This is a genomic window from Brevundimonas sp. UBA5866 (genome assembly GCF_002432125.1).
In the GTDB taxonomy this organism is placed as follows: domain Bacteria; phylum Pseudomonadota; class Alphaproteobacteria; order Caulobacterales; family Caulobacteraceae; genus Brevundimonas.
In genome coordinates this window covers 1-54,977 of the sequence record NZ_DJFS01000006.1, presented here as the reverse complement: position 1 = coordinate 54,977, position 54,977 = coordinate 1, and the positions used below count along the sequence as shown (strand labels likewise).

Sequence of the window (54,977 nt, the reverse complement as noted above, 5' to 3'; positions counted from 1 at the left end):
TCCGCTGCGGCCGGAACCGTCAGGGTCGGTGTTTGCGGCGCTTGCAGATCGGCGGTGTAGTCACGGCTTGCGGTGAAGTCCTTAACGCCATCCGCAGTCGTCGCCTTGACCAGCACCGACACCGTGCCGCCGGTTAGAAGCGATCCGGGCACCGACACGGCAAAACGTCCATCCGCGCCGACAGTACCGCTGATGACGGCTGCACCGATGGTGATCTGGACCACATCACCGGCCGCGAACTGTCCTGCGACCTGACCCGTGATGGTGACGTTGGATTGGGATTCGACGATGTTCACCACATCATCGGTGGCAATGGCATCTACAGACACGGCTGTCGTCACACCGGGCGGAAGGATCGAGTAGCTGACCGGTGCAGAGGGGTTGGTGTCGTTGCCGCGGCCATCGCTGATGATCGCCGTGACAGAATAGCTGCCGCTGGAACCGGCCGGAATGGTGATCTCGACCGTACCTGCGGCGATATCGGCAGCTGTCAGGGTATAGCGGGTTACCGCACCACCGGCGATGGTAAGGATCACCGTATCACCGGCCTGAGTGCCCGATGTTAGTGTCACCCGGACCTGGATACCGTCGGCCGCTTCCTGATCGGTTACGCCACCCTCGGCCTCGGGGATGGCCAGGACGGGCACTTCGCCATTGTCGCCTGGATGGGTGGTGTCATTCGGATCGGGCGCACGCACACTGGCCGGGGCCGAGGTGTTGTTGGCCGCGTCCGTCTGGGTGGCACTGAGAACACGCCCGTCGGTCTGTGCGGGTGACAGTGGCACGCTAAAGGTGCCGTCCGCAGCGACTGTGCCCTGTCCCACCGCATTGCCATCGGCATCACGGACCGTAACGGTGGCACCCGCTTCGCCGCGGCCTGTCAGAACGGTACCGTCAGCATTGACGGCCAGATCGGTCGGCGCGTCGGGCGCAGTAATATCCGGAGCGGTCGCCGGTGTCGGTGGAGAGCTATTGTTCGCCGCGTCGCTCAGCACGACCGAAATCGTCTGGCCGTTCGTCTGTGCGGGATTGAGGGTGACGGAGAAATTACCGTCTTCTCCGACAACGCCCTCACCGATGGTATTGCCGTCAGCATCCTTGATCGTGACCCTGGCATCGGGCTCACCCTTGCCTGTTACGGTCGTACCGTCCGCGCTGACGGACACATCGGTGGCCGCTGCTGGCGGGGTAATGTCTGGCGCAAAGGCCACGGAAGGGGACGAGGTATTGTTGGCCGCATCCGTCGCGGTAACACTCACACGTTCGCCGTTCTGAAGCGGCGGGCTGAGCGTGACGCTAAACGTGCCATCGGCACCTGTGACAGCGGTACCGATCACGACACCCTGCGTATTGCGCACATTTATGGTCGAACCGGCTGCGGCCCGACCCGTCAGGATGGAACCATCAGCCGAAAATTGCAGCCCTATAGGCGGGGCCAGCAGCGTCGTGTCGATGGGGATGTTCGGCGGAGGCGGTTCATCGGGGAAGCTAGGCGAACCGCCTGACGAGGAGAAGGCCGCAGCCAGGCCCCCGACCATTGCAGCGCCAAACAGCATGGCTGCGCCACTGCCCGCGACGAAGGCATCTGCACCCTCGCCGTCCGTCAGGGTATCAAAGGGAATCGGTTCATTTGACGGGGTCGAGTACAGCGCCATCGGCCCGTCGCTGGTCGCGGTCGTTTCCATGACGACCATGCCACCATTGCCATCCAGCAGCAGAAGTTTCTTGGGTGCGGCACCCTCATAGAAATTCTGGATGGTCAGGACTTCTCCGTTAGGTCCAAAAACCAACAGATCGGCACCCTGCCGAAGCATCCCCGACACATTGCCCGCGTATTCACGCAGAAAAATTCTTTCTGCTCCCGCGGCATCGATCAGGCCATTGGCATTGATGGCTGGGCTCGCCGATGCCGACAGGCCAGGCGGGACAAGCTTCGCGAGAAGGGCGTAGTGGGTTGTGGTAGCGTTGGGCATGGGGGTGCTCCGGATTGCGACGCAAACAAGCGAACGGTTGCCCCCAAAAACGTTACATAACGTCGATATGTTTCTGCGTAGGATTACTTAGTAGATACCCGCAATACCCTGATTAAACTTAGATTTATGGTATATATCGCGTTAACACATTCCCGCCACAGCTGTAAAAGTCAGCTGCCTTTATAGGCTGGAAGCAGGTGCCCAAGGCGTGCTCCCATTGCGGCACCAAGCGCCTGTAGACCGTTGAACGGACGCACCATCACCTCGAAGTCGGTGATCAGGCCGTTCTCGTCGAACTGGATCATGTCGATGCCTTTGAGCGACCTGTCACCGACCTTGGCCGAGAACTCCAGAACGACGCTCAAGCCATCGGCCCCCGCGAAGCTGCGGTGATAGGTAAAGTCCTCGAACACTTCGATGACATTGCTGAGCACCAGAACAACTGCCGCCGCACTCTCATAGCCCTTGAAGGCCATCGGCGAGCGGAAAACGGCGTCCGGATGCACAATCTCGGCCAACGTCCCCATGTCCTTGTTGGCCACGACGCGGTGCCAGCGCTCCAGCGTCTCAATCACCCTGGGATCCAGTTTTGTCTCGGTGCTCAGCATGGTCTTCTCCCCTTAGATTGCTGCGGCCAGAACCGTGCCCTGCTTGATGGCGCGCTTGGCATCCAGTTCGGCGGCAACGTCGGCCCCGCCGATCAGATGGACCGATGCGCCCTTGTCCTTCAGGGCCGCGTGCAGCGAACGCTCGGATTCCTGCCCCGCACAGATGATGACCGTGTCGGCTTCGATCAGTTGCGGCTGTCCGTCGATGCTGATGTGCACACCCTGATCGTCGATGCGCTCATAGGTGCAGCCCGGAATCATCTGCACGCCCTTGGCCACCAGGCCCGCGCGGTGGATCCAGCCGGTGGTCTTGCCAAGGTTCGCGCCGACCTTGGTGGTCTTGCGTTGAAGCAGGGTCACCTGACGCGCGGCGGGGTGCGGTTGCGGTGCCTTCAGACCGCCCGCGTTCGTATAGGTACGGTCCACGCCCCATTCGCGGGTGAACAGTTCGATATCCTGCGACGGGCTGGTGCCTTCGTGGACCAGATATTCGGCCACGTCGAAACCGATGCCGCCCGCACCGATAATGGCGACCTTTTCGCCCACCGGCTTCTTGTCGCGCAGTACATCCAGATAGCCGAGCACGTTCGGACCGTTGACGCCTTCGATGTCGGGGCGGCGCGGCGCGATGCCCGTGGCCAGTACCACTTCGTCAAAGCCTGTCAGATCATCGGCGCTGACGCGGGTGTTCAGTTTCACGCTCACGCCCGTCTGCTCCAGACGGCGGTCGAAATAGCGCAGGGTCTCGTAGAACTCTTCCTTGCCCGGCACCTGTTTGGCGATGTTGAACTGGCCGCCGATCTTGTCGTCAGCGTCGAACAGGGTGACGGCGTGACCGCGCTCGGCCGCCGTGGTGGCGAAGGCGAGGCCCGCAGGTCCGGCACCGACCACCGCGATGGTCTTTTTGGCCTCGGTCGGCTCGATGATGATTTCCGTCTCGTGGCAGGCGCGCGGGTTCACCAGACATGAGGTGATCTGCATGCTGAAGGTGTGATCCAGACACGCCTGATTGCAGCCGATGCAGGTATTGATGTCGTCGGCACGCCCTTCGGCGGCCTTCTTGACGAACTCGGCGTCGGCCAGGAACGGGCGGGCCATCGACACCATGTCCGCATTGCCTTCGGCCAGAACCTGTTCGGCGATTTCCGGCGTATTGATGCGGTTGGTGGCGATCAGCGGAATGCCGACCTTGCCCATCACATTCTTGGTCACCCACGCAAAGGCCGCGCGCGGCACCTTGGTGGCGATGGTGGGGATGCGGGCCTCGTGCCAGCCGATGCCGGTATTGATGATGGTGGCGCCGGCCTTTTCGATGGCCTGGGCCAGCTGGATCACCTCGTCCAGCGTCGAGCCGCCCTCGACCAGATCCAGCATCGACAGGCGATAGATGATGATGAAGTTGGGCCCCACCGTCTCGCGGACGCGGCGCACGATCTCGACGGGGAAGCGGATGCGGTTCTTGTAGGAGCCGCCCCATTCGTCGTCGCGCTGGTTGGTGCGCTCGGCGATGAACTCGTTGATGAGGTAACCTTCGGAGCCCATGATTTCGACGCCGTCATAGCCCGCACGCTGGGCCAGACGCGCGGCATTGGCGAAATCGGCGATGGTTTCCTCGATCTCTTCGCCCGACAGCGGGTGCGGCACGAAGGGGTTGATCGGGGCCTTGATCGGCGAAGGGCCGACCAGTTCCGACGAATAGGCATAGCGGCCAAAGTGCAGGATCTGCATGGCGATCTTGCCGCCCGCATCGTGCACGGCCTGGGTCACCACCTTATGGTGGTCGGACTCTTCCTCAGTCGTCATCTTGGAGGCCCCCGGCCACGGCGCGGCGCGGGCATTGGGCGCGATGCCGCCCGTGACAATCAGGGCGACGCCCCCGCGCGCCCGCTCGGCATAGAAGGCCGCCATGCGGTTGAAGCCGTTGGGCGCTTCCTCCAGCCCGACGTGCATGGACCCCATCAGCACGCGGTTTTTCAGCGTGGTGAAGCCCAGATCGAGCGGGCTGTTCAGATGCGGATAATGGGTCATTTCCATGCCTCCAGTACGGACTTTCAACCCTATCTAGAACACCGACCAAATGTTTTTGCAACGGGTTGCAAAACATTTGTGATTTATCCTGAAACACGGTTTAGTCATCCCATGTCCCTGCCACACGCCCTGCTGACCGCCCTGATCGAATCCCCCGGCTCCGGGCTGGAATTGGCCAAGCGGTTCGACAAATCCATCGGCCATTTCTGGCAGGCCACCCACCAGCAGATCTACCGTGAACTGGCCAAGCTTGAGGCCGAGGGACTGATCGCCTCGGAGGCCGAAGCCGAGGCGCGGGGCCGCAAGCGCAACTATCACGTCCTGCCCAAGGGCCGCGCCCTGTTGGAAAGCTGGCTGGGCGAGGAAGAGCCGGTGCCGCCCCTGCGCGATACGCTGATGGTGAAGCTGAGAGCCGAGGCGGTCCTGAACAGCGGCGACGGGGCCCGCGCCCTTCGCGCCCGCATGCAGACCCGCCTGGACCAGCACCGCGCCAAGCTGGAGCAATTTCGACAGTTCGAGAAACGCGATGTGGCCAAAGGCTTGGACAGCCGCGCCAGCCAACTACGCCACATGATCCTCAAGGCGGGCATGCGCCACGAACAGGGCTGGGTCGAAACCTTGGAAGAAGCTTTGGCCCTGCTGGATCAGCCCGAACACTGACGCAAGGGAGGCAGGTCCATCGCAGCGCCTGATACAGGCATGACGATCTCGATCCCGTCGCCTGCGAGCATCGAAAGAGCCGCTATCGCCTTGTCGATCCGGTCCACTGCATAGGGCAGAGGCACCAGTGACCGATCCAGGGAACGGGTGAAATCATCCCAATGGGTAGGAAGAACCCATTTTGCACCGGACGCGACCACCACACTGTCCCAGTAACGCCGGATGTAATCCGTATCCTGCAGACCCAACTGCCCGATCGCCAGAAACACCACGTCGGACCGCAGTCCACTCAGGTCCTGCTCGGGCAGGCCAGCGCTGGGAACAACCATGATACGGCAGTCACCGGAATGGATGTGAAATCCCAGCCCCCTGCCAAAGCGGTAGTCGCCCACCCTCGCCGGTACGGTAAAGGCGCGCGCGACATCACCCATCGCCCGCCCGCCCGGCGAGTGCCGTAAGGAGAAGGGCGTGACCACAGCGCCGCCCGCAATCTCCGGCACGCTCGGCATCAGGACACGGCTGTGCTGGAATCCCTCTGCTGCCGCGATGCGCGCGGTCGCATAGGTTCCCCACACCTCGCCTCCATAGGTCCGCGCCACAGAGGCGGCATCAAGTGCGTGGTCATAGTGGCTGTGCCCCACCAGAACGGCGGAAACCTTTTGGATGCCCGCCCCGTCCAATGCGCCCTCTATCCGGCCTGTGTCGGGGCGCAGCGGTTGCGCAAGCTTGACCAGTGACGGACGGCTGAAGAAGCCGTCTATGACGAGAGCCTCACCATCGCGCACCAGGGCCAGCGTCGATGTGCCGAAGTAATGGATCGACAGAGGCTGCGCGCCTTTGCCTGTTGAAGCCCGATCATATGAATGGATTGAGGGACGCAGTGTGATGGCCGCCGATAGAGCCAGCGCCAATATCACTGTGCCCCCGAGGGCCGCCGCCCAACCAATGATGCCTTTGCGCGCGAAGCAGATCGCCATAAATATATTAACATCCACATCAATAGATATTGCAAGGCGTGAGTGTTGATACCGGCGGTCACATAAATACGGTCTAGAGCGCCATCGCCCCTTGCGTGAACCCTCGGCAATAGCCATCAGCAGGGGATGACACACGCCTCCACCCATGCGCCCAAGGGCCCCGGCTTTGCCGAGTTCGTCTGTTTGATCGCCATCATGATGGCGCTGAACGCGCTCGCCATCGACGCCATGCTGCCGGCCCTGCCCGCCATCGGCGCCGATCTGGGCGTGGCCAACGAAAACAGCCGCCAGTGGATCATCACGGCCTATCTTCTGGGTTTTGGCGTAACCCAGCTGGCCTACGGCCCGCTCTCGGATCGTTTCGGGCGCAAGCCTGTGCTGTTGACGGGTGTCAGCATCTATGTGGCCTTTTCGGTTCTTGCCGCCTTTTCGCACAGTTTCGAGCTGCTGATCCTGTCACGGATCGGCATGGGCATGGGGATTGCCGTGACCCGCGTTCTGGCGGTGTCCATTGTGCGTGACCGCTATGAAGGGCGCACTATGGCGCGCGTCATGTCGCTCAGCTTTCTCGTCTTCCTCGGCGTGCCGATCATTGCGCCGACCGTGGGACAACTGGTGCTTCTTGTCGGTCCCTGGCAGTGGATTTTCTGGGTGTTCGCCCTGTCGGGCAGCGCCTTCCTGATCTGGGCGGGTCTGCGACTGCCCGAAACGCTACATCCCGAATACCGTCGCCCGATCCAGCTTTCACCGATCCTGCAAGCCTTCGGCGAGGCGCTGACCAACCGTCAGAGCATGGGATATACGCTGGCAATCACGGCCATTGCGGGTGCACTGTTCGCCTTTATCAACTCCTCGCAACAGGTCTTTTTCGACGTCTTCGGCGAGCCGCAGATGTTTGCCCTGATCTTTGCAGGGATCGCCGCAGGGATCGCCGTCGCATCGCTGCTGAACTCGGCCCTGGTCGAGAAACTGGGCTCACGGCTGATTTCCCACTCGGCCCTTATCGGCTTCATAGGCTTCAGCACCCTTCATGCTGTGATTGCCGTCACCGGCCATGACTCGCTCTGGATGTTCTCGATCCTCCAGGGACTGAAAATGTTCTGCTTCGGCCTGACGATGGGTAATTTCGGCTCTATGGCGATGGAGCCTATGGGCAGGATCGCGGGCACGGCCTCCTCGCTTCAGGGCTTTATCTCGACCATCGGCGGGGCGGTTCTGGGCTTTATCATCGGCCAGAGCTTTGACGGGACCACGGTGCCGCTGACGGTCGGCTTCTCGGTGCTGTCGATCATCGCGCTGTTGCTGGTGCTGTGGGCCGAACAGGGCAAACTGTTCAAATCCCGTCATTCATCACACAAGCCTGTAACTTGATCTTTCCGCCAGAACGGGGCCACTTCGGCAGCATCTGAATTCAGGAGCTGCCGATGAACCTCCGTCTGGCTGGCAAGGTATCCGCCCTTGCCCTCGCAACCGCCTTGGCCACCAGCCTCGGAGCCTGTGCCANNCCGCGCCCGAGGCCCGCGCCAGTGTCCCGCAGGCCCAAACCTCGGCCGCAACATCCGCTGCGGCTGCCGCTCTCGAAGCCGCACAGGCCGCAGGCGACGCCAAGACGGTCCGTGGCTATTACATCAATGACGTGCATTCCTATGCGCGTCCCAATGATGCCGCCGTCACCCACGTCGCGCTGGACCTGACTGCCGACTTTGCCGCCAAGACCCTGAGCGGCACGGCACAGCTGGTTGTCGGCCTGAAAGCGGGCGTCGGCGAGGTGGTGCTGGATGCCAAGGGCCTCGACATCAAATCGGTGACCGACGCCCGCGGTGCCGCCCTTCCCTTTGCGCTGGGCGCATCGGACCCGATCAAGGGCCAGCCGCTGACCATCTCCGTTCCGGCCTCGGCGCAACAGCAGGTCGTGGAAATCACCATCCACTATTCCACCCGCCCCGATGCCTCGGCCCTGCAATGGCTGAGCCCGCAACAGACGGCGGGCGGCAAACAGCCCTATCTGTTCAGCCAGGGGCAAGCCATCCTGACCCGCACCTGGATCCCGACCCAGGACAGCCCCGGCATCCGCCAGACATATACGGCCCGCATCACCGTGCCCGAGAATCTGCGCGCCGTGATGTCCGCGCAGAGCCTGTCGGAAAACGGCGAAGCCGTCGCCAACGGCCAGAAGGCCTATAGCTTCAACCTCGACAAGCCGATCCCGCCCTATCTGATCGCACTGGGCGTCGGCGACATCGACTTCAAGGCCTTTGACCACCGCTCGGGCGTGTGGACCGAACCGGGCGAGCTGGAGCGCACGCACCACGAACTGGTGCCGACCGCGCCGATGATCGACGCCGCCGAGGCCCTCTATGGTCCGTATCAATGGGGCCGTTATGACCTGCTGGTCCTGCCGCCCAGCTTCCCGTTCGGCGGGATGGAAAATCCGATGATGACCTTCGCCACGCCGACCATCATCGCGGGCGACCGCTCGCTGGTGTCGCTGGTGGCGCACGAGCTGGCCCACAGCTGGTCGGGCAACCTCGTCACCAACGCCACGTGGGACGACTTCTGGCTCAACGAAGGCTTCACCTCCTATTTCGAGAACCGCATCATGGAGGCCATCTACGGCCACGATGCCGCGGTGCAGGAACAGGTGCTGGCATGGACCGGCCTGCAGGAAGAGCTGGCGACGCTCGATCCGGCGGACACCCGCCTGAAGCTGGACCTGCAGGGTCGCGATCCCGACGAGGGCATGAACACCATCGCCTATGACAAGGGCGCGGCCTTCCTGCGCACCATCGAACGCATCGCTGGCCGCGAGAAGTTCGATGCATGGATGCGCGGCTATTTCGAGCGCAACGCATGGCGCCCGATGACCACCGACCGCTTCCTCGAGGACATCCGCACCCACCTGATCAAGGGCGATGCCCAGCTGGAACGCGCCCTGATGATGGAACAGTGGATCCATCAGCCGGGCCTGCCGTCGAACGCCGTGGCTCCGGTCTCGAACGCCTTCACCGTGGTCGATCAGGCCGCCGAGGCCTTCTATGTCGCCAAGGGTCCGGCCTCGGCCATTCCGTGGGCCAACTGGAACACCCAGCAGCGCCAGCACTTCCTTGCATGGCGTCCTAGCGACGGGGCCAAGACCTGGCTGACGCAGGCGCAGCTTGCCGATCTCAACAGCACTCTGGCCCTGAATGACGTCGGCAACTCCGAAGTGCTGTTCGCATGGCTGCAGGTGGCGCTGGCGCATCGCTATGAGCCGTCAGTGGCCACGGCCGATCACTTCCTGACCAGTGTCGGACGCCGCAAATTCGTGCTGCCGCTGTTCCAGACCCTGTGGGGTCAAGGGGAATGGGGTCAGCCCATTGCCCGCCGCATCTATGCGAAGTCGCGGCCCCTGTATCACCCCGTCACGGCCAACTCCGTCGATGCGGTGGTGGGTCGCCCCTAAGGCTTGAAAATCAAAAGGGCCGCTCTTCAATCCAAAGAGCGGCCCTTTCCATATGTTTCAAAACTGAAGGATCTCAGTCCATCGCCCCGCCACGGGCGGCCGCAACGACGCATTCCTGAAGACCCTGCAGGTATTGCTGGGGGTCTTTGTCCGCGGCGTCGTACAGGCTTTGTTTGATATCGGTGAAGGTCTCGTCCGAGATGGCGTCCTTGGCCTCCGGATCGGGCAACCGCTCCTGCCAATATTCCTGAACCATCAGGAAGGATGCATCGGGCGCTTCGTCACGCGCCGACAGCTTCTCCATGAGCAATTCCATATGCGCGGCGCATACCGCGGCCTGCTGCAACGGCGCAGAAATTTCCTGCACGAGATTGGCCGGAACAATCGGGCGTCGGACACGCACGGCCGTTGCGGTGACAGGACGTTCCGCAGACGGGCGAACAACCGGTTGGGAAGCAGGATTTGCCCCTGCCATAACCAGCAGGGCCAGCGCCACGATCATCTCTAAAACCTTTCATCCCATGTGGGGGGGCAGGGTGACAACCAAGTACAGAGACGATGAACAGAACCTGAGCGACCCGATTCATGCCACATTTGGTGTCGATCGATTAGTCGTCTGACAGCGGTTTCGTTCCCGCTGGCTACACAATCAGGGCTAACGTGGCCGTTATGACACGCAACAGTTGCGAACCCCCTTACAAATACCCTTTACAGGCCTGCCCAGCCCCGCCCTTGCCGCCGTTTCTTGCGAGTGCCGCCGTCATCGGTTAAGCCCCCGACGTAGATTTCATCGCATGGGCCAAGGGGCGCATGCGGTATGGTGTTTGGAGCACGCACAGAATGGCTGAACTTGCCCCCGGTCTGGTGACCATCTTCGGAGGCTCGGGCTTTGTTGGCGCTCAGGTCGCTCGTGCCCTGGCCCGTCGCGGCTGGCGCATCCGTATTGCCGTGCGCAAGCCTGCACTGGCCCACGAACTTCGTATGGCCGGCGATGTCGGCCAGGTGCAACTGACCCTTTGCGACATCACCAATAAGGAAGATGTCGCCGCCGCCCTTCAGGGTGCGGACGCGGCCATCAATCTGGTCGGCATCCTGTGCGAAACCGGCGCGCGCAAATTCGATACCGTGCACGTCGAAGGCTCGCGCAATGTCGCCGAAGCCGCCGCTGCGGCCGGTGTAAAGCAACTGGTACAGATGTCGGCTCTGGGTGCCGATGCCAACAGCGACGCCGCCTATGCCCGCACCAAGGGCGAGGCCGAACAGGCTGTGCGCGCCGCCTATCCGTCGGCTGTCATCGTGCGCCCGTCGGTGATCTTCGGTACGGAAGACCAGTTCCTCAACCGCTTCGGCAATATGGCGGCGCGCATGCCGGTCATGCCGGTAGTCGAAGGCCAGAGCCGCCTGCAACCCGTCCACGTTCTGGATGTGGCCGAGGCCATCGCCCGGCTGACCATCGACACCCGCCACGCGGGTGAGACTTTCGAACTCGGTGGTCCGGCCGTGTGGACGATGAAGGAAATCATCGACTACGTTCTGGCTGAAACCGGCCGCGACCGTTTCACCGTCGCCCTGCCGACCTTCGCCTCCAAGGCCATTGCATCGCTGGTACAGATTCCGGCCGCTATCGGCCTTACCCCGGCCCTGACCGTCGATCAGGTCAAGATGCTGGCATCCGACAATGTCGTCAGCGACGGTGCCAAGGGCTTTGCCGATCTGGGTATCGAGCCGACCGGCATGAAGGCTATCGCCGAGGGCTATCTGTGGCGCTACCGCAATGGCGGCCAATACGCTGCCGTCACCGCCTGAATAACCCGCAGGCCTTGAATACAAAAAAGGGGCTCCGATCCGGAGCCCCTTTTCTTGTGCGCCTTACAGACCGCCTGTAACGGCCAGACCGATCAGACCCGCCAGGCCTACGGCGATACGCCACCAGGCAAACGGGGCGAAACCGCGTTTGGATACGAAATCCAGCAGGAACTTCACGACAGCCAGACCCGCGATAAAGGCCGACACAAAGCCGATAGCGATCAGGCCGATATCGTCGAAGTTCAGATTGTCACGGCTCTGGAACAGGTCCCAGAACACAGCCGAACCCATCGTCGGCAACGCCAGAAAGAAGCTGAACTCAGCCGCCGAACGCTTGTCCGTGCCCAGCAGCAGACCGCCCGCAATCGTCGCACCCGAACGCGACACCCCCGGCACCATAGCCATGCACTGGAACAGGCCGATCAGAAAATAGACCCGCAGCGGATATTTGTCGGCGTCCAGATAGACGGGCACCTTCTTCATCCGGTCCAGCAACAGCAGCAGGACACCGCCGACGATCAGGGCGATACAGATCACCAAGGGCGTCTCGAACAGCACCTGTTTGATAAAGTCATAGGCCGTAAAGCCGATCACCACCGCCGGAATAAAGGCCACCAGCAGACCGATCAGAAAGCGGCGCGCCTCAGGGTCGAACGGCCAGCGAGTCGCCAGGGTGATCAACCGGCGGAAATAGATGCTGATAATCGCCAGCAATGCGCCCAGCTGGATGACGATCTCAAACGTCTTGCCCGTGCTCTCGAAGCCCAGGAAATGTCCCAGAAGCAGCAGGTGTCCGGTTGACGACACCGGTATGAATTCCGTCAAGCCCTCGACGATCCCCATCAGGATCGCAATCAGCCAATCCGCCATTGTTCCTCACTCTGTCAGGTCCGGCACAAGGGCAGACGAACCAGATTAATGCAATACTCTTAGCCCCCTGCGGCCTTCGCCGCCATTGGCGAAACACACCTTTTGCGCGACAAGGTGGATATGACCCAAGCCGCTTCAGATCCCGCAGCAGTCAATCGCCGCATCACCACCCTCAGCGTCAGCGTCGCCGTCATATTGGTGACCGCCAAGGCCTTTGCCTACGGTGCCTCGGGCTCGGTCTCGATACTGGCCAGCCTGACAGACTCGGCACTGGATCTGGTCGCCTCGCTGGCGACCTTCTTTGCGGTTCGCTGGGCCGCAGCGGCCCCCGATGCCGAGCACCGCTATGGCCACGGCAAGGCCGAAAGCCTGGCGGCGCTGGTGCAATCGGGTCTGGTCGCCGCGTCGGCCGTCTTTATCGGCCTGGAAGCCGTGCGCCGTATCTTCAATCCGGTCGCCGTGTCGGGTGGCCAATGGGCTGTCGGAGTGATGGTCTTTTCAATGGCATTGACCGGATGGCTGATCTGGCAACAGGGACGCGCCCTGAAAGCATCGGGCTCTGTCGCCATCGAGGGGGACCGCGCCCACTATGCCGCCGATCTGGCCGCCAATGCCGTGGTTCTGATCGGCGTTGTATCGGGCAGCTTTCTGCGGGCTCCGGGTCTTGATGCCGCGGCGGGTCTGGTCGTGGCGGTCTGGCTCGGCTGGGGTGCGGTCGGGATTGCCAGGACTGCCGCCAGTCATCTGCTGGATGCCGCCGCGCCGGATGAAGACCGCAACGCCGTTGTGGCCGCCGTTCTGGAAGATCCGCGCATCAGCAATGTCCACCAGCTGCGCACACGCATCGCAGGCTCAACCCTGATGGTACAGATGCATGTCGATCTGGATGCCAAACTCAGTCTTGTTGATGCACACGACATTGTCGTCGCTGCCGAGAAACGGGTGCTGGCCCGTTTCCCCAACGCCGACATCATCATCCATGCCGATCCACATCCGGTTCCGCACGGTCACATGCGCGACGATCATCTGGACATCCCCTCCCCCCGCGAAGGCGGACCGTGGGGATGAAGAAATTCATCGCCGGGGATTTGCGGTAAACGCACTCTTAACGTGCGGCATGCTTTGGGTAGGGCGACATGTCATCCCCTGCCGTCCTGTACCATTTCGCCTTTCATCCCGCCTCACGCGCGGCGCGTCTGGCGCTGGGCGAAGCCAAGGTTGAGTGGAGCGAGGAACCGGTCCGTCCGTGGGACGAGAACTGCCCCCTTTTCGCACTGAACCCTTCGGGCATGCCGCCTGTACTGCAGATTTCGGATCGCGGTCGCGCGATCGACCTTTGCGAACTGGATGCCATCCTCGGCTGGATCGAGGACCGGAGCAAAGGCGATGTCCTGCTGTCGAACGATGTCGCAGAGCGCGCCGAGGCTCGCCGCCTCGTGACGTGGTTCAGCCGCCGCTTCTCCGACGACGTGGACTCCATCCTGCTGCACGAGCGGGTTGAAAAGCCGCTGCTGCGTCTGGGCTCGCCCGACGCCCGCCAACTGCGCGAAGGCCGCGAGGCGTTGAAACACCACCTCGTCATGCTGGAAGAGCTGGCTGCCAGTCGCGAATGGCTGGCCGGTCGCCTCCTCAGTCAGGCCGATCTGGTCGCCGCCGGCCATATCTCGGTGCTGGACTATTTCGGCGAGATGCCGTGGGGCGTCGTGCCGTCTCTCAAGGTCTGGTATTCCAAGATCAAGTCGCGCCCGTGTTTCCGCACGCTTTTGTCGGACCGTCTGCCGGGCGTGTCTCCGGCCAGCTGGTATACCGATCTCGACTTCTAAGGCCCAGACGGCGTAGAGGGCGGGTATGGCCGCCGATCCACGAGACTTTATCCGCAAACGGGCCGCTGAACTGGGGTTCAGTGTGTGCCGCTTTGCGAGCGCACGCGATCCGTGGACCGCGGGGGATCGACTGAAAGACTTTGTCGCCGCCGACTATCACGGGGACATGGCGTGGATGGAAACCACGCTGGACCGCCGCAGCCACCCCAACGGCATGTGGGACGGGGCCGAAACCGCCATCGTTCTGGGAATGAACTATGGCCCCGAACAGGATCCGCGCCCCGAACTGGACGAAGCGTCCAACGGCTATATTTCGGTCTATGCGCGCGGTGACGACTATCACGAGGTCATCAAGGGCCGCCTGAAGATACTGGCCGGACAGATCGCATCGCGTCTGGGTCAGGAAGTGAAGGTCTTTGTCGATACCGCGCCCCTCATGGAAAAGCCGCTGGCCATGCGCGCGGGCATGGGATGGCAGGGCAAGCACACCAATCTGCTCAGCCGCGAACTGGGCAGCTGGTTCTTCATCGGCACCATACTGACCGCCGCCAGGATCGAGGCCGATGCGCCCGAGGTCGAGCATTGCGGATCATGCCGCGCCTGTCTGGACGCCTGTCCGACCAAGGCCTTCCCTGCGCCGTTCCAGTTGGATGCGCGACGGTGCCTGTCCTATCTGACCATCGAGTACGGCGGCATCTGGCCAAGCGAGTTCCGGACACTGACAGGCAACCGCATCTATGGCTGCGATGACTGTCTGGCCGCCTGCCCGTGGAACAAGTTCGCCAAGGAAGCCCACGAGACACGGCTGCAGGCACGAGAGGCTCTTGTCTCCCCCAAGCTGGCCGATCTGCTAGCGTTGGACGATGCCGCCTTCCGCGCCCTGTTCACCAAGTCGCCGGTCAAGCGGATCGGGCGTAACCGCTTCATCCGCAATGTGCTGCACGCCGCGGGCAACTCGGGCGATGCCGGTCTGGTCGCGCCCGTTGAAAACCTGCTGGAGGACGAAGCCGAAGTGGTCCGCGCCACAGCCGTCTGGGCGCTGAAACAGCTGGCTCCCTCACGGTTCGAGGCGCTCAGAAAAGAAAAGCTCCCGACCGAGAGCGAAGCCTCGGTCAGGAGCGAATGGATGGGCTGAGGCCGTCCTAGACGTTCTCGGCCTTGCCGCCCTTATGGCCACCCGGCACGGGGGCCACGTCCAGTACCTTGAGGCGGAACACAAGCACCGAATTGGGCGGGATCGGTCCGGCCTGGTTCTCGCCATAGCCCAGCGCAGGCGGGACATAGAGGAACCATTCATCGCCCGGCCGCATCAGTTGCAGGGCCTCGGTCCAGCCCGGCACGACCTGATCGGGCGAAAAGACCACGGGAGTGCCACGCTCGAATGAAGAATCGAAGACCGTGCCGTCGGTCAGAGTGCCCTCATAGTGGACCCGCACCAGATCATTGCTGTCCGGCTGGATGCCGTTCGCATCACCCGAGGCGATGATCTTGTACTGAAGGCCCGACGGCAGGGTCTGCACGCCGTCCTTGGTGCCGTTCTCGATCAGGAATTCCTGCGCGGCCTTGATCGCGGCGTCGTTATCGACGCCGGACGTTTCGTCTTTGCGGCCACAGGCCGACACGCCCAAAGCGAGGGCGAGCGTCGCCGCGAGGGCGAGATTGGCGGGCTTAGCCCATGCGAAGTTCATAACCCTTGTCCTTCAAGGCTTGTCCGATGTCCTCGGCGTGTCTGGCGTCGCGGGTCTCGACCATGATGTCGAACTCTGCCCCCTTGGCCGGTACATCCAGTGCGAGACGGTTGTGAACCACATCAATGATGTTGCCGCCAAGCCCCCCGATGACCGCTGCCATCGCCGACAGCATGCCCGGCCGGTCATCACCGAGGATCCTGTAAACGATCAGGCGCTTTTCGCGCACCATTTCACGGTTGAGCACCACGGCCAGCATGCGGGCGTCGATATTGCCGCCCGTCAGTTCGATGCCGACCTTCATGCCCTTGAAACGCTCTGGATTGGCCAGGATGGCCGCCAGTCCGCCCGCGCCCGCGCCCTCTGCCACCGTCTTCTCCAGCGTCGCCAACAGGGCCACGCTTTTTTCGAAGTCGGCCTCCTCGCAGACAAAAACCTCGTCGATCAGATGGTCACAAAGGCCAAACGGGATTTCGCCCACGGCCTTGATGGCTATGCCCTCGGCAATGGTCTGGCCGGTGCAGACCGGGGGCTCGCCCCTGCGACGGGCTGTGAAGGACGGATAGCGGGCGGCCTCCACGCCGAAAATCTTGATGTCGGGCTTGAGGCCTTTTGCCGCAATGGCGCTGCCGGCGATCAGACCTCCACCACCGATCGGGATCAGCAGGGCGTCGAGGTCAGGCGCGTCTTCTAGAAACTCCAGCCCGCACACGCCCTGCCCCGCGACGATCCCCTCATCGTCAAACGCCGAGACGAAGACATAGCCATGCTCTGACTGAAGACGTTTGGCCTCCTCGGTCGAGCCGGAAAAATCGAGCCCGTGGATGACGACATTGGCCCCGTGCGCACGCGTGCCGTCCACCTTCACGAAGGGCGTACCCTCTGGCATGACAATCGTAACGGGAACACCCAACCGCCCACCGTGATAGGCCAGAGCCTGCGCATGGTTTCCCGCAGAAGCCGCCACGACACCGCGCTTGCGCTCTTCGGGTGTCAGTTGCAGCAGCCTGTTCAATGCGCCGCGTTCCTTGAACGAGCCGGTGAAATGCAGGTTGTCGTATTTGATCCAGATGTCAGCGCCCGTCAGCTGTGACAGGCGACGCGAATGGCGCACGGGAGTGCGGTCAACCTGACCGGCAATACGCTGCTGGGCGGAGCGGATATCTTCGAAACGAACTGTCATGACAACTTGGGGGCTTCCTCTCTTCGGTCGCCGGGTACGGGATCGGGATGCAGCCGTTTTGACTGCCCGCCCCGGCGTGAACCCGCAGTTGTGGACCACACGCCTGCCGTGGACAAGCTTGACACTGCGTCATCCTAGGGGCCATCCCTGATAGCCCCCATCAAACGAGGTTCGCACGATGATCAAGCTCTTCTCCGCCCACCGCTCCCTAGTGGCTCTGACCATCCTTGCGGGCACCGGCGCGCTCGCCGCCTGTTCGACCCTGCCCACGGGTGGCGTGTCGGCCCCTGCGGCTTCGGCAGCTTTCAGCAAGGCTGATTTCGCTTGGTCGGCTTCGTCTGGTCAGGGCGGTATCGAAGGCCGCATCGGTTCGGCCCAGGGCGGCAATGCCTTTGCCTGCGTCGGCTCGGTCGGCCTGACCCCCGCCACGCGCTTTACCGATGCCCGTATGCAGACCCTTTATGGCTCGACCTCGCGCGCCCAGCTTCCGGCCGATGTGGTCCGCGCCCGCACTGTCTCGGACCCGAACGAGGATTACCGCGAGTTCGTGCGTTCGACCACCTGCGCCAATAACAGCTTCAAATTCGAAGGCCTTCCGGATGGCCGCTGGTATGTGATCGCACCGGTCAAGGCCGGTGACGGACCGGTCATCGTGATGATGCAACAGGTCCAGATCCGTAACGGCAGAACCGTCAACCTGACCCTCTGACCGGCATCAAGGACGCATACGGTTCGGGCCGCTTTTGGCGGTCCGGCCGTACACGGACATATCACGATCATCCGAAGGACTTTTTTTGGCCTCACCCATAAGCAGTGTTGGAGCCTTACTGTCTGGTTCGGGAGCGTGCAGTTTGTCCCAGCATAATATTATCGGCTCCGAGGCCTTTGATGGCCGCCGTTACATTATTGTCCGCAAGGTTCGCGGCGGTATCAGCCGTCGCCGCCGACGCAGCGCCATCCTCATGGTCGTCGTGGCCGTGACGGCCTTGATCATAGGCGCATTGGTGGCCGTGTTCGCACTGGCTCCATTGTTGATGGACCGCAACCACGCCCTGGCCAATGCCCAGCAGGCCGCTGCGGTTGAAGGGACGCCCCCTGCGGCCTTGGCCCTGCCCGCAAACGGCGCGACGACCGCCAGCCCCACAGGAGGACCAGCGGTCACGCCCGCGCGCTGAACCGCGGGTTCAGTTCATCGCCTGACGCTTGAGCTTGTCTTCGATGTTGCGGATACGGCGGTCCATGTCCGCAACCTGATCCTTCAAACGCTGGGCTTCGGACTTCATATCTACCGGGGTACCGTCCTCGTAGTGGATTTGAGCCCCCTTCTCGATCAGGTCGAGACGGTAAAGCGCAGTCACCCGGGCGGCGCGGAAACGTTCCAGTTCGGCTTTGTCGTCCATCAGACAGCCGCCTGGACGATGATTTCGACGCGATAATCCGGTGTCGCCAGTCTGGATTCGCCGGTCGCACGTGCCGGTGGATTGGCTGGATCAACCCAGGCGTCCCAGACAGTGTTCATGGCCTCGAAATCGGCCATCTCGGCCAACCAGATCGTTGCCATAAGGATTTTCGACTTGTCCGATCCGGCCTCGGCAAGCAAGGCTTCGATCTCGCGAAGGGCTGTGCGGGTCTGATCGGCGATGTCCTCGTGCGGCTCACCGACCTGACCGGCCAGATAGACAACACCATTGTGTACGACGGCCTGACTCATCCGGGCGTCGGGCTGAATGCGTTTGATCATGTAAAGACCTTTCGTTTGGCCTGCCCCATAGCGGGCCAAGGTCGCGCGGCCTAGAAAATTTCCAGCACCATCCAGATCAGAGCGAAAACGGCGGCAAACACACCCACAAAAAGTACCGCATTGCCACCGCGTCGCGCAGCACGACGCTGGTTCACCGGATAGGTGTCAGGCGGAAGGTCGATAGGTATCTTGCTCACTTCATTTGCCTCTCGGGCGTTGGTAGGACACCCGTAGAACGCCCGATGAAGCGGGTTGATCCCTGTGACGGTTGCGGATTTCATCCTCGCGGGAGTTTTGCCCCTTTCAACCGTAGCCACGTCATGTCAGAGGCAGTGCATGGACAGCACGCGTATCGAAACCCGTATCGGCATTCGCGCCTCGGCAGAGCGCATCTGGGAACTGGTCGGCGACCTTGAGGCCTGGAAGCAGTGGAACAGCTTTGAACAGCATATCCAGGGCCGCGTCTGGCAGGATGCCACTGTGACCTATACCGAAGCCTATCCCGATATTCCCGAACGGGCGGCCAGTGTCGTTGTTTCGGACTGGGTGCCGGTCGGCAAGCTGGTGCTCAGCGGCAAGCGCGGCTTTCTGTCGAACTCTTCGCGCTTCATCATCCTGGAAGAAGTCGAGAAGGGTGCCACCATTGTCACGATGGGCATCATGTTCTCGGGCCTGCGTGGAGAGCTGTTCCACGACAAGCATCGCTCGCGCCTGCGCCAAGCGATGGAAACGCTCAACGAAAACCTGAAGGCCGCAGCCGAAAGCGCCTGAGGATGATCCGAGGTCGCGTCTGCGACCTCAGTTTCCGCTGGCCATCATATCCATGATACTGATGACCGCCGGTCCCATGATCACAACGAACAGCACCGGCAGGAAGAAGATGATCATCGGCACGGTCAACTGTGCCGGCAGTGCAGCCGCTTTCTTCTCCGCTGCGGCCAGACGCAGCTCGCGGTTTTCCTTGGCCATAGTGCGCAGCGCGGTGCTGAGCGGCGTGCCATAGGTTTCGGCCTGGGTCATGGCCGTGGCCACCGACTTGATGCCCGGATGGTTGGTCCGCTTGGCCAGATTCTCATAGGCCATGCGACGGTCCGGCAGATAGGACAGCTCCGCCGACATCAGGCTCAGTTCTTCGGCCAGTTCCAGCGACTGGGTGCCGATTTCCTGGCTGACCTTCTGGATCGCCGCTTCGATCGACATGCCCGATTCCACGCAGATCAGCAGCAGGTCGAGCGCATCAGGGAATGCCTCGACGATCTTCTGGCGACGCTTCTGGATGCGGTTCGACAGGTAGATGTTCGGGGCATAGAAGCCGATCGCGAACGCCACCACCACAACGGCCACCTTGGTCATGAACGGCAGTTCGAAGTGCGTCAGGACAAAGATGTATACGGCCGCAACCAGCGCCAGCACGAACGGCATCAGCAGGCGGAAGAAATAGAAGGTCGTGATCGGGCTCTGACCACGGAAGCCCGCCTGCATGATCTTCTCGTTGACCTTGGGGTCTTCGAGCAGTTGCGAAACATTCAGACGGTCAACGACGCGCTTTTTGAAACCTTCGTCCGACTGGCGCAGCGACGGCGTGCTGCCGCCCTGCATGGCCGAGCGCGAACGGCGGCGCAGATCCTCACGCCGATCCGCAACGTGCTTGATACGCTTTTCAAGGTCCTGCCCGCCGCTAAAGCTGGTCAGCAGGGTGAACAGGGAGAAGAAGACAGCCACACCCACGCCCACTGTGAGCAGGTTCTCCGGTGTGGTGATGAAACGGATAAAGGATTCCACGTCTCGTCCCCGATCAGAACTTGAAGTTGATCATCTTCTTCATGAAGAAGATGCCGAGACCCATCCAGCACCCCGCCACCAGCAGCATGAACTGGCCGCGGATGTCGGTGAACATGGTGATCATATAGCTGGGGCTGGTGACCATGACGATGGCCATGACCAGTGGCGGCAGAGAGCCGATGATCAGCGCCGAGGCCACGGCTTCGGACGACATGGCCTTGATCTTCTCACGCATCAGACGACGCGCACGCAGCACGGTCGTGAGGTTGGTCAGGGCCTCGGCCAGGTTACCACCCGTCTTCTGCTGGATGGAGATCACGATGCAGAAGAATTTCAGTTCCGGTGTCGGCATGCGCTCGTACATGCGGTCCAGAGCTTCGGGCAGGGACATGCCGACGCTCAGGCCCTCCAGCAGGCGCTGGAACTCACCGCCCAGAGGCTGCGGGCTTTCGCGGGCCATGATCTTGAAACAGTCATTGACCGGCAGACCCGTCTTGATACCGCGCACAAGAATGTCGACGGCATCGGCAAAGGCCCCGGAAAACTTCTTGATCCGTCCCTTGGCCAGGAAACCCAGATAGAAGCGCGGCACGCCGATACCGAAAACAATGGCAAGGCCAATGCACAGCAGCACGTGCGCACCGAGCACCAGCGGGATCAGGAAGCCGACCACCGCCAGCACCAGGCTGATAATCAGATAGGTTCGGATCGAGATGTTCAGACCCGCCTGACGGATGCGGGCGCCGATGCTCAGCCGCGCCTTGCGTTCACGGCGCTCGGCATCCTGAAGCTGGGTCAGGATCTGCTTGCGACGCGCCTCCGCAGACACGGGCGGCTGGTTGGCGCGCCGTCCCTGTGTGTTCTGGACAGGACGAGAGGCCGAAAGCGCCTTGGCGCGTTTGACACCATCGGTCGCGCTATCATCACCACCGACGAAGACCCAACCGATCCCCGCAATGGTGATGAATGCCAGTATACCTGCCAGAACCATCAGCATTGTCGTTACTCCGCTGCATCCAGGGCATCGGCCAGTTCACGCTCCAAGCCGTAATAGCGGGCGCGATCCCAGAAGCGCGGACGGGCAATACCGGTTGAACGGTGGCGACCGTTCACACGACCCGCGGCGTCTTCACCGGTGATGTCGTAAACGAACAGGTCCTGCGTCACGATCACATCGCCTTCGAGGCCCACGACTTCGGTCACATGGGTGATGCGGCGCGAACCGTCGCGCAGACGCGCGGCCTGGATGATGATGTCGATCGAGCCGACGATCATCTCGCGGATCGTCTTGGACGGCAGGCCATAGCCCCCCATCGTGATCATGGACTCCATACGGCTGATGGCTTCACGCGGACTGTTGGCGTGCAGCGTACCCATCGAGCCATCGTGGCCGGTGTTCATGGCCTGCAGGAGGTCGAACGCCTCCGGGCCACGGACTTCGCCGACGATGATGCGTTCGGGGCGCATACGCAGACAGTTCTTCACCAGATCGCGCATGGTGATCTGGCCCTGGCCCTCGAGGTTCGGCGGGCGGGTTTCCAGACGGACCACGTGCGGCTGTTGCAGTTGCAGTTCCGCGGCGTCCTCACAGGTGATGACGCGCTCGGTCGGATCGATGAAGGCCGTCATCGTGTTCAGCAAGGTGGTCTTACCCGAACCCGTACCGCCCGAGATCAGCACGTTACAGCGCGAGGCACCGATCACGCCCAGCACCCGCGCACCATCGGCGCTGATGGAGCCGAACTCCACCAGGTCGCGCATGGTCAGCTTGTCTTTCTTGAACTTACGGATGGTCAGGGTCGGACCATCGATCGCCAGCGGCGGGGCGATAACGTTCACACGCGAACCGTCCGGCAGACGGGCGTCACAGATGGGCGAGCTCTCGTCCACGCGACGGCCGACCTGCGACACGATGCGCTGGCAGATGTTCATCAGCTGGGCATTGTCGCGGAAACGGACATTCGTCAGCTGGACCTTGCCGCCCACTTCGATGAAGACGCGGTTTGAACCGTTCACCATGATGTCGGCGATGTCGTCGCGCGCCAGCAGCGGCTCCAGAGGGCCATAGCCCAGCACATCGTTGACGATGTCCTGAACCAGATGCTCCTGCTCGGCCACCGACATGGAGACGTTCTTGATCGCCACCAGTTCGGCGACGATGTCGCGGATCTCTTCCTGCGCGGTCTTCTGGTCCAGCTGGGCCAGTTGCGACAGGTCGATGGTGTTCATCAGCGCGTTGAAGATGGTGGTCTTCGTGGCGTGATAATAGTCACTCTGCTCGCGGACGATCTCGGTGACGGCCTGCGCCTTTTTGATCTGCTCGAGACCGGCCGTCTTGCGGGGACCTGTACGCTTTTCAGGTGCCGGTGCGGCCGTCTCGAGATCTTCCAGACCGAAGCCGTCGATGTTGCCGGAGACGGATTTGGCCGGGCGCGCCGGTTTGGGCTCTTCGGCAATCGGTTCGTCCAGCGGCGACAGAGAGTCTACCGGCTCAACAGGTGCCGCCGAAGGTTTAACCGTGGATTGCCGTTTGCCGAACATCTATCAACGCCTCTTGAACAGACCCGCCAGGCCTGAGGAAGTCTTACGCGGAGTTACAGGCGTCGCCGGAAGCTGACGCTGCGAAACGATTTGAGCCAGGGTTTCGAATGCCTCGGCGGACTTGGTCTTGGCCGCGCTGTCGAGGATCATCTGGCCGTTATTGGCTGCCGAGCCAAACACCTTGGCATCGAACGGAATGCTGAGGGCCGGATGGATGCCCAGCGCCTGACCGAATTCCTTGGCCGGGATTTCCGGACGACCCGGAATGCCAACCTGGTTCAGCACGACGCGCGGCGGCGCATCGTTGGGACGGGCCTGTTTGATCAGGTCCACCAGGTTCTTGGCATTGCGCAGCGACGCCAGATCCGGCGTGGCTACCAGCACCACCTCGTCGGCGGCGACCAGTTGCGAACGCATCCAACCCGACCACAGGTGCGGAAGGTCCAGCACGACAAAGGGCGCCGTGCTGCGAATACGGTTGGTGACCTCGTCGAACGCCTCGGTATCGATTTCCCAATCGGTATCCAGCGTCGCCGGTGCGGCGAACAGGCTCAGACGGTCCGTGCAACGCACCATCATACGGTCCAGCAGGGTCGCATCCAGACGCTGAGGCTGGCTGAGTGCGTCTGCAACGCCGCCCAAGGGGTCCTGGTTGAAGTTCAGGCCCGAGGTCCCGAACGGCAGATCGTAATCGACGATGACCGTATTGACGCCAATACGCTCGCTCATCGCAAAGGCTGTGTTGTGGGCCACCGACGAGGAGCCAGCGCCCCCGCGTGCACCCACGAAAGCGATGGTGCGACCGATGAAGGGCTGGTCCGGATCGGTGAACAGCGAACCGATAGCCGCGATAAGTTGAAGCGGCTGGATCGGGGCCACCAGATACTCGCTGACGCCACGACGCATCAGTTCGCGGTAAAGCAGGATATCGTTTGCGGCACCGACGACCAGAACCTTGGTGCCTGCGTCGCAGACTTCGGCCAGCTGGTCGATTTCAACCAGCAGCGAGCGCGCATCCTTCATGCATTCCACAAGGATCAGCGGCGGCGTCGGCTCGGTCTGATAGGTTTCGATCGCCGCTGCGATACCGCCGACGCGCACCTGGGTGGTGGCGCGCGACATGCGACGGTCCTGCGCGGCGCGTTCGGCGGCGGCAAGGGTGTCCTGACGCTCGGCGAAAATGTGCACGGCGATGCGCGGGATGGAGACATCGACAGACTGGGGATCGAAATCCAGGCCCGCCGAACCTGCCAGTACCGGCATGGTCGAGGTGCTGGCCGCCAGCGGCAGTTCTTCAGCCGCCGGTTGCGGGGCGCTGTCTACCGGAGCATCCAGCGGCGCATCGAGCGGATCGACCGATGCCGTGGCGGAAAGCTCGATGACCTCGGCCTGGTTGGCATCGACGACCTCGATGTCATCCAGTTCAATGGTCACCGGTTCTCCGTTCGGGGCGTCGGTAGAACTGGCCTGGTTGGCGAACTTCAAAGCGGACATGTCAGAAGCCTCTACAGGGTCTGTCTCGTCAGAATGCGCTGGCCGGTTGTTGCGATCGGGGTCATTGAAAGCGGCCTCGGTCCGGCTCAATGCACTCTGCATAAAGTTCGGGGTCGCCGAGGTCGGAACATCCGCCTCGGCACCCTCAACCTCTTTGGACACAGTGTCTCCCGAGCTGTCTTCAGCAGCCAGGCTGGAGATCGTCTCCAGAAAATCGTCGTCGATCTCGAAATCCTCGAGGGGATCGACAGCAGGGGGACGCTTGGTCATGGTTTACTCTACTACGTCAGATACGCGAGATTCACTCAGCAACTGCTCGCGTTGGGCAGATGTGGTTTGTCCTTGACGATAGGCATCAAAGACGACCGTGCGACGCTGGGCGCTTGGCGGCGTCATGGTGCGCGGTGCCACGATATCATTCGGATCGGCGATCTGCGCGGCCAGATTGGCGTTAACCGCACACCCGAAGTTCGAGGCACCGTCATTGTTGCCGGTACGGCTCAGATTGCCCCATTGGGTGCCACAGCGCGGCACGGAGGCACGGATGGTGGTGAAGCCGGCCAGAACCGGAGCACGCTCACCCGGACCGTTATACGAGGCCACCGAGATCTGGTCACGCGGCACACCCAGATTTTCCAGCGTGCTGGCGATCTGGGACACGGTTTGGCTGGCCATCTGATCGGCGTTGGTCGGCACCTCGATCACCAGACCCGAGCGGGCCGAGCTGCGATAGCGCTGGGCCAGCGAGGTCAGGGCCTGACGCTGGTTCTGCGACAGTCCGCTCTGGTGCACGGCCAGGGCGATACGGTCCTGATCCGGCTCGACCTGAAGAACATAGCGCGACAGCGCCATCGGGGCGATACCGCGATCAAGGTTGGCATCCGGACCCACGCAGGCCGTGAGAGCCAGGGCAGCACCGCCGAGCAGGCAGGCATAGAAGGAGCGTTTCATCATCTGCGTCACTCGATCACATAGCCGACCGGGCCCTGCCAACCGGAGGTCGAGCCTCCCGGTGCAGGCGAGCCATAAACCTGGTTCAGCTGGCCAAAGAAGATGGTTTGAGCGTCCGTCGCCATGCGCAGGCCGTCAGCGGGCGATTGCATACGCGAGGGCGCAGTCGGATTGACGATGTACGGCTCGACGATAACGACCAGTTCCGTCTCGCCCATCAGATAGTCACGCGAGCGGAACAGGGTTCCCAGCACCGGCACATTCGTCAGGCCCGGCAGGGCATCGACGGCCTGACGGGTGGTTTCCTGAAGCAGGCCCGCGATCATCATTGCGCCACCGGACGGGATTTCAACCGTCGTATCGCTGCGGCGGACCGTCAGGCCCGGCAGGGTGATCGACGAGGGCGTACCCGCGCCAATGGTCAGACCGCCGGACGGATTCAGCTCCGACACCTCGACCTTGACCTGCAGGTTGATGCGGCCCTCGGACAGGACCACCGGACGGAACGACAGACCCACACCATAGGGCTTGTATTCCACGGTCACCTGACCGTCGCGGTCGCGGCTCTTGGGGATCGGGAATTCGCCACCGGCGAGGAAGCTGGCGGCTTCGCCGTTGACCGAGGTCAGGTTCGGCTCTGCCAGGGTGCGGGCCAGACCCACACGCTCGAAGGCCGAAATGCCCAGACGGCCCGCGGTCAGATCGCTGCCCGGATCGGTCGCGCGTTGCCAGTTGCCGACAAGGCCGCCCTGAATGCCCGAGTTGACCGAGAAATTCATGCCGGTCGCGAACTCCAGGCTGTTACGGCCCGTGCCGTTGATCAGCGCCTGAGAGTTGAAGCCCAGCTGTTTGATGGCGCTGCGCTGCACCTCGACAACGCGGACCTTCAGCGTCACCTGATCCGATCCGGAGATGGAGATCATGTTGACGACCTTGGCCGGATCGCCGGCGTGGGCGCGGGCCAGCTGGGCGGCGCGTTCAACGTCACCCATGTTGGAGGCGGTGCCGCTGAGGACAAAGCTGTCGTTCACGGCTTCGACGCGCAGGTCAGAACCGGGGAAGGTGCGGGTCAGGGCATCCTGCAACACCTGCACACCGGCATCCACGCGCACCTTGAGCGTCAGGATCACACGACCGTTGCTGCCGACGAACACGGCGTCGGTTTCACCCGGGGCCAGACCCACCAGGGTGATGCGGCGCTGGGTGTGCAGCATGGCATTGGCGACCGCCGGATTGGTCACGACGATGTCACGCACATCTGCCGGCAGATCGACCGCGAAAGACGAACCCTTGGGCAGATTGATACGGCGCGGCGTCGAACCGGACACGACCGTCGAAGTCCCCGCTGCGGTATGGCTGAGGGATTGAGCCTGCGCAGGGATGGCTGTGGCCAGAAGGCTGCCGGCAGCCAGTGCCGCAAAGCCCAGACCGAGGCGGCTGTGGGTGGAAATCATCACATGAGCTCTCATTGCAGGACCACCACTTCAGGGGCGGCATCGCCGCGGAAAATGCGAACGCTAGGGCCAGTCGGAGCGGCGGGGTCCGAAGCGCTGGTCACGCGGCCGCCCATGCTTTCGCCACGGCGTACGGCACCGGGGATCAGGCCGCGCGGGCCGCTGGCGTCGGCGTAGGAGCGCAGCACGATCGTCAGATCGCCCTGTGCGCGGGCCAGTGCCAGGGTCTCGGCGTCACGGTTGTTCACTTCCAGTGTGGCCGTCGTGCCGACGACCGATTTTTCCTCGGTCGGGGCCTGGGTGGCCTGGTCGATGGCCAGAACGCGCAGGTTCTGCAGTACGGTGGCGCTGACGGTACGTTTGACGGTGTCGGGGCCGACCTGGGCATCGACTTCGCGGGTCAGCAGCACATCCACGCGGTCACCCGGCAGGATGAAGCCGCCCGCTGCGGTATCGGCCGATACCGGAACGCTCATGGCGCGCATGCCCGGATCGAGGAAGGCGGCGAGGAAGCCGCTTTCACCGGCACGGACCACCTTGCGGGCCTGGATCGGCTCACCGGCGACCATTCCTTCGCGCACGATGGCGCCGACAAAGGCATCCATTGCGGTGGGGCTGTTCAGGGAGACGACGGCGTCGACAATCTTTTCAGCCGCCCCTTCTTCCTTTTTGTCCTGGGCTTTTTCATTTTCGACAGCGGCCGCAGTCGGCGTGTCCGCGGCCGGGATCGGAACCGATCCATCGGTGACGAAGGCGGGGTTGACGTTGGCCACGGGCCAGTCCTTCCACACCATGTCTGCGGCAGTCAGCTGGCGACCGGGGGCCAGATCCACAGCCGCCACGAGCACCTTGGTCGTGGCAGCAGCCGGCGCGGTCACCGCCGCACTCGGTTTTTCGCCGTCTGACGACCCCATGGATCGTACTACGAGCGCAAGACCGACGGCGGCCAGTGCAGCAACGCAGATTACAGCAATTTTTGCAGGCTTCATCGACGTTCTCCGGCAGGCATTACGCAGTAAAGATCCACGCCAACCCTACCCAAAGGCTTTTAGATATTATTTACCAAACAGCACACCAAAACGATGTTACTGCAAAACTCGTTACGATAACTTCAACAACAGCTGGGAATAAGGGAAGGACAGGACCGCACCGGCCGCGATCGCGATACCGTACGGAATATCCCCCTTGGGTTCCATCAGACGTTGCGCCCATGCAGGCAGTACCCACGGCAAGGCCGGGGCCCACTTACGGGCAACAAGCAAGAATATGGACAGAGCCCCCCCCGCCAATGCCGTAGTCAGGATGAACGGCAACAGGCCGGACATCCCCACCCAAAGAATGGACGCCGACAGAAGTTTGGCGTCACCCCCACCCAAAACGCGGAATGCAAACAGCGCTATTCCGATGACCAGGGCCGCAAAGCCCAACCCCAGCGAAATCGCTACGTCCTGCCAAGGCAGTTGTAGAACCAAAGCCACGGGTACGAATGCGACTGCGAGAACGATGGAGATCCAATTCGGAATCTTCATCGTAGTCAGGTCGTAAACCCCACCCAGAATTGCCAAGGCCGGGAAAACGAAAAGCAGGGCGCTCATTGCATAGAACATGGCCCAGCAAGTGCCATAATTTGGTTAAGCCAAGGTTGCAGTCAACCTTAAACTAAAAAGGGCCGGAGCTTTGTGCTCCGGCCCTTCCGCTTTAGAGGCGGTTAGCCGTCAGGCCTTACTTGCCTTCTTTGAGGCCGGTTTCGACGGCTTCAAACTTGGTCTTCAGTTGGCCACCGACGGCAGCCAGGGCAGCGATGATCACAACGGCGATCAGGGCAGCGATCAGGCCGTATTCGATAGCGGTTGCGCCCGACTCGTCTTTGGCAAAGCGGTTCAGCAGGTTACGCATGTGTAGTCCTCTCTCGGTTTGTTTCGGGAGGAACCACATCGAGCTCTCCCGTAGTCGCTGGCCATATGTTCAAAAATGGCCGTTTGCCACGCAAATGTGACTGTGATCCCTTAAACGTGAGTAAAGTTCTGACACCACGAGCGCGAAAATGATAGTTACCAAGTGATAAATTTCGGACATTGCCCGTAGAATGGTGATTTATACCTTCAGCGATTGCTTTACGTTTATATTCTAGCTTGAGCTTTCAGAACAAAACTCCGGACAGTTTGTTTGCGCCTAAGGAATTGAAATAACGGGGAAAAATAGGTGCTATTCTCTCGCATCATCAAGGCAGCGAAAGCACGGCGCGCACAACGCAAAGGTGCAACCGCCGTAGAATTCGCGCTGGTTGCTTTACCCTTTTTTGCACTTCTGCTTGGAATTTTCGAAGTCGCCCTGATTTTGACGGTCAGCGCCCTTCTGGAAAACGCCGTCTCCCAGAGCGGCCGTCTGGTCCGCACCGGCCAGGTATCGCGCAATGCGACCGCAGACGAATTCAAAGAAGAGATCTGCGAGCGCATGACGGTGTTTGAAAAGGCCTGTCTGAACCGCATCCAGATCGATCTGCAACCCGTGGCCTCGTTTTCGAATCCCGGCATCACCAATCCGATCGACCAGGGTGATTTCGACCCCAACAAGCTGAAGTTCAACATCGGCGAGGCGCGCAGCTTCATGCTGATGCGGGTCTGGTACCGCCAGCCCGTTGTGACGCCCTTCCTCGGCCATGCCATGACGCGGCTGAACAATGGCGACACCCTGCTGCATGCCGCCACGGCCTTCCGGAACGAGCCCTTCTGATGCGCAATCCTCTCGCCACGATCCGCCATTTCGCGCGCCGTTTCCGGACCGACCGGAATGGGGCCGCCGCCGTGGAATTCGCCCTGCTGCTGCCGCTGTTTCTGGTCATCTACCTGTGCGTGATCGAGTTCACCCAGGCCTTTATGGTCCAGCGCCGCGCCCACCACTCGGCATCGATGATGGCCGACATCGTCTCGCAGTCCGGCAGTGTAAGCCGGGCACAGCTGGCCGATTATTTCGCGGTCGGCGGTCTGATAATGGCACCCTATTCCAGCACCCCGCTGGAAGGCCGCGTGACCAGCATCCAGCGCGACTCCCGCAACCGCGACATCGTGATGTGGAGCTATGGCAGCACCCTGGCCCCGCACACCCCCGGCACCCAGATGACTGTTCCCGATGGCCTGCTGGAAAAGCCGACCGATAGCGTGATCTATGCCGAGACCGTCTATCGCTATGACTCGCCGTTCGACATCGTGGTGCCGGGTTTCAAGGACTTCCTGTCGGGCGTCACCACCTTCCACCGGGTCTTTTACCTGCGCCCGCGTGAGGTGGCCTCAGTCACCTGTACGGACTGTCCGACCCGCTAGGGCTTCGGCCAGGGCCGATATCTTGGCTCCGGTTTCTTCCAGCTCGGCATGGGGATCGCTGCCGGCGGTGATCCCCGCCCCCGCCAATGCGCGCCACCGCCAGCCCTGTTCCGAACGCTCGAAAAAGGCCGTGCGGATCAGGACCGAGGCCATCGTCAGCGCCCCATCGGCAAAACCGCGCGCGAACAGCGTGCCGCACCACGCGCCCCTTGGCGGTTCCAGCGCGGCAATCACCTTCATCGCCTGATTTTTCGGTGCCCCTGTGATCGAGCCCGGCGGGAAGGTGGCATCCAGCACATCGGCCCAGCCCGTACCCTGACGGGCCGTGGCGCTGACGACCGATGTGAGGTGATGCACCGTGGCGTGCTGTTCCAACCCCCACAGCTCGTCCACGGCCACCGATCCGATCTGGGCCACGCGCGCCAGATCGTTTCGCATCAGATCGACGATCATCAGGTTCTCGGCGCGGTCCTTCTCGCTGGCCAGCAGTTCCTGTGCCGCCTGACGGTCAGCCACAGGGTCGCTATGGCGCGGACGGGTGCCCTTGATCGGGCGTGCCTCGAGCCTGCGGGTCGTCGCATCGAACATCAGGAACAGCTCGGGCGAGTTCGACACCAAGGCCCGCCCGCCCATGCGCCACCACGCCCCATAGGCCGCCCCGCGTGACGACAGGCGCAAAAAGACAGCGAACGGATCCGCTTCCGGCCTTAGCCGCCCGGACCATGCGCGGGCGACATTGGCCTGAAACAGTTCGCCCTCGCCGATCCGGCGCACCACATCGGCCACCGCGCGGCAGTAGTCTTCTTGTGCAGCCTCGGCATTGAAATCGTCCGAGGGCGGTGCAGGCATTTCGGGCGCGTCTGCACATGCCAGCCACGCCTCCGCCCGCAGGCTGTGACCGCGGGCGGCATCGTCGCCCCCCCCCCATCCGCACGCCCACAGCCTTTGTTCCAGATGGTCGAAAGCCAGCCACGCCGGATAGCGGGCCAGCATCAGGTCGGGCCATACATGCGCGCGCGGCCCCGTCGCCACCCGCGCCCCCGCATCATAGGACACCAGCCCGACACAGGGGGCCTGATCCCAGTCTCCATGCCGCAGCACATCGAACAGCCCCTGGGCGGGGGACTGATCCGTGACGTGTTCCAGATCGGCCTCGGCGGCCACGAATGACCAACGCCCGCCATGCCGCAGGGGCGCATTGGCCCCCGCGATCAACGCCAGGGCATGCGGGCGCGACCTCAGCCCGTTTGCCACCGACAGGGGATCAACCCACGCCACAGACCGCTTGACCACTGCCATGATCAGTCAACCAGCCGCTCGATGATGGCCGCACGCTGCGCAGGTGAAATGCCCAGCACCGCCTGCATATAGGACTCCAGACTGCCGCAACGGTCGATGATTGCCTGTCGGGCACGGTGGAGATAATCCGCCTCTACGCCCAAAAAGGCGACCACCGCCCCATGCGCCACCGGCTTGCCGGTCCAGCGTTCCAGCGCGGCGGCAAACTCGCCTGCGCGACCGGCCAGATCAACGGCACGGTTGGTCGCCAGATAGTCTTCCATGATGTCGTCTGCCGATACGCCCAGCAGTCCGTGCGTCAGCGCCGCCAGCAGGCCGGTGCGATCCTTGCCCGCCGCGCAATGGATCAGCACGGCGGCATCCCCCCGGACCAAGGCTTTGAAATAGTCGCTGAACAGGGCCACATGCGCCGGATCAAAGGGCATACGCTCATAGGTCTGGCCCATATAGCGCCGACCGGAATCCTCGGTCAGTTCCTGTGTCCGCAGGAACTGTATGTGCGGTGCCTCTCCGTCGCCGCCCAGATCGGTGGACAGGGTTTGTCCCGTCCATCCGGCAGGCAGGCGGTCGGGCTGTTTGATCCGCTCGCTGGAGCGTCGCAGGTCAACCACATGCCCCAAGCCCAACTTGTCCAACCGCTCCAGATCCGAATGGGTCGAGCGCGACAGTTGCCCCGAACGGAACAGCAGCCCGCGTCGCACAACCCCGTGCGGGCTGGCATAGCCGCCGAAGTCGCGGAAGTTCTCGATAGCTTCAAATGAAAGAAGGCGGTCGCTCATGACCGCCTTCCATATCCTGATTATGCGGCCTTTCCACCTAGCGTTGGGCCACCAAGGCGGAAATCTGGTCCAGGTAGACGATAAAAGCCTCTCGCCCCTGCGCGCTGAGCTTGGCGCGGGTCAGGGGCTTGCGCCCCTGGAAAGTCTTTTCGACCTCGACGAAACCGGCCTCCTCCAGCTTGCGCAGATGGACCGAGAGATTGCCGTCCGTCGTACCAAGGCGGGCCTTCAACTCACCGAACTCGGCCGTTTCGGCACCCGACAGATAGGCCATGATGCCCAATCGGATACGACCGTGGATGACCTCGTCAATACGGTTGATGTCAAAGGCACTGTTCTGGGTTTCAGACATCTCAGTGCCTCGTGCGGGCGGCCAGCTTCATCAGATGCAGACCCGGTGCCAGCGCCACCAACACCATCAGAACCAGATAGATGGCATAGGTCCAGTGGGTAAAGGCAAACCACGCCAATGCCGCCGCGCCCAAGAAACTCACCAGACCGGTCAACAGCATCCAACCGCGCCCTGCCACCTGCCCCGCGATGAACCACGCCGCGCCATAGGCGATCATGACGATGGAGGGCATCAGGGCCATCGGCGACCAGTTGCCCGTCGAAAAACAGAACGCCATCAGAACCAGCCACATTCCGAAGATGGTGTATCCGCAGGCGGACCACGCCGCGCCGATGGCCGTGTTGTCCTTGGTCCTGCTTCCTGCCGCGGCGTCGATGCGGCGGATAAGAACATAAAGCAGGGCCGCAAAGCCGATACCTGCGCCTACCCACATCCACATCACACCCCAGCCGGTGAGCGGGATCATGCCCAGTGCAATCAGCCACTGGCCAACAGTTGCGGCTCCGAACCACAGGCCCGCAGCGACGAGGATCGGGCCGACAAGCACAGGCGCGTCACGCCCTTCTGCAGCCAGTGATTTCATATAGGCGATATCACCCTGGATATCGGCGACGGGGTCCTGGGACATGTTTCGGTTTCCTTCCTGTTGATCCTCTTATCTCTCATGTACTTTATATTGTAAAGTACTTTTTGTAACGCTGATATCAAAGCAAACACATAGCAAAAAGGCCGCCCCTTACGGAGCGGCCCGGATGCCTTGAAGCCAAAGCCCGCAATCAGCGGAACGGCGGCTCATCGAAGGCGCGAAGCTTGCGCGAGTGAAGGGCAGCGCCCTCGGCCCGCAGCAGGTCCACGGCCTGGATACCGATCTGCAGGTGCTCGGAAATCGCACCCTCATAAAAGCGGTTGGCCTGACCCGGCAGCTTGATCTCGCCGTGCAGCGGCTTGTCCGAAACGCACAGCAGCGTGCCGTAGGGCACGCGGAAGCGATAGCCCTGGGCCGCGATGGTGGCGCTTTCCATGTCGATCGCTACGGCGCGGCTCTGGTTGAAGCGCAGCGCCGACTTGGAATAGCGCAGCTCCCAGTTACGGTCGTCGGTCGTCACGACCGTGCCGGTGCGAAGACGCTTCTTCACCTCTTCGCCCGGCGCGCCCGAGACCTGCTTGGTCGCGTCGTACAGGGCGCGTTGCACCTCTGCGATCGACGGCACGGGGATGTCCGCCGGAAGCACGGCATCCAGCACATGGTCGTCGCGCAGATAGGCGTGGGCCAGCACATAGTCGCCGATGGTCTGGCTGCCGCGCAGGCCGCCGCAGTGACCGATCATCATCCAGACGTGCGGACGCATGACGGCCAGGTGGTCACAGATGGTCTTGGCGTTGGACGGGCCGACGCCGATGTTCACCAGGGTGATGCCCTGACCGTCGGCGCGGGTCAGGTGATAGGCCGGCATCTGGTGCTTGCGCCAGGCCGAGTCCATCACCGCCGCTTCGGGGTTCGGGGTGTCCTTGGTCACGACCACGCCGCCCGAGCAGGTCAGGCTTTCATAGGGGCTGTCCGGCTTCTGCAGCTCGGCTGCCGCCCAGCGGACGAACTCGTCCACATAGCGGTTGTAGTTGGTGAACAGGATGTACGACTGCACCGCCTCGACCGGCGTGCCGGTGTAGTGGCGCAGACGGGCCAGCGAAAAGTCCGTACGCAGACCATCGAACTGGGCCAGCGGGAAATCCATATCCGGATCGAACAGACCGTCGGAAATCTCGTCGCCGATATGGGCCAGATCCGTGGTCGGGAACCAGCGGGCGATGGCAGCGGTCATGGAGCTGTCCAGCACCACGCCCGAACCGTCGAGAACATAGGGGAACGGGATTTCCTGATCCGACGGACCAACCTCGAAGGTGGCGTCATATTCGTCCGAAAGCAGGGTCAGCTGTTCCAGCAGATAGTTACGGAACAGGTCGGGACGCGTGATCGTGGTCGTATAGGTGCCCGGACGCGAAAGACGGCCAAAGGCACGTGTTTCCAGGTTCTGGGGCTTGTCGCCATACCAGCTGACGGTCAGGCGGGGATAGGAAAACAGGCCGTTGGCACGCGCTTCGGCATCGGCACGTTCGCCGGTTTCCAGAAACACCTTCACCGCATCGCGAAGGTTGGTCACCGATTGATTGTAGAGGGTTTCGAGGCGGTCGATTACCGCCTTGGGGGTCATCTTATCTGTCATGGCTTCCTCTAACGGAAAACCGTGACAAAGGCGAGACATCTGAATGTCAAAGCCCGCAACATCGTGTTTCAGGATGATTTTTGGAGCGGGTAAGGGGAATCGAACCCCTGACATTCAGCTTGGGAAGCTGACGTTCTACCTCTGAACTATACCCGCCCGGTCCAGGAAACTTTCGCCGGATGATGGGGCGAACATAGCAGCGGCGGTGCAAATGAAAAGGCCCGGCGCAATGGCCGGGCCTTAAAAACTATTCTATCCGACAGGGACTTAGTTCGGCAGGCGTTCCGCCTGGATACCCTCGGCGGCCAGCATGGCCTGAACACTGTCCGGACCGGCAAGGTGGGCGGCACCCACGGCGATGAAGGCCGTACCCGAGCCTTCCAGCAGGGTCTTGATCTGACGGGTCCAGTTGGCGTTGCGGCGGGTCAGCATGATGTCATAGGCCTCTGGGGATTGGACCTTCATCTTCTGGACCATGTCCTGATCGATGTAGTCGATATTGCCCGTGGACCAGGCCTGAACCAGTTTATCGATTTCTTCGGGAGTTTCGTTCAGGTCTTTCAATCCGGCGCGGAGCATTTCGACCTGCCCCTCTTCGGACATGCCGGCCATCAGTTCGATCTGCTCCTTCAAGCTCTCGAAGCCTTTCAGCGGCTTGCCCAGAGCAGCGGCACGCGCCGTCAGCACCTTTTCAACGCCTGCGTTCGGATCATAGCCGTTGGCGACCATCTGGACCAGCACCAGCTGCATCGAGACCAGCCAAGGGCGCATCGGATCGAAAGCGGCAGCGTTTGCGCCCATCTTCACCGCAGCGGCATCCAGCATGGCCATGTCCTCGGCCGACAGCAGGCTGGAGAGCGGACGGTCCGGCGAAAGACCGTGTTGCACCATCAACTGCTGGGCCTGGGCCACGTCATCGGCATCGGTCAGTTCCAGCCAGATTTCATCCGCCGATGCGAAAGCCTGCTCCATCTGCGGCGTGCTCCAGCCCGTAGACGGACGCAGCAGGTGGAAACTGCCTAACAGATAAAGGGTCGAGTCCTCGTCGCGGATGACCCACATGGCCGGGCCTTGACCCTGGGCCTGCGGGATGGCCGACACCGTCGCCGGTGCCTGTTCGGCAAAGGCGACCGAAGGCGCGAGGAAGAGTGTACCAACGGCAGCCGCCGAAACCAGCAGGCGTCGAGCAGTTTTGAACATGGGGCGTTTCCTTATGATTTTCCGAAGTCGGGATCAGGCCGCTTCGTCGATGAAAATGTCTTCGATCTGCAGTTCGAACAGGCGGGCGATCTTGAAGGCCAGCGGCAGTGACGGATCGTATTTGCCGGTTTCAAGGGCATTGATGGTCTGGCGCGAGACGTTGAGCAGTTCAGCCAGATGGGCCTGTGACCAGTCACGCTCGGCGCGGAGAACCTTGAGGCGGTTATTCATAGGTGGCTCTCCTCATCGACGGCTGAACCACCACCACGCCCACGCAATGCTGTAGCCAATGATCAGCAACAGCATCAGTCCGAAGGCACCCGAAGCCGCATAGGCGACAGGGTCGGTGCGATGGTGAAGGGTCGGAACATCCCACTTTTCGGTTGCCGGGGCGAAAGAGAGGACAAACATCACCATGCCCACGGTCAAGGCGGCGGAACCGCCCCAGTACCACGACCATTTGTGGGCTTCTTGTGCAGCCTCGTCGATGGATTTCATCCAGTAGGCACCATAGACGAAACTGCCCAAAGACAGGACGACCGCAACCACCCCGATGATCCAGATGAAGCTCGGGCTCTCGACAGCAGTGAACTGCCCTGTCGCGTTGGCGTGGCCTTGGACGAATCCCAGAACGCCGCCGCCGATCAGCGCGATCAAAAAGAAAACGATCGCACTGAGGATGCGGCCTTTGGGAGTGGAAAACAGGCGACTGAGCATGGGGCCTCTCTATAAATGACAAGGACACTTTACAGACGCCATATCCGTCCTGTCAAGCACGCTTGTCATTTTTATCGGAGACCTGGCTAGCGTTTATAGATCGGCCATGTCCTCGGCATCCGGCGCTTCCAGAAGGGTTGAGGCGACCGGAGCATCCAGCACCTCGACACCGCGCAGGCGGCGCTCGACGGCGCGGGTGCGTTTGCCGGCCTCGTCCACGGTCTTGCGGGCGGTATCCAGCTGCTTGCCCAGCTTGTCCCAGACGTCGCCGTATTTCTGGAACTCGGCCTTGGCCGCGCCCAGAACCTGCCAGACCTCGCTGGAGCGTTTCTGGATGGCGAGGGTGCGGAAACCCATCTGCAGCGAATTGAGGAAGGCCGCGAGGTTCGATGGGCCCGCCACCATGACGCGGTGCTGGGTCTGGATTTCGCGGATCAGGCCGGGTCGGCGCGCGACCTCGGCATAGAGGCCCTCGGTCGGCAGGTACATGACGGCGAAGTCGGTCGAATAGGGCGGCTTGATATAGCTGTCCGAGATCGTCTTGGCCTGAAGGCGCACGGCGCGTTCCAGCTGTTTGGCAGCCGCGTCGATCTGGACCATGTCGCCGAGGTCCTGCGCGGTCAGCAAACGGTCGTAATCCTCGTGCGGGAATTTGGCGTCGATCGGCAGCAGGATCGGCTCGCCATCGCCCTGCCCCGGCATGCGGACGGCAAACTCGACGCGCTGGGCGGACGACGGGTCGATCTGGGTGTTGGAGACATATTGCTCCGGTGCCAGCATCTCTTCGAGGATGGCCCCCAGCTGCATCTCGCCCCAGCCGCCGCGCGTTTTGACATTGGTCAGTACGCGTTTGAGATCGCCCACGCCGCTGGCCAGAGACTGCATCTCGCCAAGGCCCTTGTGTACCGCTTCCAGACGGTCCGACACCTGTTTGAAGCTTTCGCCCAGGCGCTGCTCCAAGGTGCCCTGCAGCTTCTCCTCGACGGTGGCGCGCATTTTCTCCAGCTTTTCCTCGTTGTCCTTGCGCAGGGTTTCGAGGTTCTTGCCGACCGTGGCGCGGACCTTTTCCAGCTCAAGCGTCATGGCCTCGCGGCCTTCCTTCTGCTGGACCTGAAGGGCCTCTGACAGCTTGGCCACGGCCTGATTGGTTTCGCTCAGGCGCTTGCTCTGGGTTTCGGCCAGATCGCTGCCGGTCTTCTGCTGGATTTCGGCAAAGGCTGTCAGGCGGGTGTCGAAGCTGGCCGTCAGGGCCGACAGCTGCTGGCCCAGCTGGCCGGCATTGGCGGACAAAGCCTGCGCCAGCTCCTGACGCTGGGTGGCGGATTTGGAGTCGAACTCCAGGCGCATCTGGCCCAGTTCGCGGCGCAGGGCCGCCTCGACCATATCGGCCAGATCATCGGACATAGCCGCCGCCTCTGCCCGCTTGGCCGCTGTAAAGCCGAGAAAACCCAGCACAGCCGAAACCGCAGACAGAACCACAGCAACAACAAGAAGAATTTGAACCATTATAGACCGACCTCTAATCCCGTCCGGTCTGTATAGGGCGCTTAATACGTCAACAACGGACGCAATGGCAGGCTTCAGGCCGGACGGCGTGCCCGCAGGGCCTGCACGATCGTGCCATCGTCCAGCCAATCCAGCTCGCCGCCGACCGGAACGCCGCGCGCGAGACTGGTCACCTCGACACCGGCTGCCGCAAGTTTTTCCGACAGATAGTGCGCTGTGGTCTGACCGTCGACCGTGGCGGGCAAGGCCAGTACCACCTCGCGGACATCACCGGCCTTGGCACGACCGATCAACTCACCGACGCGAATCTGGTCAGGCCCGACACCATCGAGTGCCGACAGAAGCCCGCCCAGCACATGGTATTTGCCACGGAAGGCACCCGAGCGTTCCATCGCCCACAGTGCCCCGGCCTCCTCGACCACGCAGATGAGGGCATTGTCGCGGCTCTGGTCCGAACAGATCGCACAGGGGTTGCGCGTATCCGGCGCAGAACAGACCGAACAATTGACGACCTTTTCCGCCGTTTCCGCCAGAGAGGCCGCCAACGGCACAAGCAACTGCTCGCGCCGTTTGAGCAGGGCCAGCGCTGCACGACGCGCCGAACGTGGCCCCATGCCCGGCAGTTTTGCCAGCAGGGAAATGAGGCGCTCGATTTCCGGCCCTGCGGTTGCCGCCATCAGAACAGCTTCGGCATGCCCGGAATATTCATTCCGGCCATCGGACCCGTCGCGTCGCGCATCAGGGCATTGTTGATCTCGTCCAGCTTGCGTTTGGCATCGGCATGGGCGGCGACGATCAGATCGGACAGGATCTCGCCCTCGCCCGGAGCCATCAGGCTGTCGTCGATTTTGACGCCGGTCACTTCGCCCGGCCCTTTGAGGGTCACAGTCACCAGACCGCCACCCGAAGTGCCCTCGGCGGTGGATTCAGCCATCTTGGCCTGGGCCTCCTGCAGTTTCTCCTGCATGGCCTGAGCCTGTTTCATAAGTGCGCTAAGGTCTTTCATACCCCCCTAGATAAGGTGTTCCGCGGCGCGTCTCCAGTCCCTAACCGCGAAGAGGGAACCGGTAAAAAACTTGCGCTCTTCCTCTTGCATCTTTTGCCAAACCCGCTATCTGCAACAGCAGTTGTTCTAGTTAATTGATGGAGGCCACCTTGGCCTATGATAATTCGTACGATCGTAGCCAGCCGGTTGCCGACCAGGTTCTGGCGCAACTCTTCACCGACGCGCGCACCCGCAATGCATGGAGTGATCGTCCGGTCGGCGAGGACACGCTGAAGCAACTCTACGATCTGGTGAAGTTCGGACCCACCGCTGCCAACTCGACGCCTGCACGCTTTGTTTTCGTGACTTCGGAAGCGGGCAAGGACCGACTGGTCCCGCTGATGGATGGCGGCAACCAATCCAAGACCCGTCAGGCTCCGGTCGCGGTCATCGTCGGCTATGACGTGAACTTCCACGAAACCCTGCCGGAGCTGTTCCCGCACGCGCCGGGTGCCAGGGACTGGTTCCCGACCCGCGAGGGCCGCCGCGAGGTCGCGCACAAGAACGCCTCGCTGCAGGCCGGCTATCTGATCGCGGCTGCCCGTGCACTGGGGCTGGATGTCGGCCCGATGACCGGCTTCGACTTCGACGCCGTGAAGAAGGAGTTCTTCCCCGAAGGCGACGTCGAGGTGAACATGGTCATCAACCTCGGCTACGGCACCGACGAGAACCTGTTCCCGCGCTCTCCGCGCCTGCCGTTCGAGCGCGCCGCCCAGATCGTCTGACGCGCAGAACCGCCCGAAAAGAGAAAGGCCGCTTCCCTAGGGAGGCGGCCTTTTTCGTCAGCCATCGTCGTCGCTATGCGCTTCGGGATCATCGGGGATGGAGGGTGTCTCCACGGCAGGGGCCATAGTGCGGATGTCCTTGATCTCGGCACCGGGGAAAGCCGCCAGAAGGGAGACGATGAACGGGTCCGTCTCGACCGCCTGACGCTGGGCCGCCTTGGCCTTGTTGTGCTTCTCGATCATGGTCTCGCCGCCGCCCTGACCGTTGGCGGCGATAAGCCATGTACGACCCGTCCATTCCTTCAGACGCGACGACAGACGGCGTGCCAGATCGAAGGGCGCGCCCTCGACCGGCTCGTAGGTGATGGCGCCGGGCTTGAAGCTGACCGGACGCACGAAACGCTCTACATCCAGTTGCAGGGTGATTTCGCGCTTTTGACCGATCAGGGCGACCACCTGTTCGAAGGTCTGCGGATTGGGCAGTTTGGGGGCCTGAACCGGCTGGGGTTGCAGCATGGCCGAGGCCCCGCCTCCACCACCACCACTTCCACCGCCACGGGGACCGGCACCACCGCCAGGCAGTTGTCCGTCGCGGATCGACTTCAGCGCATCTTCCGGCGACGGCAGGTCCGCCGCATAGGCCAGACGCACAATGGCCATTTCCACCGCATCGGCAGGGTTGGGCGCGCGCCGCACCTCGTCCAGCGCCTTCAGCAGCATGGACCAGCTGCGCGACAGGGTGGCCGCCGAGATGGCCGCGCCCAGCGCCGTCAGCTTCTGCGCCTGGTCATTGGGCAGGCGCGTGGCGTTCGGGCCCAGCATCTTGGCGACCGAGGCCGCGTGGCAATGCTCCAGCAGGTCATTGGTGATCTGCACCGGATCGGCGCCATAGCCGTACAGGGTGCGGAAATTCTGGAGTGCCTCGGCAGTGCGGCCCGCCATGATGGATTCAAACAGGGCGATGGTCTGGGTGCGGTCGGCAAGGCCCAGCATGTCGCGCACCGTCTCGGCGGCGACCACCTCGCCCTTCTCGCCCTGGACCAGCGCCTGATCCAGCAGAGACAGGCCGTCACGGACCGAACCTTCGGCGGCGCGGGCGATCAGGGCCAGCGCCTCCTGCTCGATCTTCATGCCCTCGCGCTCGGCCACGCGGCCAAGATGGCCCGACAGAACGTCCGGCTCCACGCGGCGCAGGTCGAAACGCTGGCAGCGGGACAGGATGGTCACCGGAACCTTGCGGATCTCGGTCGTGGCGAAGATGAATTTGGCGTGGGGCGGCGGCTCTTCCAGCGTCTTNNACAGCATGTGCACTTCGTCGAGCACATAGACCTTGTAGCGGGCCTCGACCGGCGCATAGCGCACGCTCTCGATCAACTCGCGGATGTCGCCGACGCCCGTATTGGAGGCGGCGTCCATCTCGATCACGTCCATGTGCTGGCCGGACATGATCGCCTTGTCGTGGCGACCGTGGGCGGACAGTTCCAGCGAGGGACGGTCGATGGTGTCGGTTTCGTTGTTGAGTGCGCGGGCCAGAAGTCGGGCGGTCGTGGTCTTGCCCACCCCGCGCACGCCCGTCAGCATGAAGGCGTGGGCGATACGGCCGGTGGCGAAGGCATTGGTCAGGGTGCGGACCATGGCCTCCTGGCCGATCAGGTCCTCGAAGGTGCGCGGGCGGTATTTGCGCGCCAGCACCGTATAGGCTTCGCCCTCTTCCGCAGGCGCGACCTCGGCGGCGGGGGCCGCTTTTACAGGCTCGGGACTGGCTTCCGCAGCGGGTGCTGGGGCCGGCTCGGCCGGTGCGCCGAACATGTCGGATGTATTGGGATCACGCTCATGCGCCTCCTCTTCAGGGGCGTCCACGTCCCACGGGGGGCCATCAAGATTGTGATCGGTATCGCTCATGCCTCAAGTCATAGCGCGAAGGCGGCGGTTTTCGCACCCCCTTCGCGCATGACCGGATGAGGAATCTTACAGATCGCTCGGCAGCTGGCCGCCGTTGTCGCGGATCTTCTGGATGACCTGTTTGTGCAGCCAGATGTTCATGGTCGCGGTATCGGACTTGTCGCCGGTATAGCCCAGCTCGTCGGCCAGTTCCTTGCGCTCGGCCAGCGAGCTTTCCATGCCGACCAGCTTCATCAGGTCAACGATGGAGGTACGCCAGTTCAGCTTCTGGCTGCGCTGCTCGTTCATGAAGTCGAGGAGGCCCGCGACGTCCACGTCCTGGATCGAGGCCGGTTGCGGGGCAACCGCCGGAGCGGTCGGTGCCGGAGCCGGTGCCGGAGCCGCAGTGCCCGAAGCCGGGGCCGCGCCCGCAGCTTGATCCTTCTTTTTGAAGATGTTGCCGAAGATCTTACCAAGAACGCTCATATCGCGGTCCTTTTCAGTGTCTGAATGGACTCTCGAAGCGAACCGCGCGCCCGACGGTTCCGTCAAAGAGCGTATTATCGGGCACAAAAAAACGCCCGTTGGCACGGACGCTGGCAAAATCAGTCATTTGTAGAAGGGTGGAGACCGCACGACCCGAAGGTGAATTCGTTGTGGCTGCTGCCTTCCGGCCCTGACCAGGTTGGCGAAGCCTTCGCCCGCACGATCTCCGTCGCGGGATATGACCTGTGACGCACACGAAATCAAGAGCCGATCAGCCATTCCTGTTGGCGCAATGTCACCCTATGTAGCTGCACATGGTTCTGCAAAACACCTTCTCCGGAAATCCGCTCGACCGTTCGGGCGACCTTCGCAACGACGCCGAGTGGATCGCCAGCCAGCGCCGCCACCCCCGTGCCACCTGTCTGGTCCTGTGGGAAGGGCGCGTACTCGTTGAGCCGTTCGAGGACGGCGAACGCCTGGTCTGGCTGTCGTTCGAACATGCGCTGGATCTGGTGAAGGACCGCGACCTGTTTCTCGGTCTATGGAAAGACATTCCAGCCTTTGCCATCGAGTTCGAAGGCTCGATCGACCCGACCAGCGGCCCGTGCGAGCATATGGGCCGGTTTGTGGAGCTACGCGAGGCCGCGGCCATCCTGTCCGCACAGGAAGCCGCGATGGCCGGAGAAGCCAAGGTATTGTTCGACTGGCGGCGGCGTCACGGCTTTTGCTCGGCCTGCGGCAAGGCCACGGAACAGGCCTCCGGAGGCTGGCGCCGTGTGTGCCGGGCCTGTGGAACGGAACACTTCCCGCGCGTCGATCCCGTTGTGATCATGCTGCCGGTCTATAAGGGCGGTGACGAGCCTGTGGCCTTGCTGGGCCGACAGCCCCAATGGCCAAAAGGCCGCATGTCGGCCCTGGCCGGTTTCCTCGAACCCGCAGAGTCCATCGAGGAAGCCTGCGCCCGCGAGGTCAAGGAAGAAGCGGGCCTGACGGTCACCAGCGTGAAATATCACTCCAGCCAACCGTGGCCTTTCCCTTCCCAACTCATGGTCGGCCTGATCGCCGAGGTCGACAGCAATGAGGCGGTACCCGATCACTCGGAACTGGAGGCTGTCATATGGCTGACGCGGGCCGAAGCCCGCGCCCTCGTGGATGGCAGCCATCCCGATCTGATCGCGCCGCCGCCCTTTGCCATTGCCCACCAGCTGATCAGCAGCTGGGCCTACGGCGAGGATTGAGCCCTAGGCCCGAATGCTGAGGGCCACGGCGCGCGCGGCCTCCAGATCCTCGGCGTTATCGACCGAGACGGGTGCCTCTTCGATGATGCCCGTCCAGATCGTCATGCCCATTTCCAGCGCCCGCAGCTGTTCCAGCTTCTCACGCTGTTCCAGCGGCGACGGCGGGGCGGCGCAGAAACGCTTGAGCGCGTCGCGGCGATAGCCATAGATCCCGATGTGGTGCCAGATCGGCGCATCGCCATACAGAACCGAGCGGGTGAAATAGAGGGCGCGACCCGATTTGCCATCGGCATCCACGGCCACCACAGCCTTCACCACATCCGGATTGCTGCGCTCGTCCGGTCCGGTTTCGGCGGCCACAAGCGTGACAATGTCGGCCTCGGGCTGACGGGTCAAAAGCTCTGCACAGATTTTTGACAGGTCGGGCGAGGCAAACGGCATGTCGCCCTGCACATTGATCACAACATCGTGGCGACCTTCAGGGTCGAGCAAATCAGCCGCCACGCGGATACGATCCGATCCGCTGGGGAGAGACGGGTCGGTCAGCACAGCTTCGCCGCCAACAGCCCTTATCGCCTCGACAATTTCCGGATCACCCGCCGCCACGGCCACGCGAAAGCCCGATTTCATGGCCGCTTCCCAGGCCCTGACGATCATCGGCTTGCCCCCAATGTCCGCCAGCGGTTTGTTCGGCAAACGGGTCGCTGCCAAACGTGCGGGGATCAAAATCAGAGGTGTCATGGCCAGAAAGAAGTCCAGTTTCGCCCGACAATGTCGTCGGACAGGTTGATAAGGTCGCGCTAGCGTGTAAGAGACGCCAACGTAAGGAATACGCCTGAACGCCGCAATGCGGGCGGGGGGCTCATCTAGATACGGGATGCGACGACGCGCATGAGCGGCGATCTGAAGTTCAACAAGATTATGGGCGCGTGCCTGGGCACCGCCTTTGCGATCCTGGTGGTCCAACAGGTTTCGGGCGCGGTGTATCACACCAAGGCTCCGGAAAAGATGGGCTATTTCGTGGACGCTCCGGAAGAATCCGCAGGCGGCGAGGCTCCGGCCCTGCCCATCGATTGGGGTACGGTTCTCCCGGCCGCCGATCTGGCCGCCGGTGAAGCCGCCTTTGCGCGCTGCCAGGCCTGCCATACCGTCAACGCCGGTGGCGCTGCGGGCATTGGTCCGAATCTCTATGGCGTCGTGGGCGGTCCGGTGATGCACGCCTCGGGCTTTGCCTATTCGGACGCTATGGCCAAGCACAAGGCCGAGGCTCCGACCTGGGGCTACGACGAGATGGACAAGTTCCTGACCGCTCCGGGCCGCTATGTACCGGGCACCAAGATGTCCTTCGCCGGTATCCGTGACGAAGCCACCCGTATCAATCTGATCGCCTATCTGCGCTCGCAGGGCTCGACCGGTTTCGCCATTCCGGCTCCGGACCCAGCCCGCCAGCCGGGTGCCGAGGCTCCGGCCGAAGGCGAAGCCGCTGCCGAGACGGCTGAAGGGGCTGCTGCCACCGAAGCTACGGGTGACGCCGCTGCTGCCGATGCAGCCGCCACCCAGACCGCTCCGGCTGCACCCGCAGCCTGAGACCGGCTCCCTGCACAATAGAACAAGGGCGGCTCCCGATCAGGAGCCGCCCTTTTTCATGTCCGCAATGTCGGGAAAAGCCTGACTAGAAGGTCGGTCGGCGATAATGCGGTGACATCAGTCCGGCCTGACGGGCCTGTGACATCACATCAGACAGATCCGCTTCGACCACCTTGGCCGCATTGGCGCAGGCATGGATGACCCGACCGGCATCCACCACAAGGGCGGCATGGCCAACGGCGGCATCCTCACCGGAAATCCAAACGATGATGTCACCGGCTTCCAGCGCCGCAGGATCAACGGCGCGCCCGACAGCGGCCAGATCGACCGCGCGACGGGGCGCGGCACGCCCGCAGGCGAACAAGACCTGCTGGACCAGACCGATACCGTCCACGCTGGACGCGCGGGTACCGGCCTTTACCGGCGCATCGATGAGGCCACGCGCCACAGCCACGGCATCCGTTTCGAATGCGACGATTGAAACCAGTTCTGCCGTATCCAGCCCTGCCTCGGTGCCGGTCACCAGGGCGTTGAACGGATAAGCGCCGCCGTGCGAGCGCACACGATAGGACGGATCAGGCTTGCTGAATTTCAGAGCCGTTTCGGAAACCCATCCCACAGTGCCGTCTCTACGGCTGCGGCCATAGGCACGGCCACCACGGCGGAACAGAACCTCGAAGATTTCGCCATGCAGGATCTGGGACGCCAGACGGCCATCCTCGGCCAGTATATCCGCCACCGGATCGACTGCGTGGGACATCTCCAGCGACGCATAGCGAGGGGCCCGCGCAAGACCTTCGAGTGCCTGTTCAGCAAGGTCTGCACCCATCAGCCGTTCGCCGGGAGGGATCAGTTCTGGGATCAGGGTCAAACGCGCACTCGCGACGGACGCTAGAGGAATAACGAACCGCAACCCTACACCCGCTTTTGCGAAGGGGATGTTAACGCGGCGGGCCATTCGGACCCGCCGCGTCCGTCATCATTCGCCGAAGCGGCCCGACAGATAGTGGAACCACGCCCGCAGGGTCTGTGCCTCGCCCCCTTCGGGATAGCCGGGGCGGTTGCGCGGGTTCCACGCAAACACATCCATATGTGCCCACGATCCTGTCTGTGGCGCGAAGTTCTGAAGGAAGAGAGCCGCCGTCACCGAACCGGCCTGGGCCCATGCAGCACTGTCGTTGCGAAGGTCGGCGATCTCGCTGTCCAGCGCCGCGCGATAGCCCGACCACAGCGGCATACGCCACAGCGGATCGCTGACCGCCTGACTGGATGCCACCACGCCCTCGGCCAGAGCATCATCGGCAGTATAGAGCGGCGGCAGCTCGGGCCCCAGCGCGATGCGGGCCGCGCCCGTCAGGGTGGCAAAGTCTACCGTCAGTTCCGGCTCATGCTCGCCCGCCCGGGCCAGCACGTCGGCGAGGATCAGTCGGCCTTCGGCATCGGTATTGCCGATCTCGATGGTCAGGCCCTTGCGGCTGTTCAGGATATCGCCCGGACGGAAGGCATCGCCAGAGACCGCGTTCTCGACCGCGGCCACCAGCACAACGAGGCGCACCTTCAGGCCCGACTGCATCACCAGTCGCCCCAGCGACAGCGCATGGGCAGCCCCGCCCATATCCTTCTTCATATTGCGCATACCGGCCGCACCCTTCAGGTCCAGCCCGCCGGTATCGAACACCACACCCTTGCCCACCAAGGCCACCAGCGGCCAGTCGGTCTTGTCGAGGTTCCAGCCGATCTCGATCACCCGCGGTGCGCGGTGCGGTGCCGCCGCGCGGCCCACGGCATGCACAGCCGGATAATTGTCTTCCAGAAGTTGGTCCCCGATGGTGACCTTCAGCGTCGCTCCGCCTTCCTCGGCGATTTCGCGGGCCAAGGTTTCCAGCTGCAACGGGCCCATATCCTGTGCGGGCGTATCGACCATTTCACGTGTCAGCTGGCAGGCCGACACAATGCGCTCCACCGCCTCTGCATCGATCCCTTCGGGCGCGACCAGACGCGGGCGCTGGCGACCCTCGGACGATTTGTAGCGGTCGAAGACATAGCTGCCGAGACCAAAGGCGATCGCGGCCACTTCTGCCTTGTCGGCGGGAAGGTTCTCGATCTTCCAGTCACCGTCAGGCAGGCGCCCCGCAAGGCTGCGGATGGCCGCCGGGTCAAAATCCTTCGCCACGCCGAACAAGGCACCGGCGACATCGCCATCCGCCCCCGGCACCAGAAGCAACTGCCCGGGCTTGCCCTTGAAGCCATTGACCCTGGCCCACGCCTCCTCCCTGCCTTCCAGTACGGTCTGGGTGTCGACCAAACGCACGGGGCGCGCCTGATCGGACGGCAGTTTCAAAAAGTCGCGGGGTTTGGCAGTCATAGAACTTCTCTTTCGCCCTTAACGGGCATTAACCAGACCTTAGCGCCGAACGTCGCAACATCAATCGACGAACCTTCGGAACCTATCTTCATGTCGCGCACACGCTGCCTTGCTGCAACCATAAGCCTGATCATGGGCCTGCCGCTCGCCAGCGGCGCCCTGGCCCAGACCGTGCCCGAAGCTGTCGCGCCCCGCCTGCCGGCAGATGCCGCAACCCGGGCTGCCTATGATCGCACCGACGCCCTCAGCCGTTCGGTTTTCTGGGGCAACGAACACGCCATCAATCCGATGGACCCGGTTGCGGGCGTAAAGATGGCGCAGGCCTTGCGCGAACTGGGCCAGTTCGACCGCGCCGCCGAGACCGCCGAGGCCGTGGTGACCGCCCAGCCCAACAATCTCGAAGCCATGCTGGAGATCGGTCGCGCCCACATCGCCCGCGGTCAGGCTTTTTACGGCATCAATGCATTGGAGCGTGCGCGCGAGATCGCGCCGCGGGACTGGCGCCCCCTGTCCTTGCTGGGCGTCGCCTATCAACAGGTTCGAAGGGCCGATGATGCCAATGCAGCATGGCATGCCGGTCTGTCCATTTCGCCCGATCAGCCTGAAATCCTGACCAATATGGCCATTGCCCGCATGGGCGCGGGCAATCTGGTGGAAGCCGAAAACTATCTGCGCCGCGCCGCAGCCCAGCCGGGGGCATCGCTTCAGGTACGGCAGAATCTGGCATTGGCACTGGGGCTACAGGGCAAGACCGCCGAGGCCGAAACCATACTGAGACGTGATCTGCCGCCAGAGACGGTGGACCACAATCTGGCGTGGCTGGCGCGTCGAACCGAGGAAATGCGCAGCACCGTTCAACCCGCCCAGCCGGCACAATCTTCGCCCACTGCGCGAAGCTGGGATTCCCTGAACCGCTGATTGGCCGAAAGGCGAATGGCTGCGGCTTCATTTTTGAGGCGTGAAGGCCTATCTCTGTTTCCGTGATCGACGACCTTTACAGCGCCCGTATCCTGTCGCTTGCGGCCAACCTGCCGCACGCAGGACGGCTGCCTGCGCCCGAGGGCACGGGAGAGAAGGTCGCCAAGCTGTGCGGATCAAAAGCCATCGTTGATGTCGTCATCGACGATCAGGGCCGCGTCACCGACTTTGCCCAAGAAGTCAAAGCCTGCGCCCTTGGCCAAGCCGGTGCCGGTGTCGTCGGCGAGGCCGCCATCGGGGCCACCGAGCCCGAGATCGAGGCCGCCCGCGATGCCATGCTGGCCATGCTGAAGTCCGGCGGCGAAGGCCCGACGGGCCGTTTCGAAGGTCTTCGTATCCTGAAACAGGTGGCCGACTATCCGGCCCGCCACGCCTCTTCGATGGTTGCCATAGAGGCCCTGCTGGAGGCTGTCCGGCAGGCGCTGAAACACCACACCGATACACGAACTAACATCGCCGGTGCGGCGTGAGACGTGCGCGGGTTGAAACCCCTCCGGTTAAGGGGGATAAGCCCAGCAACCATTCTCAGCAGCCCCCGGCGAAGGGACAAATGTCTCTCTACGAACGCGGCGTCCGATTGGCCCATCGGGGCTATAAGGTCACGCTGTCACCCCTGATCGGCCAGCAGTGCCGCTTCCTTCCGACTTGTTCGGACTATGGACGCGACGCCCTGATCCAGCACGGTCCGGTTCGCGGGGGGTGGCTGACTGTACGCCGTCTCTGTAAATGCCATCCATTCGGCGGGTCGGGTTACGACCCCGTCCCTCCAGTTAAGACCAAACGATGATCAACCTTACCTTCCCAGACGGCGCCGTCCGCCAATACCCCGCCGGTTCGACGGGCTTTGATGTCGCCAGCTCCATTTCTCCGTCGCTGGCCAAGAAGGCCGCCCTTGTCGTGTGGAACGGCGAGCAGCGCGACCTGCACCGCGAGATCGAGGGCGACGGCGAATTCCGCCTGCTGATGCGCGATGACCCCGAGGCGCTGGAAACCATCCGTCACGACGCCGCCCACGTGCTGGCGCAGGCCGTGCAGGAGCTGTTCCCGGGCACGCAGGTCACCATCGGCCCGTCGATCGAAGACGGCTTCTATTACGACTTCGCCCGTGACGAGCCCTTCTCGACCGACGACTTCCCGAAGATCGAGAAGAAGATGGCCGAGATCATCGATCGCGGTGCCAAGCTGGAACGTCAGGTCTGGAACCGTGACGAGGCCATTGCCCACTTCGAAAAGATCGGCGAAAGCTATAAGGCCGAGCTGATCCGCGACCTGCCGGAAACGGAAACCATCACCGTCTACAAGCAAGGCGAATGGGCCGACCTGTGCCGTGGTCCGCACTTCCCCTCGACCAAATTCGTGGGCAAGGCCTTCAAGCTGACCAAGCTGGCCGGTGCCTATTGGCGCGGTGACAGCAACAAGGCGCAGCTTCAGCGCATCTACGGCACCGCATGGGCCACCAAGGAAGACCTGGACGCCTATCTGCAACGCATCGAGGAAGCCGAAAAGCGCGACCACCGCAAGCTGGGCCGCTCGATGGAGCTCTTCCACATGCAGGAAGAGGGCCGCGGCATGGTCTTCTGGCACCCCAAGGGCTGGGTCCTGTGGCGCGTGCTGGAAGCCTATATGCGCCGCCGTCTGGACGCCGCAGGCTATGTCGAGGTGAAGACCCCGCAGGTTCTGGATCGTAAGTTCTGGGAAGCCTCGGGCCACTGGGACAAGTACCGCGCCAACATGTTCGTCTGCGAGACGGTCGAGGGTGAAACCCTCAGCCTGAAGCCGATGAACTGCCCGGGCCACGTCCAGATCTTCGACCAAGGCCAGCGTTCGTATCGCGAACTGCCGCTGCGTATGGCCGAGTTCGGTGCCTGCCACCGCTATGAGCCGTCGGGCTCGCTGCACGGCCTGATGCGCGTGCGCGGCTTTACGCAAGACGACGCCCACATCTTCTGCCGCGAAGACCAGATCGTCGAAGAAACCGCCAACTTCATCAAGCTGGCCCGCTCGGTCCACGCCGACCTCGGCATGGAAACCAAATACATCTCGCTGGGCACCCGTCCGGAACTGCGTGCCGGTACCGAGGAGTTCTGGGACAAGGCCGAGGCCCAGATGGCCGAAGCCGCCCGCGCCGCGGGCACCGAGCCGGTCATCACCGAGGGCGACGGTGCCTTCTACGCGCCGAAGCTGGACTTCATCGTCAAGGACGCCATCGGCCGTGAATGGACCTGCGGCACGATCCAGCTGGACTATGTCCTGCCGGAACGTCTGGATGCGACCTACATTGCCGAAGACGGCCAGAAGCACCGTCCGGTCATGCTGCACCGCGCGATCCTCGGGTCGTTCGAGCGCTTCATCGGCATCATGATCGAAAACTACGCCGGTGCCTTCCCGCTGTGGCTGGCCCCGACGCAGGCCGTGGTGACCACCATCACCTCGGATGCCGACGGCTATGCCGAGGAAGTTCTCGCCAAGTTCAAGGCCGCTGGCCTGCGCACCGAGATCGACCTGCGCAACGAGAAGATCAACTACAAGATCCGCGAGCACTCGGTGAACAAGGTGCCGGTCATCGCCGTCGTCGGCCGCAAGGAAGCCGAAGAAGGCAAGGTCGCCATCCGCCGCCTCGGCTCTCAGGCCCAAACGATCGTCACGATCGAAGAAGCCATCGCCATGCTGACCGACGAAGCGCTGGCACCGGACCTGAAGCGCGCCCGCGACGGTGTCGAACACAACGTCTAAGGCCCGCTAAAGCCCGAATACAGAAAAGCCGCCGAGGGAAACCCCGGCGGCTTTTTCTCTGTCCATTGCTGGACCTTCTTCCGATTTTCGGAACTGGGAAGCAGCGCGCCGGTTGTGAATGCTCAGTTCGGGGGAGCATCGAAAGGAAGCCCCATGGCCGAGAAGACCCTTGAGAACCTATTTCACGACACCCTGCGCGACATCTATTACGCCGAACGCAAGATCCTGAAATCCTTACCCAAGATGGCTCGTGCGGCTCAGCATCCCAAGCTGAAAGCGGCTTTCGAAAAGCATAAGGAAGAAACCGAAGGCCAGATCGAGCGTCTCGAAAAGGTCTTCGAAATCATCGGCAAGAACCCTCGTGGCAAGACCTGCGACGCCATCGAGGGCATCCTGGCCGAGGGTGACGAGATCGCCGAGGAATACAAAGACAACCCAGCCTTGGATGCGGGCCTTCTGGCCGCCGCACAGGCCGTCGAGCATTACGAGATTACCCGCTACGGCACGCTGAAGCGCTGGGCCAATGTGCTGGGGCTCAAGGACGCAGCCCAGCTGCTGGACGAGACCTTGCAGGAAGAGTCCAAGACGGACGATGACCTGACAGTCATCGCCGATGCGGCCGTCAACGCCGACGCCATGAAGCCCAAGGGCTAAACCCATCAGAAACACAAAAGCCGCCGAGGGAAACCCCGGCGGCTTTTTCTGTGTCCGTCACATTGAATACGCCACCTGCCGCCAGAGGCTGCACTGCCCCTCAAGTCGCGAGCCTACGCGAGGCGAGCACAGGCCGCGTCGGGTCGAGAAGGCGGAAGCCTTCTGACCGCGGCCAACCTAGATATGAATGGCGTGGCCCAGAGCGCGCAGGGATGCCTCGTGGAAGGCTTCGCCGAGCGTCGGGTGGACGTGGATGGTGCCGGCGACGTCTTCCAGCACGGCGCCCATTTCCAGCATCTGGGCGAAGCTGTTGGACAGTTCGCTGACGTGCTGGCCGACGGCCTGAATGCCCAGCAGGCGGTGATCGGTCTTGTCGGCGATCACGCGCACGAAGCCGCCGTCCTCGCCTGCCTCAATGGCAAGGGCGCGGCCGATGGCGGCAAACGGGAAGACGGCCTGAATGACATCGTCACGGCCTTCAACGTCCGAGACGCCCAGACCCGCCGAGACGATTTCCGGCTCGGTGAAGCAGACGGCGGCGATGGTCGTCGGGTCAAAGCGCTTGTTGTGACCCGCGATGATCTCGGCCACGACCTCGCCCTGTGCCGAGCCCTTGTGCGCCAGCATCGGCTCGCCCGTCAGGTCACCGATGGCCCAGACATTCTTCATCGAGGTGGCGCAGCGGTCGTCGATCTTCACGAACGGGCCGTCCATGGCCACGCCCATATTCTCCAGACCCCAGCCCGTGGTGCGGGCACGGCGGCCCACGGTCACCAGCACCTTGTCGGCGGCCAGTTGCAGCGGATTGCCGTCCTTGTCCGTGACGTTCAGCTTGCCGTCACCGAAACCTCCGGCGCGGGCACCGAGGTAAAGCTCGACGCCGTGACGCTCCAGCCATTTGGCGACCGGATCGGTCAGAGCCTTGTCATAGAGCGGCAGGATGCGGTCTGCCATTTCAACAATGGCGACCTCGGCCCCCAGCTTGCGGTAGGCGATACCCAGTTCCAGACCGATATAGCCGCCGCCGACGACGACCAGCTTTTTCGGCACTTCCGGCAGGCTCAGCGCCTCGGTCGAGGAAATCACGTCGCCGCCGAACGGCAGGAACGGCAGTTCGACAGGCTCCGAACCGGTGGCCAAAATGACGTGCTCGGCGGTGATGCGAATGTCGCCATCCTCGGTCGCCACAATGCAGGTCTTGGCATCCGAGAAGGTGGCCCAGCCCTTGATGACCTTGACCTTGGCCTTCTTCAGCAGGGCCGAAACCCCACCGTTCAGCTTCTTGACGATGCCGTCCTTCCACTCGACCGTCTTCTTCAGGTCGATGGCAGGCGCAGACGCGGTGATGCCCAGCGTGCTAGCGTCAGACGCGGCCTTGGCCACGGTCTCATACTTGCCCGCCGCATGGATGATGGCCTTGGACGGGATACAGCCCACGTTCAGGCAGGTGCCGCCGAGACCAGCGGACGCATCCACCAGCACGGTCTCCAGACCCAGCTGCCCGCAACGGATACCGGCCACATAGCCGCCCGTGCCCGCGCCAATGATCAGGACTTTGGTTTTCAGGTTCTGGGTCATCAGTCAGGTTTCTTTCGACGCGCGTCTAATATTTCGTTTGCAATCCGTTGTTGATCCAGCTCGCCAGAGAAGAAAATGGCTCGCCATTCATCCTCAGAAAATTCCGTAACTGCATCAAAGGCTGCGCCATTAAGCGAGTAGGTAGACCAAATACGAATGCCACCATCATCGAGACGTCTATTTTTGCAGGCGACCGTTCTGCCATCTGGTCTCCTGCCATAGATCCACACACCCATCGTATTCGGATCACCGAAAGCACCAAACTTGTGCACAGTCCGAATGTTCCGAATGCTCGAGTGCATCGCATCACATCCAAAGCGTCGCCGGATTTTCCAGCAGGTTTTTGATCTTCTGTACGAAGACAGCCGCGTCGTGGCCGTCGACGATACGGTGATCGAAGCTGGAGGACAGGTTCATCATCTTGCGCACGACCATCTGGCCGTCCTTGACCACCACACGCTCGGCGATCTTGTTCGGACCGATGATGGCGACTTCCGGATGGTTGATGATAGGGGTGTGCACCACACCGCCCAGCGTACCCAGCGAGGTGATGGTGATGGTCGAACCCGAAAGCTCCTCGCGCTTGGCCGAACCGTCCTTGGCGGCTCCCGAGACGCGGGCGATTTCAAGGGCGGTGTCATAGGCATCGCGCGCCTCGGCGTGGCGGACCACCGGCACCATCAAGCCATTCGGCGTCTGGGCGGCAATGCCCAGATGCACGGCGGCGTGCTGGGTCAGGATACCCGCCTCGTCGTCATAGTGGGCGTTGATCTGCGGCTGGTCCTTCAGGGCCACGACAATGGCGCGGGCGATGAAGGGCAGGACGTTGAGCTTCGGCTTACCGGTGCCCTTGTTCTGGGCGTTCAGGTGGGCACGCAGCTCTTCCAGAGCCGTCATGTCGATCTCTTCCACATAGGTGATGTGGGGGATGCGACGGACGCTCTCGGCCATCTTTTCTGCGATCTTGCGGCGCAGGCCGATGATCTTTACCTCGGTCGTGCCCTCGGCCTTGGCGAACTGCGAAACCGTACCACCGACGACCGGAGCGACAGCACCACCGCGAGCCACGAAGGCATCAAGGTCGGCATGCTCGATACGGCCAGCAGGGCCCGAGCCCGGCACGAACACCAGGTCGATACCCAGATCACGCGCGCGCTGGCGCACGGCCGGAGACGCCAGCGGACGCTCGCCCGGCTTGCGACCCGTCAGGGCCGGAACGGGCTTGGCATCGGCTTTCGGTGCAGACTTAGGCGCCGGAGCGGCCTTCGGAGCCTCGACCTTGACCGGAGCG

General features: G+C 62.6%; 59 protein-coding genes, 1 tRNA gene and 1 other RNA gene (1 of these 61 running past the window's edge). 20 read left to right on the top strand and 41 right to left on the bottom strand.

Translation table 11 applies throughout. The features are described from left to right. From B3H86_RS00520 to B3H86_RS00510, 3 genes are all read right to left on the bottom strand, one after another. Positions 1–1,973: the 5' end (the start) of an Ig-like domain-containing protein gene (locus B3H86_RS00520; protein ID WP_292050597.1), read on the bottom strand. Its footprint begins 2,974 nt before the window's first position; only the first 1,973 of its 4,947 coding nucleotides appear in the window; the start codon lies at positions 1,971–1,973; its stop codon lies off the left edge, out of view. Positions 1,974–2,143: 170 nt separating this feature from the next. Beyond that, entirely contained in the window at positions 2,144–2,581 is a 438-nt protein-coding gene (locus tag B3H86_RS00515; RefSeq protein ID WP_292050595.1) for a nuclear transport factor 2 family protein, read from the bottom strand. A gap of 12 nt (positions 2,582–2,593) precedes the next feature. Continuing rightward, positions 2,594–4,609 carry an NADPH-dependent 2,4-dienoyl-CoA reductase gene (locus tag B3H86_RS00510; protein WP_292050594.1) on the bottom strand — a complete coding sequence of 672 codons (2,016 nt, stop codon included), beginning with the start codon at positions 4,607–4,609 and terminating at the stop codon, positions 2,594–2,596. A gap of 111 nt (positions 4,610–4,720) precedes the next feature. Here B3H86_RS00510 and B3H86_RS00505 point away from each other — a divergent pair, with 111 nt between their 5' ends. Next, positions 4,721–5,269, top strand: a complete 549-nt coding sequence (locus B3H86_RS00505; RefSeq protein WP_292050593.1) for a PadR family transcriptional regulator — start codon at positions 4,721–4,723, stop codon at positions 5,267–5,269. On the opposite strand, the gene B3H86_RS00500 is transcribed toward B3H86_RS00505, so the two are convergent. After that, positions 5,254–6,180, bottom strand: a complete 927-nt coding sequence (locus tag B3H86_RS00500; RefSeq protein ID WP_292050592.1) for an MBL fold metallo-hydrolase — start codon at positions 6,178–6,180, stop codon at positions 5,254–5,256. The two genes, B3H86_RS00505 and B3H86_RS00500, sit on opposite strands and share 16 nt — an antisense overlap. Before the next feature lie 192 nt (positions 6,181–6,372). Between B3H86_RS00500 and B3H86_RS00495 the strand changes: the two genes are divergently transcribed. Both B3H86_RS00495 and B3H86_RS00490 read left to right on the top strand, forming a co-directional pair. Then, positions 6,373–7,617, top strand: a complete 1,245-nt coding sequence (locus B3H86_RS00495) for a multidrug effflux MFS transporter (protein ID WP_292050591.1) — start codon at positions 6,373–6,375, stop codon at positions 7,615–7,617. A 265-nt stretch (positions 7,618–7,882) separates the two neighbouring features. Then, entirely contained in the window at positions 7,883–9,688 is a 1,806-nt protein-coding gene (locus B3H86_RS00490; protein ID WP_292050590.1) for a M1 family metallopeptidase, read from the top strand. A 73-nt stretch (positions 9,689–9,761) separates the two neighbouring features. Here the strand turns inward: B3H86_RS00490 and B3H86_RS00485 are convergent, their stop codons facing one another. Further along, the gene (locus B3H86_RS00485; protein WP_292050589.1) at positions 9,762–10,190 is read right to left on the bottom strand and encodes a hypothetical protein; all 429 of its coding nucleotides are present in this window, start codon (positions 10,188–10,190) and stop codon (positions 9,762–9,764) included. A gap of 338 nt (positions 10,191–10,528) precedes the next feature. On the opposite strand from B3H86_RS00485, the gene B3H86_RS00480 reads away from it, so the two are divergent. Beyond that, positions 10,529–11,494 carry a complex I NDUFA9 subunit family protein gene (locus B3H86_RS00480; protein ID WP_292050588.1) on the top strand — a complete coding sequence of 322 codons (966 nt, stop codon included), beginning with the start codon at positions 10,529–10,531 and terminating at the stop codon, positions 11,492–11,494. Between the two features lie 63 nt (positions 11,495–11,557). On the opposite strand, the gene B3H86_RS00475 is transcribed toward B3H86_RS00480, so the two are convergent. Further along, positions 11,558–12,364, bottom strand: a complete 807-nt coding sequence (locus B3H86_RS00475; RefSeq protein WP_292050587.1) for an undecaprenyl-diphosphate phosphatase — start codon at positions 12,362–12,364, stop codon at positions 11,558–11,560. A gap of 120 nt (positions 12,365–12,484) precedes the next feature. On the opposite strand from B3H86_RS00475, the gene B3H86_RS00470 reads away from it, so the two are divergent. The 3 genes from B3H86_RS00470 to queG all read left to right on the top strand — a co-directional run bounded on the left by B3H86_RS00470 (position 12,485) and on the right by queG (position 15,322). Then, complete coding sequence (locus tag B3H86_RS00470) at positions 12,485–13,432, top strand: cation diffusion facilitator family transporter (RefSeq protein WP_292050586.1); 948 nt, start codon at positions 12,485–12,487, stop codon at positions 13,430–13,432. Positions 13,433–13,500: 68 nt separating this feature from the next. Continuing rightward, positions 13,501–14,187 (top strand): glutathione S-transferase family protein, encoded by a 687-nt coding sequence (locus B3H86_RS00465; protein ID WP_292050585.1) that lies wholly within the window; start codon positions 13,501–13,503, stop codon positions 14,185–14,187. A gap of 25 nt (positions 14,188–14,212) precedes the next feature. Beyond that, positions 14,213–15,322: a tRNA epoxyqueuosine(34) reductase QueG gene (queG, locus tag B3H86_RS00460; RefSeq protein WP_292050584.1), complete on the top strand. Its 1,110-nt coding sequence runs from the start codon at positions 14,213–14,215 to the stop codon at positions 15,320–15,322. A gap of 7 nt (positions 15,323–15,329) precedes the next feature. Here queG and B3H86_RS00455 read toward each other — a convergent pair whose 3' ends face one another. Continuing rightward, a complete protein-coding gene (locus B3H86_RS00455; protein ID WP_292050583.1) occupies positions 15,330–15,875 on the bottom strand; it encodes an FKBP-type peptidyl-prolyl cis-trans isomerase in 546 nt (181 codons plus the stop codon). Then, entirely contained in the window at positions 15,856–17,058 is a 1,203-nt protein-coding gene (locus B3H86_RS00450) for a threonine ammonia-lyase (RefSeq protein WP_292050582.1), read from the bottom strand. The genes B3H86_RS00455 and B3H86_RS00450 overlap by 20 nt, the downstream gene beginning before the upstream one ends. A 178-nt stretch (positions 17,059–17,236) precedes the next feature. Between B3H86_RS00450 and B3H86_RS00445 the strand changes: the two genes are divergently transcribed. Continuing rightward, on the top strand, positions 17,237–17,767 hold the full coding sequence (locus B3H86_RS00445) for a hypothetical protein (protein ID WP_292050581.1): 531 nt from the start codon (positions 17,237–17,239) through the stop codon (positions 17,765–17,767). A gap of 142 nt (positions 17,768–17,909) precedes the next feature. Further along, a complete protein-coding gene (locus tag B3H86_RS00440; RefSeq protein WP_292050580.1) occupies positions 17,910–18,233 on the top strand; it encodes a hypothetical protein in 324 nt (107 codons plus the stop codon). Between the two features lie 9 nt (positions 18,234–18,242). On the opposite strand, the gene B3H86_RS00435 is transcribed toward B3H86_RS00440, so the two are convergent. The 3 genes from B3H86_RS00435 to B3H86_RS00425 are packed head-to-tail and all read right to left on the bottom strand — an operon-like array spanning position 18,243 to position 18,996. Then, positions 18,243–18,458, bottom strand: a complete 216-nt coding sequence (locus tag B3H86_RS00435; RefSeq protein WP_292050579.1) for a hypothetical protein — start codon at positions 18,456–18,458, stop codon at positions 18,243–18,245. Then, the gene (locus B3H86_RS00430; RefSeq protein ID WP_292050578.1) at positions 18,458–18,799 is read right to left on the bottom strand and encodes a RidA family protein; all 342 of its coding nucleotides are present in this window, start codon (positions 18,797–18,799) and stop codon (positions 18,458–18,460) included. The genes B3H86_RS00435 and B3H86_RS00430 overlap by 1 nt, the downstream gene beginning before the upstream one ends. Positions 18,800–18,849: 50 nt before the next feature. Then, positions 18,850–18,996 (bottom strand): hypothetical protein, encoded by a 147-nt coding sequence (locus tag B3H86_RS00425; RefSeq protein WP_292050577.1) that lies wholly within the window; start codon positions 18,994–18,996, stop codon positions 18,850–18,852. 139 nt (positions 18,997–19,135) lie between these two features. Here B3H86_RS00425 and B3H86_RS00420 point away from each other — a divergent pair, with 139 nt between their 5' ends. Beyond that, entirely contained in the window at positions 19,136–19,570 is a 435-nt protein-coding gene (locus tag B3H86_RS00420) for an SRPBCC domain-containing protein (protein ID WP_292050576.1), read from the top strand. Between the two features lie 27 nt (positions 19,571–19,597). On the opposite strand, the gene B3H86_RS00415 is transcribed toward B3H86_RS00420, so the two are convergent. The 9 genes from B3H86_RS00415 to B3H86_RS00375 form a co-directional block, all read right to left on the bottom strand. Beyond that, complete coding sequence (locus tag B3H86_RS00415) at positions 19,598–20,581, bottom strand: type II secretion system F family protein (protein ID WP_292050575.1); 984 nt, start codon at positions 20,579–20,581, stop codon at positions 19,598–19,600. 13 nt (positions 20,582–20,594) lie between these two features. Beyond that, entirely contained in the window at positions 20,595–21,578 is a 984-nt protein-coding gene (locus tag B3H86_RS00410; RefSeq protein WP_292050573.1) for a type II secretion system F family protein, read from the bottom strand. A 5-nt stretch (positions 21,579–21,583) separates the two neighbouring features. Further along, positions 21,584–23,122: a CpaF family protein gene (locus B3H86_RS00405; protein ID WP_292050572.1), complete on the bottom strand. Its 1,539-nt coding sequence runs from the start codon at positions 23,120–23,122 to the stop codon at positions 21,584–21,586. Between the two features lie 3 nt (positions 23,123–23,125). After that, a complete protein-coding gene (locus tag B3H86_RS00400; protein ID WP_292050571.1) occupies positions 23,126–24,886 on the bottom strand; it encodes an AAA family ATPase in 1,761 nt (586 codons plus the stop codon). 3 nt (positions 24,887–24,889) lie between these two features. After that, the gene (locus B3H86_RS00395; protein WP_292050570.1) at positions 24,890–25,567 is read right to left on the bottom strand and encodes a CpaD family pilus assembly protein; all 678 of its coding nucleotides are present in this window, start codon (positions 25,565–25,567) and stop codon (positions 24,890–24,892) included. Positions 25,568–25,575: 8 nt separating this feature from the next. Beyond that, positions 25,576–27,021, bottom strand: a complete 1,446-nt coding sequence (locus B3H86_RS00390; protein WP_292050615.1) for a type II and III secretion system protein family protein — start codon at positions 27,019–27,021, stop codon at positions 25,576–25,578. A gap of 11 nt (positions 27,022–27,032) precedes the next feature. Further along, on the bottom strand, positions 27,033–28,010 hold the full coding sequence (gene cpaB, locus B3H86_RS00385) for a Flp pilus assembly protein CpaB (protein WP_292050568.1): 978 nt from the start codon (positions 28,008–28,010) through the stop codon (positions 27,033–27,035). A 111-nt stretch (positions 28,011–28,121) separates the two neighbouring features. Further along, positions 28,122–28,616, bottom strand: coding sequence for an A24 family peptidase (locus tag B3H86_RS00380; RefSeq protein ID WP_292050567.1), 495 nt, complete (start codon positions 28,614–28,616; stop codon positions 28,122–28,124). Between the two features lie 127 nt (positions 28,617–28,743). Continuing rightward, entirely contained in the window at positions 28,744–28,917 is a 174-nt protein-coding gene (locus B3H86_RS00375) for a Flp family type IVb pilin (protein ID WP_292050566.1), read from the bottom strand. 306 nt (positions 28,918–29,223) lie between these two features. Here B3H86_RS00375 and B3H86_RS00370 point away from each other — a divergent pair, with 306 nt between their 5' ends. Then, complete coding sequence (locus B3H86_RS00370) at positions 29,224–29,754, top strand: TadE/TadG family type IV pilus assembly protein (protein ID WP_292050565.1); 531 nt, start codon at positions 29,224–29,226, stop codon at positions 29,752–29,754. Further along, complete coding sequence (locus B3H86_RS00365; RefSeq protein WP_292050563.1) at positions 29,754–30,341, top strand: TadE/TadG family type IV pilus assembly protein; 588 nt, start codon at positions 29,754–29,756, stop codon at positions 30,339–30,341. The genes B3H86_RS00370 and B3H86_RS00365 overlap by 1 nt, the downstream gene beginning before the upstream one ends. Here the strand turns inward: B3H86_RS00365 and B3H86_RS00360 are convergent. The 12 genes from B3H86_RS00360 to B3H86_RS00305 form a co-directional block, all read right to left on the bottom strand. Next, positions 30,309–31,640, bottom strand: a complete 1,332-nt coding sequence (locus tag B3H86_RS00360) for an anthranilate synthase component I family protein (RefSeq protein WP_292050562.1) — start codon at positions 31,638–31,640, stop codon at positions 30,309–30,311. The genes B3H86_RS00365 and B3H86_RS00360 overlap by 33 nt on opposite strands. Before the next feature lie 2 nt (positions 31,641–31,642). Continuing rightward, positions 31,643–32,419 carry a tyrosine-protein phosphatase gene (locus tag B3H86_RS00355; RefSeq protein ID WP_292050561.1) on the bottom strand — a complete coding sequence of 259 codons (777 nt, stop codon included), beginning with the start codon at positions 32,417–32,419 and terminating at the stop codon, positions 31,643–31,645. 37 nt (positions 32,420–32,456) lie between these two features. Continuing rightward, complete coding sequence (locus B3H86_RS00350) at positions 32,457–32,771, bottom strand: winged helix-turn-helix domain-containing protein (RefSeq protein WP_292050560.1); 315 nt, start codon at positions 32,769–32,771, stop codon at positions 32,457–32,459. Between the two features lies 1 nt (position 32,772). Continuing rightward, positions 32,773–33,399, bottom strand: coding sequence for a hypothetical protein (locus B3H86_RS00345; RefSeq protein ID WP_292050559.1), 627 nt, complete (start codon positions 33,397–33,399; stop codon positions 32,773–32,775). A 148-nt stretch (positions 33,400–33,547) separates the two neighbouring features. Further along, positions 33,548–34,993 carry an AMP nucleosidase gene (locus B3H86_RS00340; RefSeq protein WP_292050557.1) on the bottom strand — a complete coding sequence of 482 codons (1,446 nt, stop codon included), beginning with the start codon at positions 34,991–34,993 and terminating at the stop codon, positions 33,548–33,550. A gap of 81 nt (positions 34,994–35,074) precedes the next feature. Next, positions 35,075–35,149, bottom strand: a tRNA-Gly gene (locus B3H86_RS00335). A 111-nt stretch (positions 35,150–35,260) separates the two neighbouring features. Next, entirely contained in the window at positions 35,261–36,193 is a 933-nt protein-coding gene (locus B3H86_RS00330; RefSeq protein WP_292050555.1) for a TraB/GumN family protein, read from the bottom strand. A 33-nt stretch (positions 36,194–36,226) separates the two neighbouring features. Next, the gene (locus B3H86_RS00325; RefSeq protein WP_292050554.1) at positions 36,227–36,424 is read right to left on the bottom strand and encodes a helix-turn-helix transcriptional regulator; all 198 of its coding nucleotides are present in this window, start codon (positions 36,422–36,424) and stop codon (positions 36,227–36,229) included. 12 nt (positions 36,425–36,436) lie between these two features. Then, positions 36,437–36,910, bottom strand: a complete 474-nt coding sequence (locus B3H86_RS00320; RefSeq protein WP_292050553.1) for a hypothetical protein — start codon at positions 36,908–36,910, stop codon at positions 36,437–36,439. A 93-nt stretch (positions 36,911–37,003) separates the two neighbouring features. Beyond that, complete coding sequence (rmuC, locus tag B3H86_RS00315; RefSeq protein ID WP_292050552.1) at positions 37,004–38,416, bottom strand: DNA recombination protein RmuC; 1,413 nt, start codon at positions 38,414–38,416, stop codon at positions 37,004–37,006. A 74-nt stretch (positions 38,417–38,490) separates the two neighbouring features. Beyond that, on the bottom strand, positions 38,491–39,093 hold the full coding sequence (recR, locus tag B3H86_RS00310) for a recombination mediator RecR (protein ID WP_242912911.1): 603 nt from the start codon (positions 39,091–39,093) through the stop codon (positions 38,491–38,493). Further along, the gene (locus B3H86_RS00305; RefSeq protein WP_292050547.1) at positions 39,093–39,422 is read right to left on the bottom strand and encodes a YbaB/EbfC family nucleoid-associated protein; all 330 of its coding nucleotides are present in this window, start codon (positions 39,420–39,422) and stop codon (positions 39,093–39,095) included. Before B3H86_RS00305 ends, recR begins: the two co-directional genes overlap by 1 nt. Positions 39,423–39,559: 137 nt before the next feature. Here B3H86_RS00305 and B3H86_RS00300 point away from each other — a divergent pair, with 137 nt between their 5' ends. Continuing rightward, the gene (locus tag B3H86_RS00300) at positions 39,560–40,186 is read left to right on the top strand and encodes a malonic semialdehyde reductase (protein ID WP_292050546.1); all 627 of its coding nucleotides are present in this window, start codon (positions 39,560–39,562) and stop codon (positions 40,184–40,186) included. Positions 40,187–40,243: 57 nt separating this feature from the next. Here the strand turns inward: B3H86_RS00300 and B3H86_RS00295 are convergent, their stop codons facing one another. The 3 genes from B3H86_RS00295 to ffs all read right to left on the bottom strand — a co-directional run bounded on the left by B3H86_RS00295 (position 40,244) and on the right by ffs (position 42,784). Then, the gene (locus tag B3H86_RS00295; protein WP_292050545.1) at positions 40,244–42,088 is read right to left on the bottom strand and encodes a DNA polymerase III subunit gamma/tau; all 1,845 of its coding nucleotides are present in this window, start codon (positions 42,086–42,088) and stop codon (positions 40,244–40,246) included. 66 nt (positions 42,089–42,154) lie between these two features. After that, entirely contained in the window at positions 42,155–42,553 is a 399-nt protein-coding gene (locus tag B3H86_RS00290; RefSeq protein ID WP_292050543.1) for a DUF3597 domain-containing protein, read from the bottom strand. Between the two features lie 133 nt (positions 42,554–42,686). Beyond that, an RNA gene (ffs, locus tag B3H86_RS00285) (signal recognition particle sRNA small type) lies at positions 42,687–42,784 on the bottom strand. Between the two features lie 83 nt (positions 42,785–42,867). On the opposite strand from ffs, the gene nudC reads away from it, so the two are divergent. Then, entirely contained in the window at positions 42,868–43,791 is a 924-nt protein-coding gene (gene nudC, locus B3H86_RS00280) for an NAD(+) diphosphatase (RefSeq protein ID WP_292050541.1), read from the top strand. Positions 43,792–43,794: 3 nt separating this feature from the next. On the opposite strand, the gene B3H86_RS00275 is transcribed toward nudC, so the two are convergent. Beyond that, positions 43,795–44,532, bottom strand: coding sequence for a 3-deoxy-manno-octulosonate cytidylyltransferase (locus tag B3H86_RS00275; RefSeq protein WP_292050539.1), 738 nt, complete (start codon positions 44,530–44,532; stop codon positions 43,795–43,797). Between the two features lie 150 nt (positions 44,533–44,682). Here B3H86_RS00275 and B3H86_RS00270 point away from each other — a divergent pair, with 150 nt between their 5' ends. Then, positions 44,683–45,378, top strand: a complete 696-nt coding sequence (locus B3H86_RS00270) for a c-type cytochrome (RefSeq protein WP_292050537.1) — start codon at positions 44,683–44,685, stop codon at positions 45,376–45,378. 85 nt (positions 45,379–45,463) lie between these two features. Here the strand turns inward: B3H86_RS00270 and B3H86_RS00265 are convergent, their stop codons facing one another. Then, positions 45,464–46,249, bottom strand: coding sequence for a C40 family peptidase (locus B3H86_RS00265; protein ID WP_292050536.1), 786 nt, complete (start codon positions 46,247–46,249; stop codon positions 45,464–45,466). A 108-nt stretch (positions 46,250–46,357) separates the two neighbouring features. Continuing rightward, the gene (locus B3H86_RS00260; protein WP_292050535.1) at positions 46,358–47,743 is read right to left on the bottom strand and encodes a leucyl aminopeptidase family protein; all 1,386 of its coding nucleotides are present in this window, start codon (positions 47,741–47,743) and stop codon (positions 46,358–46,360) included. A gap of 90 nt (positions 47,744–47,833) precedes the next feature. Between B3H86_RS00260 and B3H86_RS00255 the strand changes: the two genes are divergently transcribed. The 5 genes from B3H86_RS00255 (at position 47,834) to B3H86_RS00235 (ending at position 52,108) form a co-directional block, all read left to right on the top strand. Beyond that, the gene (locus B3H86_RS00255; protein WP_292050533.1) at positions 47,834–48,661 is read left to right on the top strand and encodes a tetratricopeptide repeat protein; all 828 of its coding nucleotides are present in this window, start codon (positions 47,834–47,836) and stop codon (positions 48,659–48,661) included. A 62-nt stretch (positions 48,662–48,723) separates the two neighbouring features. Next, positions 48,724–49,191: an iron-sulfur cluster assembly scaffold protein gene (locus tag B3H86_RS00250; protein WP_292050532.1), complete on the top strand. Its 468-nt coding sequence runs from the start codon at positions 48,724–48,726 to the stop codon at positions 49,189–49,191. 80 nt (positions 49,192–49,271) lie between these two features. Then, entirely contained in the window at positions 49,272–49,508 is a 237-nt protein-coding gene (yidD, locus tag B3H86_RS00245; RefSeq protein ID WP_292050530.1) for a membrane protein insertion efficiency factor YidD, read from the top strand. Continuing rightward, a complete protein-coding gene (gene thrS / locus B3H86_RS00240) occupies positions 49,505–51,454 on the top strand; it encodes a threonine--tRNA ligase (protein WP_292050529.1) in 1,950 nt (649 codons plus the stop codon). Before yidD ends, thrS begins: the two co-directional genes overlap by 4 nt. A 153-nt stretch (positions 51,455–51,607) precedes the next feature. Further along, positions 51,608–52,108: a ferritin-like domain-containing protein gene (locus B3H86_RS00235; RefSeq protein WP_292050528.1), complete on the top strand. Its 501-nt coding sequence runs from the start codon at positions 51,608–51,610 to the stop codon at positions 52,106–52,108. 177 nt (positions 52,109–52,285) lie between these two features. Here the strand turns inward: B3H86_RS00235 and lpdA are convergent, their stop codons facing one another. From lpdA to B3H86_RS00220, 3 genes are all read right to left on the bottom strand, one after another. Beyond that, a complete protein-coding gene (gene lpdA / locus B3H86_RS00230; RefSeq protein WP_292050527.1) occupies positions 52,286–53,686 on the bottom strand; it encodes a dihydrolipoyl dehydrogenase in 1,401 nt (466 codons plus the stop codon). Continuing rightward, positions 53,686–53,958, bottom strand: a complete 273-nt coding sequence (locus B3H86_RS00225; protein WP_292050526.1) for a hypothetical protein — start codon at positions 53,956–53,958, stop codon at positions 53,686–53,688. Before B3H86_RS00225 ends, lpdA begins: the two co-directional genes overlap by 1 nt. A 34-nt stretch (positions 53,959–53,992) precedes the next feature. After that, positions 53,993–54,977, bottom strand: a 985-nt coding sequence (locus tag B3H86_RS00220; RefSeq protein WP_292050523.1) for a dihydrolipoamide acetyltransferase family protein, incomplete at its 5' end; no start/stop codon positions are given.

Excerpts from the sequence above, each read along its gene's own strand:
- B3H86_RS00515 (WP_292050595.1), bottom strand. The coding sequence starts at position 2,581 with ATGCTGAGCACCGAGACAAAACTGGATCCCAGGGTGATTGAGACGCTG.
- B3H86_RS00510 (WP_292050594.1), bottom strand. The coding sequence starts at position 4,609 with ATGACCCATTATCCGCATCTGAACAGCCCGCTCGATCTGGGCTTCACC.
- B3H86_RS00505 (WP_292050593.1), top strand. The coding sequence starts at position 4,721 with ATGTCCCTGCCACACGCCCTGCTGACCGCCCTGATCGAATCCCCCGGC.
- B3H86_RS00495 (WP_292050591.1), top strand. The coding sequence starts at position 6,373 with ATGACACACGCCTCCACCCATGCGCCCAAGGGCCCCGGCTTTGCCGAG.
- B3H86_RS00485 (WP_292050589.1), bottom strand. The coding sequence starts at position 10,190 with ATGATCGTGGCGCTGGCCCTGCTGGTTATGGCAGGGGCAAATCCTGCT.
- B3H86_RS00480 (WP_292050588.1), top strand. The coding sequence starts at position 10,529 with ATGGCTGAACTTGCCCCCGGTCTGGTGACCATCTTCGGAGGCTCGGGC.
- B3H86_RS00475 (WP_292050587.1), bottom strand. The coding sequence starts at position 12,364 with ATGGCGGATTGGCTGATTGCGATCCTGATGGGGATCGTCGAGGGCTTG.
- B3H86_RS00470 (WP_292050586.1), top strand. The coding sequence starts at position 12,485 with ATGACCCAAGCCGCTTCAGATCCCGCAGCAGTCAATCGCCGCATCACC.
- B3H86_RS00465 (WP_292050585.1), top strand. The coding sequence starts at position 13,501 with ATGTCATCCCCTGCCGTCCTGTACCATTTCGCCTTTCATCCCGCCTCA.
- queG (WP_292050584.1), top strand. The coding sequence starts at position 14,213 with ATGGCCGCCGATCCACGAGACTTTATCCGCAAACGGGCCGCTGAACTG.
- B3H86_RS00455 (WP_292050583.1), bottom strand. The coding sequence starts at position 15,875 with ATGAACTTCGCATGGGCTAAGCCCGCCAATCTCGCCCTCGCGGCGACG.
- B3H86_RS00450 (WP_292050582.1), bottom strand. The coding sequence starts at position 17,058 with ATGACAGTTCGTTTCGAAGATATCCGCTCCGCCCAGCAGCGTATTGCC.
- B3H86_RS00445 (WP_292050581.1), top strand. The coding sequence starts at position 17,237 with ATGATCAAGCTCTTCTCCGCCCACCGCTCCCTAGTGGCTCTGACCATC.
- B3H86_RS00435 (WP_292050579.1), bottom strand. The coding sequence starts at position 18,458 with ATGGACGACAAAGCCGAACTGGAACGTTTCCGCGCCGCCCGGGTGACT.
- B3H86_RS00430 (WP_292050578.1), bottom strand. The coding sequence starts at position 18,799 with ATGATCAAACGCATTCAGCCCGACGCCCGGATGAGTCAGGCCGTCGTA.
- B3H86_RS00420 (WP_292050576.1), top strand. The coding sequence starts at position 19,136 with ATGGACAGCACGCGTATCGAAACCCGTATCGGCATTCGCGCCTCGGCA.
- B3H86_RS00410 (WP_292050573.1), bottom strand. The coding sequence starts at position 21,578 with ATGCTGATGGTTCTGGCAGGTATACTGGCATTCATCACCATTGCGGGG.
- B3H86_RS00405 (WP_292050572.1), bottom strand. The coding sequence starts at position 23,122 with ATGTTCGGCAAACGGCAATCCACGGTTAAACCTTCGGCGGCACCTGTT.
- B3H86_RS00400 (WP_292050571.1), bottom strand. The coding sequence starts at position 24,886 with ATGACCAAGCGTCCCCCTGCTGTCGATCCCCTCGAGGATTTCGAGATC.
- B3H86_RS00395 (WP_292050570.1), bottom strand. The coding sequence starts at position 25,567 with ATGAAACGCTCCTTCTATGCCTGCCTGCTCGGCGGTGCTGCCCTGGCT.
- B3H86_RS00390 (WP_292050615.1), bottom strand. The coding sequence starts at position 27,021 with ATGATTTCCACCCACAGCCGCCTCGGTCTGGGCTTTGCGGCACTGGCT.
- cpaB (WP_292050568.1), bottom strand. The coding sequence starts at position 28,010 with ATGAAGCCTGCAAAAATTGCTGTAATCTGCGTTGCTGCACTGGCCGCC.
- B3H86_RS00380 (WP_292050567.1), bottom strand. The coding sequence starts at position 28,616 with ATGAGCGCCCTGCTTTTCGTTTTCCCGGCCTTGGCAATTCTGGGTGGG.
- B3H86_RS00375 (WP_292050566.1), bottom strand. The coding sequence starts at position 28,917 with ATGCGTAACCTGCTGAACCGCTTTGCCAAAGACGAGTCGGGCGCAACC.
- B3H86_RS00365 (WP_292050563.1), top strand. The coding sequence starts at position 29,754 with ATGCGCAATCCTCTCGCCACGATCCGCCATTTCGCGCGCCGTTTCCGG.
- B3H86_RS00360 (WP_292050562.1), bottom strand. The coding sequence starts at position 31,640 with ATGGCAGTGGTCAAGCGGTCTGTGGCGTGGGTTGATCCCCTGTCGGTG.
- B3H86_RS00355 (WP_292050561.1), bottom strand. The coding sequence starts at position 32,419 with ATGAGCGACCGCCTTCTTTCATTTGAAGCTATCGAGAACTTCCGCGAC.
- B3H86_RS00350 (WP_292050560.1), bottom strand. The coding sequence starts at position 32,771 with ATGTCTGAAACCCAGAACAGTGCCTTTGACATCAACCGTATTGACGAG.
- B3H86_RS00345 (WP_292050559.1), bottom strand. The coding sequence starts at position 33,399 with ATGTCCCAGGACCCCGTCGCCGATATCCAGGGTGATATCGCCTATATG.
- B3H86_RS00340 (WP_292050557.1), bottom strand. The coding sequence starts at position 34,993 with ATGACAGATAAGATGACCCCCAAGGCGGTAATCGACCGCCTCGAAACC.
- B3H86_RS00330 (WP_292050555.1), bottom strand. The coding sequence starts at position 36,193 with ATGTTCAAAACTGCTCGACGCCTGCTGGTTTCGGCGGCTGCCGTTGGT.
- B3H86_RS00325 (WP_292050554.1), bottom strand. The coding sequence starts at position 36,424 with ATGAATAACCGCCTCAAGGTTCTCCGCGCCGAGCGTGACTGGTCACAG.
- B3H86_RS00320 (WP_292050553.1), bottom strand. The coding sequence starts at position 36,910 with ATGCTCAGTCGCCTGTTTTCCACTCCCAAAGGCCGCATCCTCAGTGCG.
- rmuC (WP_292050552.1), bottom strand. The coding sequence starts at position 38,416 with ATGGTTCAAATTCTTCTTGTTGTTGCTGTGGTTCTGTCTGCGGTTTCG.
- recR (WP_242912911.1), bottom strand. The coding sequence starts at position 39,093 with ATGGCGGCAACCGCAGGGCCGGAAATCGAGCGCCTCATTTCCCTGCTG.
- B3H86_RS00305 (WP_292050547.1), bottom strand. The coding sequence starts at position 39,422 with ATGAAAGACCTTAGCGCACTTATGAAACAGGCTCAGGCCATGCAGGAG.
- B3H86_RS00300 (WP_292050546.1), top strand. The coding sequence starts at position 39,560 with ATGGAGGCCACCTTGGCCTATGATAATTCGTACGATCGTAGCCAGCCG.
- B3H86_RS00290 (WP_292050543.1), bottom strand. The coding sequence starts at position 42,553 with ATGAGCGTTCTTGGTAAGATCTTCGGCAACATCTTCAAAAAGAAGGAT.
- nudC (WP_292050541.1), top strand. The coding sequence starts at position 42,868 with ATGGTTCTGCAAAACACCTTCTCCGGAAATCCGCTCGACCGTTCGGGC.
- B3H86_RS00275 (WP_292050539.1), bottom strand. The coding sequence starts at position 44,532 with ATGACACCTCTGATTTTGATCCCCGCACGTTTGGCAGCGACCCGTTTG.
- B3H86_RS00270 (WP_292050537.1), top strand. The coding sequence starts at position 44,683 with ATGAGCGGCGATCTGAAGTTCAACAAGATTATGGGCGCGTGCCTGGGC.
- B3H86_RS00260 (WP_292050535.1), bottom strand. The coding sequence starts at position 47,743 with ATGACTGCCAAACCCCGCGACTTTTTGAAACTGCCGTCCGATCAGGCG.
- B3H86_RS00255 (WP_292050533.1), top strand. The coding sequence starts at position 47,834 with ATGTCGCGCACACGCTGCCTTGCTGCAACCATAAGCCTGATCATGGGC.
- yidD (WP_292050530.1), top strand. The coding sequence starts at position 49,272 with ATGTCTCTCTACGAACGCGGCGTCCGATTGGCCCATCGGGGCTATAAG.
- thrS (WP_292050529.1), top strand. The coding sequence starts at position 49,505 with ATGATCAACCTTACCTTCCCAGACGGCGCCGTCCGCCAATACCCCGCC.
- B3H86_RS00235 (WP_292050528.1), top strand. The coding sequence starts at position 51,608 with ATGGCCGAGAAGACCCTTGAGAACCTATTTCACGACACCCTGCGCGAC.
- lpdA (WP_292050527.1), bottom strand. The coding sequence starts at position 53,686 with ATGACCCAGAACCTGAAAACCAAAGTCCTGATCATTGGCGCGGGCACG.